Source organism: Corynebacterium hylobatis (genome assembly GCF_003955685.1).
GTDB lineage: Bacteria > Actinomycetota > Actinomycetes > Mycobacteriales > Mycobacteriaceae > Corynebacterium > Corynebacterium hylobatis.
Window position 1 is genome coordinate 1 of record NZ_RXHJ01000014.1, and the last position, 57,671, is coordinate 57,671.

The following is a 57,671-nucleotide window of genomic DNA, read 5'->3' on the forward strand; positions in this document are numbered from 1 at the left end:
AGCCCCACCTCGTGGTCAGCTACGCACTCTGAATCGTGAAGAGCCAATAAACCTCCTTTGTCTTTCGGTTCACCTGAGTTTTCCGCCCACATTCGGTACAGACATAACGAACTCCCGGAGGTGGCCCTACGTTGGGTGTGTTCCTGGTCATCTACTTCTCTCCCTTGTTAAGCATCCCTAATCTCATGCGCTGTTAAAGCAATCCGAGCCAATGGCCTCAATGATGCCATTGAGCGCACAGGGATCCTGGAGCGCCGGCGTGAAGAGATCGAGTCGGCGAAGCAGCGCAGTCTCTATAAGGAAACGCGGGAGCTAAACCTAGGGCTCACACGAGTTCACTTAAGTCATTCCCGCCAGATGAATCCCTGCCGGCTACGACCGCCAGGTGCTCCCCTTCAAAGAAGAACGCCTCGGTCGCTGCGAAGTTCGCTTTGGGTGCCCCGGCCCGCTCAAAGAGCTCGTCTCGCAGGGCGGTCGGTCCCCATCGTTTATCTGGCTCTAACCCCCAGCGCAGAGGCTCCCGGGGATGAGGATCCCACGTGAAAGCCCATCGGGCCGGGTCCCCCTCGAGCCACGCCTGCACGATAGCGACGCTGTCCTTATTCACCCTGGTCGAAGGGTCAAAGGTGATTCGGGCACCCTCCGGAATCAGGTTCTTTTCTGCAATCCTGACCACTGCGGGTGTTTGTCGTGAACGCTGCTCCTTCGCCACAGAAACCCGGGGAGATTGAGCGCGCAGCCGGATCCTCTCCATGTCCTCCACTGGGAAGATGCGGTTAAAACTGACCATCACATCAGACTCGTTATTTCCCGAAGAGAGGTCGAACAGTTCGTACTGGTGGCATTCAATCGTCACGTCCGGGGCAACCTCACTCAGCCACTGAACTGTTGTCAATACCGGTGAGGGGAAATCCGGGGCAACCAGGACGATCCTGGGCAAGGCGAAGACTAGCTCTTCTTCCCCATCGTTCTCGGCCTCGACGAAGCCCTTCAATTTCTCCTTGGCTTGGGCGTCAATCATTTTCTCCACCGGCTGGATACGCTTGTTATACCAGGCAGCGTGCACTTGGGCGAGGAGATCGAGTGTAAAGCTGGACACCAGCGCAGCGTAAGTCAACGCCTGCAGATGAACAGTCTTATCCTTGACCCGCTTGAGCTCGATAACGACCAGCTCGCCGGAGGTCGACAAACCGAGAATATCGAGGCGTTCCAACGACGCCCCCACTGCTGAGGCCCATCGGTCGAACTGGGTCGTAACGACCATCATTGCGGGATCGATAACTTCGGGATGCTCGATGATCCACTCTTCCAAGTCGGAGGCTTCTCCGAATTTTTGTTCCTCCATGCTCGTTCGCTCACATACGGCTGAAGATTTACCTTGAACTCGGAGAAGATTCGCCATGTCTCCACACTATGCTTTGGAAAAGGTTGCGTGGAGGAGCCAGGGCAGCCCTCCACGCAAATACATCTCCCAACTGGGAACCTCTTCCAGCGCTAACATCCCTTTCATGTAAATGAACTGTTTCTAGAGGAGAACAACGCTTCCTTTTTGGAGGAGCTGAGCGAAGAGCCTGCCAGCGATATAAGACCGGGCCAGTTCCTGCTGAACGACTAGGACACTCCCGGTGTTCAATCGCGTTTCACGAGACGCTGAGAAGCTACGTCGTAGGTGTAGTTGACAATGTCTCCTGTGGTGATGAGATCAATTGCTTGGTTGATGACAGGAAGCGGCACGCTGAACCACTCGGAAGGTTCGTAGGTACGGCCATCCTTGCCCACCTGGCTCACCTGGAGCCGCGCTTCGGCAAACACGCGGTGCAGGAGGTGCTCCAACGCGGAGGCTTTGAGGTTATAGGTGCGGTAGCTCGCGATGATTTCCACCGGGGCCATGAGGTAGGTAGGTGCATGTTTTGCACCGGCAATACGCTTCTCGACGGGGCCACGGGAGAATCCCACCTTGTACAGATTGGGTACGTTCGTGATCTGTGGGTCATCACTAAGGGAGCGCAGTACGTAGACATAGCCGGTTGCGGTGTCCTCGGCGAGAATAGAATCAGAAGTTGCGGGCACGATAATTCGACCGTCACTTTGTCCGTCACTCATCCTGTTTCCTAGCGACTGTCGATACATAGATGATTCAGTACCATTTTCGAAGATCACCCGCAGCCGTTCTCGAAGATTTTCGCGTGTAGTGGTTTTCTTATATTCAGGGTCACCGACTTCCGCGACAAACAACATAACGCCGTTGAGAACGAAGAACGCGCCCTCAACGATATGTTGCCTACCAGGGAAAGGCATAAGTTTCGCAGCCCCATTAGCAAGTTCCTGATGTTTAGCCTTAAACAGAGGCTCAAAGACCTCGAAATCCATGGCTTTCTTCCGCTGCGCACTATCAAACTTCTCAGTAGGACTCTTGCGGGCGGGAAGATCAGAGACATCGAGAATACCGGTCTCATCACCCAAGAGATCGAAGTCATCACCATCGAGCAAATCATCAATCGATGCCGGCGGTTCTAGCTCATCGAGGAGCCCGAACTCATCGAGGTGCTTGAGTGCTGCGATCTTCTCTTCGTTGGCGAGAATCCCGTCGAGTCTGGCTCCGAGCTTGCGTTCGGCGATTTCCCGGGTCGTTGAGCTTGGGATCCTCCCGTGCTCGCGATGAAACTCAACCACCTCGAGAAATGCTCGTTCAAGCCGGTCGCTTGAGGTAACTTTCTTCGGCTTCTCCGGAGCGTCAAGTAATCCGTCGACATCGGAGTCGAGTAGGCGCTGGAGTGCGTCCTCAACGGAGGATTCGTGTGATCCGGTGTCTACTGTCTGCTTCTCAGAATCTGTCATGACAATTCTCCTGCTTGTGCTGCCTGTTTCTTCTCGGCCAGACGTTGTTGCTTGAGGCGCTGGAGGAACACCAACACCTCGGCGTAGCGCTTCTCTGTCAGGTCCTCGGAGCGACGATCAGGCTTTCGACCATTAACTTTGAACCACTGCTGAATCTTCGGGAAGAGCGCCAGAGCCTCCTCCTCGGAAATCTCCACGCGGGTCGCGGCGATTGAGTCAGAGATAATCCGCAGTACCGATGGCGTCACCGACTTCGACATGACCTCAAATGCCCGCTGGAAAGGATTCACGGAGTCAATGAGATTGATATTGATGTCGTCGATGTTGACGAACTTCTCGGCCATCTTCACGAACCGCTTATCGCCGACTTCGCGGACCTCACCGTTCTTGATGACGGAGTCGACGATGACCTGCTGGCGCAGCTCTTCTACCTGGCCATCGTCCAAGTCGGGGTAGCGTTCGCGGATGATCTTCGGGATCAGCACTTTGTTCGTCATCTGAGGGTCCAGGTTCCCTGCGGCGGCCCGGGCAAAGGCGTCATCCTGGAGGATGTTGGCTTTTAGATCATTGAGATCGGTTTCGACGATCTGTTTTACCCGTTGGGTCGAGGGTTCTTTGAACCCGTGAATCTTGATCGTGCCAGGCTCCGGGACGTCGTCGTTGCCGCGTTTGGTCTTGAAGTTGAAGTTCTGGGCAAGCACCTGCTCCATCAGTAGCGACGCGGTGATGGCTTTGAGCATGTTGTTCACCGAGAGCTTTACCTCGCCCTGTGTGGCGTCGGGCTCGGCGATGAGGTTCGTGAACTGGGCGTGGGGTTTTCCGGGGCTGTCTCGGGTGACCCGGCCGATGATCTGGATGATCTCGGTCAGCGAGGCCCGGTATCCGACGGTCAGGGCGTGCTCGGCGAAGGGCCAGTCGAAGCCTTCCTTAGCCATGCCAAGGGCAATGATGATGTCCGCAGCATCGCGATCTTTAGATGCGACTGTCGCGAGGTAGTGGAGCGTGTCCGCCCGCTTTTTCTGGTCAGCGTCGTCGACGAGATCAGCGACACGCAGCACCTGACCATTATCTTTGCGGCGGATGCGGATGATCCCGGTATCGGGCTCAGTGTCAATAACATCACCGATAGTGTCGATGATGAACCCGACCTCTTCGATCTTGTCCTTCGTCGACTCACCCGAGTTCACGTTCGGTATGTGTAGGATCGTCTTCTTGTCCAGGTCCAGGACCTCGTCGATCGCCTCCGTATAGCGGCCCTGATAGAAGTGGTGACCAATGCCGAGCGACTTGAGATGTGCATACCCGTTGAGCTGGTCGTAGTAGTTGAACGCTACCGGCGTGAACTGCGCTTCGTCCTCAGGGGACAGCACGGGCACCGAGTCACCCCGGAAGTAGGAGCCGGTCATGGCGACGATGTGCACGTCCGAGCCCGCCATCACGTCGCGCAGCAGCGCCCCGAGACGACTGGACTCGGTGTCTGCCGAGACATGGTGGAACTCGTCGATGGCCAGCACCGTCCCGTTGAAGGCGTCGGGAGCGAGCCGCTCGAAGGCGAAGCGCAGCGTTGCGTGCGTACAAACCAGTGTCGCGTCAGGACCATTGAGAAAGTCGAGGAACTTGTCGACTTTGCCCGCCGAGGAACCTGGGGTGGTGAGGTTGTGCTCGGGTTTGATCTCCCAATCCGCGAAGAACCCGTGCGAGGTCAACTTCGTTGAGGAGAACGATGCGCCGATTGAGCGTTCCGGGACTGCGACGATGACCTTCTTCCGTCCCTGGTTATAGAGCTTGTCGAGCGCGACGAACATCAGCGCCCGGGACTTGCCCGAAGCTGGCGGGGCCTTGATAAGTAGGTGCTGAGCATCCCTCTTGGCGAAGACCCGCTGCTGCATCTCTCGCATTCCGAGCTCATCGGTATGTACTGAGGCACCCGTCTGCGCATAGGTAACATCAACAATGTTCGCGCTCTTCGTCATTTTCTACCCCTCTTTACAGGCTTTTTCGCCTCTTCTTCAGTAACCATTTTCTCGTACATGGCGAAAAGGTCCGACAGACGTTCCTCGTCCGTTTCATACTTGCGTTTCGAGTAGAGCGAATCCACCAGTAGGTCTACCTCCGCGTGCGCTGCCCGGAGGTCATTGGGCATCTTTTCGGGGTCGTAGAGCTCGGCGGGCGTTTTCTCGCAGTGGTACTCACGTACATCCAGTACCCGGAGCGCGACGACCGTCAGCTGCTCCTTCACCCTGTTCGAGAGCGGCGGGACGGGGAAGTTGTTATAGACAATCGTATTGGAATAGCGGTAGTCAGTCTTCAACTTGCCGCCGACGGATCTTAACCAAACCATATGAGATTTTGAGGTTAGTAAGGCAAACACCCACGGCTTGACATCATATGCAGCGTTTGCGGAGTTGGAGATCACAACATTCTTATCGAGATAGCCAATGGGGATGTATTCGCGACGCTCAGACGAAGTCGCGGGAACAATCACGGATTCAGTGTCCTGATGTGCCCAAAAGTAGAAGTGGTTCGGAGTTGCGGCTTTGGCGTTCGTTGATTTTTCTGTGCTCTTCTCCCGGTGAGCGCGGATTCCATCGAGCCGTCGCTTGATTGCGGGAATCTTAGAAGCTTCGCTGACGGCGTCGTCCGGGATAACCAGGCACCACCGGGTTTTACCCTTAATGAACTCGTCAGAGCCACTAAACCCTCGAAGGTAAGGACGCAGTTGTGGTGCTGTAGCGAGAAGATCATCTTTCTCTGAGTCGGTTAGGATCAAATTCCCACCGTCATTCGGCATGGATCCGAATCCGAGCTTAGGTAATTCAGATAAGGGGGCGCTACGTCGACTGATCCAGATGTCAGGACCATCAGCGAGATACGGATTAATACGCTTGGCGTCAAGTCGGATTTCATCCGTAAAGATATATTTCGGATCGGACGATATGTTGCGGATCCCAAGCACAACACAGGTGACCCCCGCAGATTTCTTGGCATGATTGGACCATTTGAACGACGTGTAAGCGAATCCGATTTCAAGGTCTTGAGCTAACACTTGCGGCCAGAGAAGCCCCACTTGCTCGCCTTGTGTGATTGAGTTCGTAGTGACGAACGAGAGTTTTGCTGCCGTATCACGAATGTAGCCAGATCCCTTGATTAGCCAAGCGGATACATAATCAAGACTCTTGTACTTCGATGTAACTGCTGCAAGATCCTGTTTTTGTTCGGCAGATTGATTACGGCTCCCCAGGTATGGAGGATTGCCAAGAACATAGATCTCATCTATACGGTTGTTTGGACATACGGAATCCCAATCAATGGTGATTGAGTTACCTGGTTGGATTCGACCGGTCTCCTTGAGCGGAATCAAAGGGATAGAGACACCGAACTTTTCCTTGAACTCGGCGTTCATTTGGTGCTTGGCAATCCACATCGACAGGATCGCTATTTCCACTGCGAAATCGTCAATCTCGATGCCGTAGAAGTTCTCGATGTTGATCTTCGACTCAGCGAAAAGGACTTGGTGTTTGGGGGTTAGTTCGGCGAGTCGTTCCAGGATTGCGTGCTCGAGGCGGCGTAGTTCTTTGTATGCGATGACGAGGAAGTTTCCTGACCCACAGGCCGGATCAAAAATCTTAATCTCACTGATCCGGTCGAGCAGGGGCTCAAGCTTCTTCACGTTGTCGAACCCGGCGTCGAATTCCTCCTTGAGTTCATCGAGAAATAACGGCTCAATTGTCTTGAGAATATTCGGCACTGACGTATAGTGCTGCCCGAGATCCGACCGCTTCCCCGGTGTGACGATCGCTTGGAACATGGACCCGAAAATGTCCGGGTTGATCTCCTGCCACATCAACGTGCCCAGCTCTATGAGCAGGTCGCGGGCGCGCTTCGTGAACTTCGGGACGACGTCCTTCTCGCGCACTGTGAACAAGCGGCCGTTCACATAGGGGAAGGCCGCGAGACGCGCGGGTTTATCCTGTGGGTCAGCGGTATCGAGAGCTGTGAACACATCGCTAAGGAAATCATCGACATCCGATCCATCAGCTTGCGTGTGTGAGCCAACGGCGTTAGTGAACTGGTTATCGGTGAAAATGCCCGTGTCTTCGGCAAAGAAGCAAAACAGCAGTCTTGTGAAGAACACATTGAGCGCCTGCCGGCCGTATGGGAGATCCAGCAAGTCAGGGTTTGTTTTGAGCAACTCGTCGAAGAGCTTGCCCATGCGCTCGGCCGCCTTGACGTCGGCGTGTGCCTCGGCGACATAATATGCCTTCTCCATCCCGGCCCAGGGCAGGAAGAAGGTGAAGTGCTTATCGATGTCCCGGATCGGGATCATCAAGTTCTCGCTCGTCTTCATGTCGACGGCGAGGAGCTCCGAGTAGTCCGTGGCGATGACGAACCGGGGGTTGTAACGCACGACGTGGGGCGAGGTCCGTAACTCCTCCACGTCGCGGAGCGGATCCCCCGTGGTCTCTCGGAAGTAAACGACGTTCTTCTGTGCGACCTCGTGATCAGGATCGGCTGCGACGTTGAGCGATCCCTTGCGGAGTCGCGTTACGTTGCCCTTCGGTTTCCCGTAAGCCAGGAGCAAGTCGAAGATAAAACCGCGATCGTAGGATTCATGCCCTCCGAGCGGTGCTACACGGTCTTCTACCGCTCGCAAATTGAGTCTAGCCACACCCAAGCTCCTTATTTATCATTAAATTTCTTTGCTCCAAGCTTATCGGAGTGCCAGCACCGCCCTCTTAACGACTGTTGGTAAAGGGTGACGGACCCCACGTGGCTGCGTTGAACAATAAAGGTCGATATAAAAGGCGAGATAATCTAAACTCCTCCAAAGTGACTGGAGACAGCCTGAAACCAGAACTTGCGCCCGAAACTCCCCCAAAGCACATTTCATGGCCCCCGGGTGCCGAAAACAGACAAAACCGGAGGTCACATACTCTTTCGAGTTTGTGACCTCCGGCTGCCGCAGTTCGAGAACTGCACGTTGTGCCCGGGGGGGGACTTGAACCCCCACGTTCTTGCGAACACTGGCACCTGAAGCCAGCGCGTCTGCCAATTCCGCCACCCGGGCGGGTGGTGCTACAGCTGTACGGCGTGTGCCGTCCTGCTGTGCGGACTTAATTAAGATAACAGGGGGTGGACGGAAAGGACAAATCCGCAGCACATCTCATATTTCCATGGCCGACAGGCGGACGGAAACACCCGTAGACAAGGTGGAAACCCCACCAAAACCGATGTTTCGGACCGCTTGGTCGGTTTTCCTGCCTACGTTTCCCACCCATCCGGACCCTATAATGGTGCACATCATGCGCGCGGGGGTGGTCCTCCGCGCCATATTGCTGGTTTGCCGTCTGTTGGAAAGGAGGCCGCGTGTCATGTCCCTCATGGCCCGTTTTGCCAGGCTCGACAGTGCTCTGCAGCGCGGTCTCGATAACGGATTCGCGCTGATCTTCGGCGGGAAGGTTGTTCCCGCCGAGATCGAGGAGTTGCTGAAACAGGAGGCGGAGGACAACCTCGTTGATGAAGACGGGGTGGTCACCGCCCCGAACATCTATCTGGTCGGTGTGTCCTCGAAGGATCTGGAGAACCTCTCGCAGGCGAACCCGGATCTGCCGCGCGCCTTCGCCGACCAGATGACCCGCTACTGCCGTAACCGCAGCTGGCACGTGACCGGCCCGGTGCTCGTCCGCATCGCGGAGGAGTCCGGTCTGCACACGGGCCAGCTGCGGGTGTCCTCCTACCGGGATGACGCACCGTCGGATGACAGCGGTTTCGATGCCATCAGTACTGACCAGCCCGCACCTCAGGAGGAGAACATGACCGAGCACGATGCCCCCACCGAAGTGACCGAGGCACCGACACAGCCGGTGGTCACCCTGCTGCTGCAGGACGGGTCAAGCCGGACCTTCCTGGTGAAGGACGGGTCCAACATCATCGGTCGTTCCAACGACGCCGATTTCCGGCTGCCCGACACGGGTGTGTCCCGGCAGCACGCGGAGATCACGTGGGACGGGCAGGACGCCGTGCTGGCGGACCTGCAGTCGACGAACGGCACCACTGTCAATGACACCCCGGTGGACAACTGGCTGCTCGCCGACGGTGATGTCATCACGATCGGCCATTCGCATATTGAGGTCCGGATCGTGGATCCGACCCGTGCATCGGCCAGGAGGTAGCAGTGGATTCGATTGTCCTGCAGATCTTCAGGATCGGCCTGCTGCTGCTCCTGTGGTTCTTCATCTTCATGGCGGTGCGCGCCATGTACCGGGACGTCAAACTCGCCGGTGGTGTGCAGACCAGCGCGCCGGCGGCTCCGCGCCGGACGGTGGTCCCGGGGCGTCGAGAAGCGGCGAAGCAGCTGGCTGTGGTGGAGGGCCCCCTGAAGGGCTCGCACATGGCCGTGGGCACACTGGAGGAGGTGGTGATGGGTCGTTCCCCCGACAGCGATTTCCAGTTGGGTGATGACTTCGCCTCGGCACGCCACGCGCGGTTGTTCCGGCGGGGTTCCGACTGGTTCGTGGAGGACCTGGATTCCCGTAACGGCACCTTCGTCAACGGCGCACGTATTGATCAGCCCGAACAGGTGGGCGTTGGCTCCGACATCAAGGTCGGCCGGACGACAGTGAGGTTGGTTCCGTGAGTCTGAGACTGAATTATGCGGCGCTCTCCGACCGCGGCCTGGTCCGCGGCAACAACGAGGACTCCGCCTATGCGGGCCCCAACATGCTGATCATCGCCGACGGCATGGGTGGCCACGCAGCCGGTGAGATCGCCAGCCAGATGATGGTCACCCATCTCGAGCGCCTCGACGCCGACCCCGACGACAACGACATGCTCGCCCTGCTGGGCAGCGTGGCCGATGACGCAAACCGGGAGATCGCCGAGGCGATCCACCAGCAGCCGGAGCACGACGGCATGGGCACCACCCTGACCGCCCTGATGTTCAACGGCCGTGGCTTCGGCCTGATCCACGTCGGTGATTCCCGCGGTTACCGGTTGCGCGACGGTGAACTCAGCCAGATCACCGTCGACGACACCTTCGTGCAGTCGCTCGTCGACGAGGGCCGCCTCGACCCGGAGGATGTGTCCTCCCACCCGCAGAAGTCCCTGATCCTCAAGGCCTACACAGGCCGGCCGGTGCAGCCGACGCTGGCGAACATCGACGCCCGCCCCGGCGACCGCATCCTGCTGTGCAGCGACGGACTCTCCGACCCGGTGACGGCCTCCACCATCGCCCAGACGCTGGTGGAGGGCACACCCACCGTCGCCGCACAACGGCTCATCGAGCTGGCGCTGCGTTCCGGCGGCCCGGACAACATCACCGTCGTCGTCGCCGACGTCGTGGAGACCGACCGGCTGGACGAGGCCGCCCTGGCCGAACTCCCCGCCACGCCAGTCACCGTGGGCGCCCTGATGGGGGAGCCGGAGGAGCAGTCCCATCCGGACACCGCCGCCGGCCGCGCGGCACTGCTGTCGCGCCAACCGAAGACCATCACCCCCGAGGGGGAAGTGAAAGCGGTGCCCTCCGGGGCACAGGAGGTGACTGCCGGCACGGCGGATGATGCCGCCCCCCGGGGCGGATTTCGTCTCCCTGCACTGATCGTCACCCTGCTGGTGCTCATCGCCCTGGTCGGCGGTGGCTGGTGGGTGTACTCTGCCGTCAACAACTCCTATTTCATCACCACGAACGAGGAGGACCGTCTGGTCATCGAGAGTGGAGTCAACTTCTCCGTCTTCGGCCGTGACCTGCACTCCCCCTACCAGGAGACCTGCCTCAACGAGGCAGGTGCACTCCGCCTGGTCGACGTGGGCAGCACCGAGACCTGCTCACCGTTCACCCTGCAGGCCCTGCCCGAATCAGCCCGCAACTCCGTCGCGGGACTGGCCACGGGCTCCTACGACGAGGTCACCCAGCAGCTGCGCCGCCTGGCTGACCAGGCCCTGCCCGTGTGCATCGACCGGGAGAACCCGCCGGAAGGCGAGGATCCTGCAACCACCGGCGGGGATCTCTCCCGCCCGGGCATCAACTGCCGGGAGGTGTCCTAGATGTCCCGCTTCCTCTCCCGCCGCACTGAGCTGAGTCTGCTCATCCTCGCGGCGATCGTCCTCACCATGATGCTGGCCGGCCTGGAGCTGAGCCAGGGCAACGTCCTGAGCACCGACATGCTGTGGCTCATCGGCGGCTTCATCGTGGTCTTCGCCGTCGCGCACATCGGGCTGCTCATCTTCGCCCCGCAGGCGGACCAGCTCATGCTGCCCATCGCCGCCCTGCTCAACGGCATCGGCCTGGTGACCATCCACCGCCTCGACCTGGCCACCGGCACCTCGATGGCCAGCCGGCAGGTGATGTGGACGCTGGTGGGCATCGTGCTGCTCATCGGCGTGCTGGTGACCATCCGGGACCACAAGGTCCTGACCAAGTACTCCTACCTCCTGGGAGTGGTGGGCCTGGTGCTGCTGGCCCTGCCCCTGGTGTGGCCGACGTCCATCAACGCCGACGCCCGCATCTGGATCTCCATCGGCCCGTTCTCCGTGCAGCCCGGTGAGTTCTCCAAGATCCTGCTGCTGCTCTTCTTCGCGCAGCTGCTGGTGACCAAGCGTGCCCTGTTCACCGTCGCCGGCTACCGCTTCCTGGGCATCGACTTCCCGCGTCTGCGGGACCTCGCGCCGATCCTGGCGGTGTGGGCCATCGCGATCCTCATCATGGCCGTCTCCAACGACTTCGGCCCGGCGCTGCTGCTGTTCACCACCGTCCTGGGCATGATGTACCTGGCCACCGGCCGGGGTTCCTGGCTTCTCATCGGCCTGGCGCTGGTCGCCGCCGGCGGCGCCGCCGTGTACCAGGTCTCGGACAAGATCCAGGAGCGCGTGACCAACTTCCTCGATCCCGTGGCCAACTACGACTCCACCGGATACCAGCTCTCCCAGGCCCTGTTCGGCATGTCCTGGGGCGGGGTCACCGGCACCGGCATCGGCCAGGGCAACCCGGAGATCGTGCCCGTCGCCCACTCCGACTTCATCCTCGCCGCCGTCGGTGAGGAGCTCGGCCTGATCGGCCTGGCCGCCGTCCTCGTTCTCTTCGCACTGCTGGTGGCCCGCGGATTCCGAGCCTCCCTGCAGGTGCGCGACTCCTACGGCAAGCTCGTCGCCGGCGGCCTGTCGCTGACCATCGCCATCCAGGTCTTCGTGGTCACCGCCGGCATCTCCGCGCTCATGCCGATGACCGGCCTGACCACCCCCTTCATGTCGGCCGGCGGTTCCTCGCTCATGGCCAACTACATCCTGTTGGGCCTGCTGTTGCGGATCTCCCATTCCGCCCGCCGCCCGGCAGAGCAGGCCCCGGGCATCGAACTGCCCTCCGGCACCGGTCTGTTCCCCTCCCAGCCTGAACCGGGAGTCACGCGATGAATCGTTCCATCCGTTTCGTCTCCATCTTCGCCCTCCTCCTCACCCTGGTCCTGCTGGTCAACCTCACCATCATCCACGCCTTCCGCGAGGAGGAGTACGCCAGCAACCCGCTCAACCAGCGTGGTTTCTACGAGCTCAAGTCCACCCCGCGCGGGCAGATCTCGGCCGGCGGCATGGTGCTGGCCTCCTCCGCCGCCGATGAGGAAGGCCTCTACCAGCGTTCCTACCCCTCCGAGAACCCTGCCGCCTTCGGCTCGGTGACCGGTTTCCTCTCCGACCGCTACGGTGCCTCCGGACTGGAGTCCTCCTACAACGGGGTGCTCAACGGCACCGACTCCTCGCTGTTCGCCTCCCGCTGGATGGACGTGCTCACCGGCCGGGACACCGCCGGCGCGAACCTGGAGCTCACCATCGACCCGCGGATGCAGGAGGTCGCCCACCAGCAGCTGACGGCCAACAACTACGAGGGTGCGGTCGTCGCCATGCGCCCCTCCAGCGGCGCGGTCCTGGCCCTGGCCTCCTCCCCCGGTTTCGACCCGAACCCGCTGGTCAACCCGTCCACCGCTGATGCCACCTGGGAGGCCCTGAACTCGGATCCCGGTAACCCCCTGATCAACCACGCCAGCCAGGAGACACTGCCGCCGGGGTCGATCTTCAAGATCATCACCACCGCCGCGGGCCTGAACAACGGCTACTCCGCCGGCTCATCGCTGACCGGCGCGCCGTCGATCACCCTGCCGGGCACGAACACGTCCCTAACCAACTACGCGGGCCAGGCCTGCGCCGGCGGCGGATCCGTCACCCTGGAGACCGCCTTCGAGCTGTCCTGCAACACCGCCTTCGTGGAGATGGCCATCGACGTCGGCACCGACGAGATGCGTTCGGCCGCCGAGGCCTTCGGCATCGGCGAGGACTACGACCTCGGCCTGCCCACCTCCCCGGGCAGCCTCGGTGACATCCCGGATGCCGCCGCCCTCGGCCAGACCTCCATCGGCCAGCGCGACGTGACCATGTCGGCGCTGCAGGCCGCGGTGATGGCCGCGACCGTCGCCAATGACGGGCGCCGGATGGAGCCCTACGTCGTTGACCGGATCACCGGCAGTGATCTGGAGGAGCTGCGCAGCTCTGAGCCGAACGAGATCACCCAGGCCATCTCCCCGGAGGTCGCCGGCCAGCTCGAGCAGCTCATGCTCGCCTCCGAGCGCAACACCTCCGGCGGGCGGGCGGGTATCGCCTCCAAGACGGGTACCGCCGAGCACGGCGCCGACGGCACCCCGCCGCACACCTGGTACGTGGCCTACCTGCCCGACCAGGATGTGGCCGTGGCCGTGGTGGTCAAGGACGGCGGCGGTTACGGCCGCGGCGCCACCGGCGGCCAGGTGGCCTCGCCGGTCGGGCGCGCTGTTCTCGACGCCGCGGGGGGTGCATGATGAGTGACACGGCAGGCCGCGAGCGGCTCCAGGAACTGGTCGGCGAGGACTATGTCCTGCAGTGGATCATCGGCCACGGCGGCATGTCCACCGTGTGGCTGGCCGATGACGTCCGCAACGACCGGGAGGTGGCGGTCAAGGTCCTGCGCCCGGAGTTCTCCGACAACCGCGAATTTCTCGACCGATTCCGCAACGAGGCGGAGACCGCCGAACTGATCGACTCCGACAACGTCGTGCGCACCTACGACTACCGCGAGGTCCCTGACCCGGCAGGCCACACCTTCTGCTTCATCGTCATGGAGTATATCCGCGGTGAATCACTGGCCGACATGCTCGCCCGCGAGGAGACCCTCGATGAGGAACTGGCCCTCGACGTCCTCGAGCAGTCCGCCCACGGACTGTCCGTCATCCACCGCATGGACCTGGTCCACCGCGACATCAAGCCCGGCAACCTCATGATCACCCAGAACGGGCAGGTCAAGATCACGGACTTCGGCATCGCCAAGGCCGCCGCCGCGGTGCCGCTCACGCGCACCGGCATGGTCGTGGGCACCGCCCAGTACGTCTCCCCGGAGCAGGCCCAGGGCCGGGAGGTCACCGCCACCAGCGACATCTACTCGCTCGGCGTCGTCGGTTACGAGATGCTCGCCGGCCGCCGCCCCTTCACCGGTGACTCCTCCGTCTCTGTGGCACTGGCCCACATCAGCCAGGCCCCGCCGGCCTTGTCCACGACCGTCAGCGCCCAGACCCGGGAGCTCATCGGTATCGCCCTGCGCAAGGACCCCGGCCAGCGCTTCGCCGACGGCAACGAGATGGCCCTGGCCGTCTCCGCAGTGCGTCTGGGCCAGCGCCCGCCGCAGCCGAAGTCCGCGGCGATGACCCGGCAGGCGCCCGAGCCCACGCCCACCGAGTCGACCCGCATGCTGGGGGCCACCGCCCACCCGACGACCCTGCGCCCCGCGACGGCAGCCCCGGGCACAGGCGCAGCCGCCGCCCCGCAGACCATCCCGCCGCACCCCGCTGTCCGTTCCACCCCGACCCGCGGGACCGGTGCCGGTGCCGGAACCGGGGGCGGGGGCGGGGGTTTCCGCACCGGGCTCGTCATCGCCCTGCTCATCGCCGCTCTGGGTGGCGGCGCGGCCTTCCTCGCCTGGCAGGCCGGCCTCTTCGGCGGGGATGAGGGGACCGACCCGGATCCGACGACCACGGCGACCACCACCCAGGAGGTCGTCACCGAGTGGGTGACCCCCACCGTGCCTGCTCCTGTCCCGCAGCCGGCGCCCCGCCCGCAGCCGACGGTCACCGAGGGGGTCCCACCCACCACAGTGGCCCCGACCCCGACCTCCTCGCCCGGACCGACCGGCACAGCGACGCCCACGCCGACCGCAACTCCGACGCCCACACCGACGGTCGCACCGACCCCGACGCCCACGCCCGCAGTTCCCACGCCGACCCAGGCACCACCCACGACAGCCGACGCATCCCCGGCCGAGGACGATGAGTCCGCAGGCAGCCCGGCGTTCCTGACCAACGGAGAAACGTAGTGACCCTGCTCAGCAACCGCTACCAGCTCGCCGAGGTCATCGGTTCCGGCGGCATGTCCGAGGTGTACGCCGCCCAGGACACCCTCATCGGCCGTGACGTGGCCGTGAAGATGCTCCGCCCCGAACTCGCCCGCGACATCAGCTTCCGGGAGCGTTTCCGCCGGGAAGCGCAGAACTCCGGTCGACTGAACCACCCGGCGATCGTCGCCGTCTACGACACGGGTGAGACGGACATGGACGGCACCGACGTGCCCTACATCGTCATGGAACGCGTCCACGGCCGCACCCTGCGCGACATCATCCGGGAGGAGGGACCCCTCGAGCCGGCCCGGGCGGCGGAGATCCTCATCCCCGTCTCCGAGGCGCTGCAGGTCAGCCACGACGCGGGCATCATCCACCGCGACGTCAAGCCCGCGAACATCATGATCACCAACACCGGTGAGGTGAAGGTGATGGACTTCGGCATCGCCCGCGCGCTCGACGACTCCACCTCCGCGATGACGCAGACCTCCGCGGTCATCGGCACCGCCCAGTACCTTTCCCCGGAGCAGGCGCGGGGCAAGGCCGCCGACGGCCGTTCCGATGTCTACGCCCTGGGCTGTGTCCTCTACGAACTGCTGACCAGCCGACCGCCCTTCGAGGGGGAGACCCCCTTCGCCGTCGCCTACCAGCATGTCCAGGAGGAGCCGGACGCCCCCTCCTCACTGATCAGCACGCCCCTCTCCCCCACCGCAGCAGTCAACGTCGACGCCGTGGTGCTCACCGCCATGGCCAAACACCCCGCCGACCGCTACCAGTCGGCCGCAGCCATGGGCGATGACCTGCGCAAACTGGCCCGCAACGCGGTCACTGACGCCGCCCGCCACCACATCACCACCGTGGAACCGGCCGAGGAATCCGAGGACACCCCCACCACCCTGACCGCCGCTGTGCCCGCACGCCGGGAGAGGGCGGCACAGAGAAGCAACCGCTGGATGGTGTGGCTCGCCGCGCTGCTCACGCTCATCGCCGTGGGTGTGGGTGGCGCGTTTGTGTGGGATATGCAGCGCAACGGCGGTGCCGGCACGTTATCGCAGACCGTCGCGGTCCCGGATGTCACCGGCCTGCCCCGCCAGGAGGCGGTCACCCGGCTCGAGGAGCTGGAACTGCGTGTCGACATCAACGAGGAACCCTCCCCCGACGTCACCCGCGGTGAGGTCATCCGCACCAACCCCACCGCCGGTTCCCAGCTGCAGAGGGGCACCACCGTCACGCTGACCGTGTCCAGCGGCCTCGAGATAACCGATGTGCCCGACCTCATCGGCTTGACCCCGCAGGAGGCCGCCGACGCCCTGACCGAGGCGGATCTCCTGCTCGAGCAGCACGTCGAGGAGGAGGTCTCCGAGACTGTCCCCACCGGGCAGATCACGGACCAGAACCCACCTGCCGGCTCACAGATCTCCAAGGGCTCGCGGGTGACCATCACCGTCTCCACCGGCCCCGCCCTCATCCGCGTACCCGCGCTGACCGGCATGCAGATCGGCCAGGCCGAGGCCACCCTCAGCAGCCTGGGACTGACCTCCCGGGTGAGCATGGTCGACTCCGCGGAACCCGAGGGCAGCGTCGTCTCCGTCAGCGACGAAGGCACCGAGGTCCCCCGCGGTACCACCATCACCCTGCAGGTCTCCGCCGGCCTGGCACTGACCATGCCCGACATCACCAGACTTGATGAGTCCAAGGCCCTGGACTACCTGCGTGAGCAGGGCTGGACCGGCCGCCTGATCACCGGGGATCCCGTGGCCACGGGCGCGCTTCTCGACACCGGCCTCATCGCCGTCTCCGAGCCCGCCGAAGGCACCCGCATCCGCAGTAACCAGGACATCACCGTCCGCTACTGGGAGTTCGATGTCGGTGTCCTCGTCCCCGGCGCATAGTCCTCAACGGACGCTGAGCTGCTGCTAACCTGAACCTGACACTCCACGGAAAGGCCGACACGATGCCCAAGGCAAAGATCACCAAGAGCCCCCTCGCCCACGCGACCTCCTCCACCAACCGCGCACCGGTGAAGATCAACACCGGCGGCACCCCGCTCTGGTACAAGGTCGTCATGTTCGGGCTGATGCTCGCGGGACTTGCGTGGCTGATCATCAACTACCTCGTCGGCCCCCAGGTGCCCTTCATGGTCGACCTCGGCGCCTGGAACTACGGCCTCGGCTTCGGCCTCTTCGTCCTCGGCCTGCTCATGACCATGGGCTGGCGTTAACGTTCCCCGGTTGTCAGGAGTACCACTCGACCACATCGGCGATGTCGGCCCGGGTCGTCCTGAATGAGTTCACCGGATGGCCCGTGTCCCTGTAGCCGAAGGCGACACCGCACACGATCTTCCGCTCCTCCCCGAGACCGAGTTCGCGGCGGATGATATCCGGGTACATCGCGATCGCTGCCTGGGGCACCGCAGCGATGCCCAGGCTCTCCGCGGACAGCAGCAGACTCGTGACATAACCGCCGCAGGAACCTCCCTCAGCCACCCTGCCGACAACCGCGGTATCCGCACCAGCGGCCTCTTCCACGCGGCGGCCGATGCCGGTGTCCACCATTCAGAGTGCAATTTGTCGAGATTCTTCCGTAGTCACCAACTTCACAGGTCTTCAGCACAGCTGAATATCCCGTGGGCACGATTGCCCTCAACCTCAATCCACCGATCGGTTTTCGGTGAGTGACTGATCTCCGCGGTGAGTAGGGGCGCGTTGATCATCCTCACCCGTCTCGCACTTCCCCGCCTTTCGTCATCTCCGGGAAGTGCTCCGTCGACGCGGAGATGTGGTCGACGAACTTCCGGATCCTGAGTGGTTCCCCGGAGGGGAGGGTGCGCCACACGACGAAGACGTCGATGGGGGACGGCCGGGGTTCCAGAGGCAGGGGGACCACCTCGGATCCGTCCACGGTGTAGTTGTGCCCGTAGGGCTGCAGCAGGATGGTGTACCCGAGGCCGCGACCCACAAGGCCGCGCGCCAGGGCCGCCTCCTTGGTGACCCATTTGATCCGGGGCCGGATATTGGCCTCCTCGAACCAGCTGAGGGTGTTCTCCCGGCTGGGGTAGAGGTCCAGCAGGATGAAATTCTCGTCCTGTAGTTCAGCGAGCGTGACGCTGCTCTGCCCCGCACGTGGATGATCTCTGGCCAGGAGGACGTAGGGGTGGCGACGTTGAATCCTACGGAAATTCACGTCGGGGGTCAGGAAACGGTTGTAGGTCAGGGCAACGTCGATCTCACCCTTGTCGAGCATCTGTCTCAGCTCGTCCTGGTTGCCGCCGGGAAGTTCGAACAAGACCTGGGGGTGGTCCCGGGAGAACTCGGCGAGGAGGATCGGCAGCAGGGTCGCCGACAGCGAGGAGTAGCTCCCCAGGCGGATCGTTCCCTGGATCTCCTGGTCGGTCTCCGCCACTGCGGAAGCGGCCGCGGCGGCCCCCTCGAGCAGTGTTGAGGCAAAGGTCTTCAGATGCTCCCCGTGGGTGGTCAGAAGAACTCCTTTGGAGCGCTTGCGTTCGAACAGGGTGACGCCGAGCCCACGCTCCAGTTCCGTGATGGCGGCCGAGACTGCGGACGGTGAGCTCAGCAGGTCGTCGGCCGCACCGGTGATACTCCCCGCACGGGACACGGCTATGAAGGCCTCCAACTGTCGAAAGGTGAACGGGATCGACATAAGTCCATTCCTCTATTTTTCCGTGGAAGTTGAACGAAATAATACGCTTGACCCAACTATATGCGACAAGTCACAATACGTTCACATCACCACACAAATCACAGAAAGGCGGGCCCATGACCACTGCCGCTCTCAACACCACCGCGATGGAGGCTCCCGTCGCTGACTGGGTCACCATCCCGGAGCTCTACCACGATCCGTACCCGATCTACCGCCGCCTGCGGGAGGAGGCGCCCGTGCACTGGGTACCTGCCATCAACCGGTACCTGGTCGTCAGCTACGACGCCTGTCACGAGATTGACCACGATACCGAGAACTTCACCGCGGATGAACAGGGTTCGCTGATGAAGCGGGCCATGGGGCACTCGATGCTCCGCAAGGACGACCCGGAGCATGCCGACGATCGCCGCGGCTACGGAAACGTGCTCAAGCCCAAAGCGATCAAGAGCATCTGGACCGGAATCTTCCAGGAGAACACCGACCACTACCTGAAGCATTACCGCTCCCTGGGGCCCGGCGCGGACCTCCACACCGAATTCGCCGCTCCCCTGGCCGCCGAGAACCTGCGTGCCATCCTCGGCTTCGAGAACATCACTCAGGAGGACCTGCAGCGGTGGAGCCAGGCGCTCATCGACGGCACCGGAAACTACGCCGATGATCCGGAGGTCTGGGCCCGCAGCGAGCGCGCCTACGACGAGGTGGACGCCGCCATCGATGAAATGCTCCCGCGCCTGAAGGCCAATCCGAACCACACGCTTCTGTCACAGGTGCTGGAATACGGCATGCCGATGACAAACGTCCGCGCCAATCTCAAGATGACCATCGGCGGTGGACTCAACGAACCGCGCGATGTCATCGGCACCCTGGCCTGGGCCCTGCTGTCCAACCCGGAGCAGGCTGAGGCGGTCCGCCGCGACAAGTCGTTGTGGCTGCCCGCCTTCGATGAGGCCGTCCGATGGGTCGCCCCCATCGGCATGTACTCCCGTCAGGTGGTCAAGGACGTCGAGTTGCAGGGGGTGCATCTGAAGGCGGGCTCTCGGCTCGGTGTCAATGTCGGTGCCGCCAACCGCGATCCCGGCCAGTTCGAGGACCCCGAGTCCTTCAACATCTTCCGGGAAAAGCTGCCCCATCTCGGGTTCGGCTCCGGCATCCATTTCTGCGCCGGTGCGTGGATAGCCAAGGCGATGGTCGCCCAGATCGCGGTGCCCCAGCTGTTCCGCGAATTTGACGGCCTGGCGCTCGACCCTGCCAATGAGGCGGTTGAAGGCGGATGGGTCTTCCGCGGGATGCTCAGCCTCCCGCTCATCTGGAATACCTAAACCCCAGACACTCCAACAGAAATGAGGAAATTCCATGTCCACCATCACCTTTAACCTCACCGACGGCACCCGCCGTGACATCGAGACCGACCCAGAAACCTCTGTGATGCGTGCGGCCCTGTCCAACGGGGTAACCGGCATTGTCGGTGAGTGCGGCGGGCAGGCGATGTGTGCCACGTGCCACGTCTACGTCCACGATGAATACGTCGACCAGCTACCGGACATGTCCGAGGATGAGGAGGAGATGCTTGAGGTCACCTCCTCGGAACGGGATGAGCGACGCAGCCGGCTGGGCTGTCAGATCACGGCCGGGGGCCCACTCGACCGTATCGAGGTCGACGTCCCCGCCACCCAGGTATAGAACGCGAGGTCTTCCATCATGTCACTGCATCACACCGTTATCATCGGTGCCGGTCAGGCGGGGATCCAGGCAGCTGATTCGCTCCGCGCCGAGGGTTACCGCGGACGGCTCACAATGCTTTCGGACGAGACCGTCCTGCCGTATCAACGCCCCCAGTTGTCCAAGGATTTCCTGGATGCCCGCGCAGCCTCAGAAATGCCGGAAGCTCTGCCGCTGCGCGCCGAGTCGTTCTTCACCGACAACCACATCGACCTGCGCCGCGGTACAGCCGCCCTATCGATCGAACCTGACCGGAGACGGATTCACCTGGCCACGGGTGGTTATCTGGATTACACCGACCTGATCATCGCAACCGGCACACGGGCGCGCCAACTGCCGGTGCCCGGCACACATCTCGCCGGCGTTCATACCCTCCGCACCATCGAGGACTCCCACGCACTGCGCGAGGACCTGATGAACGCCCGGACGATGGTCGTTGTCGGGGCCGGTTTCATCGGTCTGGAGATCGCGGCCGTGGCCCGGGGCCGGGGCATTGACGTCACGGTCCTGGCAGGAGCGGCTCCCCCGATGGCCCGCGCCGTCAGCCCCGTCATGTCCGACTGGTTCGCCGGCTGCCACCGGGACAACGGGGTCGATCTGTGTGACGCGGAGTCGGCCGTCGAATTCCAGGGCAGCGGTGGACGCGTCCGACGCGTGATCTCCGACAAGGGACGACGTTACGACGCCGATGTAGTGGTCGTGGGCATCGGTGCTGTCGCCAACGTGGAAATGCTCTCCGACACCGGCATTGACGTCCACAACGGGGTGATCGTGGACGAGTTCCTCCGCACCTCCTGCCCCGGCGTCTGGGCGCTGGGTGACTGCGCCACCCTCCCCACAGGGCCAGGTGGTGCCCGCACCCGCATCGAATCCGTGCAGAACGCCACCGACCAGGGACGTCTCCTGGCCCGGAACCTCATCGCCTCCCACAGCGGAGCACCCCTGACCGCCTACGGGGCGTTGCCGTGGTTCTGGTCCCACCAGGGGGCTTTCAAACTGCAGATCGCGGGTGTGAGTGGCCCGGATTCCACCGACAACCTGGTGTTGGGCAATCCTGCATCGGGTAAGTTTTCCGTGCTCCGTTTCACCTCCGACGGCAAGCTGGCAGCTGTCGAGTCGGTGAATTCACCGGGCGAGCACATGGCCGCCCGCAAGCTTCTCACCCAGCCCGTTCCGGTGACGGTGGCTGAGGCCTCTGTTCCTGGCTTCTGCCTCAAACAACACTCCCGCCGGGTGCTCGTCCCCGCCTAGAAATTCCGTCCCTTCTCGAAATTTCCCCCAGAGCCGTGATTAGCACGGTCCTCCACCATCGACAGCCTGCCTGTGGCGCGTGTGCTCCGAACTGCCTGAAAAGCACCGCCGTCGGCCACTTCCCCCATGCCTCCCCGAGGAGCCCGCCATGTCTGTGCTTCAACCCACCCCGACCGTTGCAGTAGCGGAAACCAGTGCGAAGCCTGTCAGTCAGCGCCGCGTCGCCTTCGCCACCATCGCCGGCACCACCGTCGAATGGTACGATTTCTTCATCTACGCCCAGGCCGCTGGCCTCGTCTTCACACACCTCATGTTCGAGCCTGCCGGCCAACAGGTCGGGCTCATCCTCTCTTTCGCTTCCGTCGGGATCAGTTTCCTTTTCCGTCCGTTGGGGGCCTTCCTCGCCGGCCACCTGGGTGACCGGGTAGGCCGCCGTGCCGTGCTCGTAGCGACTCTCATACTGATGGGCGTGGCCACGACGATGATCGGCCTGCTGCCCACCTACGCCACCATCGGGGTGGCGGCCCCTCTTCTCCTGGTGTTGCTGCGCATCCTGCAGGGCATCTCCGCTGGCGGTGAGTGGGGCGGGGCGGCCCTGATGGCCGTCGAACACGCCCCCGCCCACCGCCGCGGACTGGCGGGCACCTATCCGCAGCTGGGTGTTCCCCTCGGCATGCTCCTGGCAGCTGGTGTCTTTGCCCTGATGACAGGGGTGATCACTCCGGGTGATGCCTTCCTCGAGTGGGGGTGGCGTGTGCCCTTCCTCCTGAGCTTCGTCCTCGTGCTCATCGGCCACTTCATCCGACGTTCAGTGGATGAATCCCCCGTGTTCCAGGAAATCGCAGAACGTAAGGAGCAGACCTCGGCACCGGTGGCCAAGCTCTTCCGCTTCCATTGGCCGCTGATCATCGTGTCCGCCCTGCTCTTCGCAGGCAATAACGCCGGCGGATACATGACCACCGGTGGTTTCATCACCGCTTATTCCACCAACCCGGAGGGGCCGGTCGGTCTCGACCGGACCGAGGTTCTGCTTGCCGTCACCGCCTCCGCCGCCGTCTGGTTCGTCGCCACCCTGGCCGCCGGTTTCCTCAGCGACGCCATCGGGCGCCGCAAGACCTTCCTCATCGGTTACGCCTGGTTGTTGACCATGGCCTTCCCTCTCTTCCTCCTGGTCAATACCGGCAATATCTGGATGCTCACCTTGGGACTGAGCTTATTCGCCATCGGCCTTGGTCTGACCTACGGCCCGCAGGCCTCCTGGTACGCCGAGCTGTTCCCCGCCAATGTCCGGTTCTCGGGAGTATCCATCTCCTACGCCCTCGGCGCCATCCTCGGCGGCGCCTTCGCACCCCTGATCGCCCAGGCCCTGCTCAGCGCCACCGGAACTACCCTGGCGGTCTCCACTTACCTGTCGATCATGTTCCTCATCGGTACCGCCGCCGCCCTGGTCCTTCAGGACAAGCCCGGCCGCCCGCTCGGAATTGGCGAACAGGAGGAGCAGGAGAAGTACGCTGTTCTCCGTACCTCACCCCGCTATCAGAAGCGGGAGCAGGAGATGGTCGAGGTCTGATCTCCTCCTTGACCTCTCCGAAGGACCATGTGACCCGCCTGGCATCGTGACTCTTGGGTGGCTCCACCAGATTCAGCGTGTTGTTCAACCGGGGATTTTCCCGGCGGGTTGAATAACAGGGTTCCGGGCGGTGGCTCTCCTTGCGGGTCAGGATACGTGGGTGCCACTCATCGGATTTTTTTAACACCACTGATCTACGTAGATGACGGGGCCCTGCCCGACCAGAATGGTCGGACAGGGCCCCGTCATCATCAGAAGGGTCGAACCGGGTCAGCGGCGGAGGGTGGGGTCACCCTCGATGTCACCGTCAACGGCGCCATCGACGTCGAGCTCCTCGCGGGCGACATCCTCGCGGACGGTCTCCTTGTGCAGGCCGACCTCCTCCACCGGGACGGTCTCCTTGTTGACGTTCACGCGCTCCTCGCTGAGGGTCACGGAGGCTTCATCCTCACCGAGGTCGCCGCCACGGACGGCCCGGTCACTGTCGACCGGGGTTCGCTCGATGCGGACCTCCTCACGCTCCACCGGAACCTCGACGGTCTCCGTGTCGTGGACGACGTACTTGCGCAGTCGGACTGCGCCGGTCTGGACGCGCTCCTTGTCCACGTTGACGCGCTCCTCGGAGAGCGTCAGGGAGGAGTCGGCATCAACATCGTCGCGCCGGCCGGTGGTGACGTCGGTGCCGCCGGCGAAACCTGCGGCCTCGCGGTCCACCAGACGATCGCGGTCGTAATCGCGGAGATCAGCGTCGTAGTTCTCCGTGTTCTGGGCACCCTCCAGGCCGTAGTGACGGTAGATGAGGGACTGGTCCTCATCAGTGAGATGGGCGTCATCGTTGATGTCGGGGGCGTCCTGAATACGGTCCTTGGTAAAGCTCAGGCGCAGTTCCTCACCGGTGAGCTGGTGGCCGCGGAGAGGCACCAGGCTGGAGCTCATGCCGAAGAGACCGTGCCCCACCTCCACGAAGTCGGGCTGACCGGTGGCGTCATTGACGTACACCTGCTTGACGGAGCCCAGCTTGTCGCCGTTCTTGTCATAGGCGGTGGCGTGGGTGAGATCCTGAATATTGCGGTTGACCATTTGTTGCACTCCTTCGTTCGGTGATCCATCCGTCCGGGACTCTGCCCTTGAGCGGCTACCGGTCTCCGGCGGATGCTTCATATTCGTTCTTGGTTGTGCACGGCCCAGCCTAGGAGCGGAATCCATGCACATGCACTTATGTCGCGGCACGGGTAGGGACCTGTGACTTTTCCCACATGAAACACACAGGAACCTGAAAGCCTCACCAGGGAGAACAGGATTTTCTGTGCGGATGAGCAAGAGAAAAATCCTGCTGCCTTCAGCCGGGTGCGGTCGCCCCCACTGTCGCCTGAGCGCCTCTGGGCGCTATTCCGGAGGAGTGCTGCCATCCCCGCCACTTGGCCCCGTGGCCCGGAGAACAGACTGAATGTGGACAACCCGCGAGTTATCCCCAGGGCGGTGGATAATCTCCGGGCATTATCTCCCGCCCCCCAGGGGCGGAATTCATCCACAGATGTTATCCACACTGTGGATAGTTACATTCTTGTAATTTCCAGAATATGGCCGTTTCCCTGCTCGGAGACATGTCACTGACCTGCCATATCGGTGATTTTATCGAACATCTGCGCAGGTGGGGAAAACTCTCCACAAAGTTATCCACAAGCTGGGGACAACTTAGGACAAGGTGTGACGGTGACAATATCCACAGATTGATCCACAGCCTGTGGATAACTTTTTACCCACAATTTACACAAGCAGCACCAGCACACAGGCGAGGACAAACACACCGAGGACACCCGCCCAGCGCACCCGGGGCTGAGGTTGGACCAGGAAGAAGACCATCAGCAGGCCGAAGAACAGGCCACCGAGATGCCCCCACAGGGAGACATTCGGGGCGATGAAGGTGTAGACCACATTGACCAGGATGAGGATCATGGGGGCGCGCAGGTCCCCACCCCGGACGCGGGTGATGCCGACGAGCAGGACCATGAGGGCGAAGATCGCCCCGGAAGCCCCTGCGGTGGGGGTGGACCAGTCCAGCCACAGCACGGTCGCGGAGGCCCCGATCCCACCGGCGAGGAAGGCTGCGGCGTATAACGCGGTCCCGGCAAAGCGCTCGATCTCCCGGCCGATGAGCAGCAGCAGAAAGCCGTTGATGGCCACGTGCCCCAGGTCGATGTGAAGGAAGACCGCACCCAGGGCCCGGAGCCGGTCCAGTCCGCCTGCGGAGACCTCGGGCCCGTAGAGGAGCCAGCTGTCGCCGAGGGAGGAGCCGGAGAGGTTGTACATCAGGGAGCGGGACTGCAGGGCGGTGATCGCGTAGACCGCAACGGCCACGAGGGTGAACAGGGTGGTGGCGGGGACGTCATGCCACCACCGGCGCAGGATGGTCACGGGGAGGAACTCCTGGGGAAAGGGGAAGGCCCGCCGCCGTTGCTGGACAACGGGGGCGGGCCTTGCGGGAAGACTGGGTCAGGCGATGGTGATGGACTCGATGACGACCGGCTCAACCGGGCGGTCCATGCGGTCGGTGCCGGTGGTGGCGATCGCGTCGACGACCTTCTGGGACTCCGCGTCGGTGACCTCACCGAAGATGGTGTGATGGTTGTTCAGGTGCGGGGTCGGGCCGACGGTGATGAAGAACTGGGAGCCGTTGGTGCCCGGGCCGGCGTTGGCCATGGCCAGCAGGTAGGGGCGGTCGAAGCCCAGCTCCGGGTGGAACTCGTCGGCGAAGTTGTAGCCCGGGCCACCACGGCCGGTGCCGGTCGGGTCGCCGCCCTGGATCATGAAGCCGTTGATGACGCGGTGGAAGACGGCTCCGTCGTAGAACGGGCCGGTCTTCTCGCCCTTGGCGTTCTCGGTGGAGTAGTCCTTCGTGCCCTGGGCCAGGCCGACGAAGTTGTCGACGGTCACCGGTGCGTGGTTGCCGAAGAGCTCGATGACGATGTCGCCGCGGTTGGTGTGCAGCGTCGCGGTAGCGGTCTTGTTGGTCATGTGGGACATCGTAGCGAAACCTACGCGCCCGTGCGGGGCCGGCAGGCTACTTACCGGCCACCGTGGGCATGTCCTCAGGCAGATCGCGCAGTTCCAGCCCGGCCACCGCCCGCCAGATGATGTGGTGCAGACACCCGGGGTCGATCTCCAGACGACTGGCTGTCTGCCGGAGTAGATTGTGTGCCGCGGGCAGGGAGATGCCGGTGTCCTGACCCAGCAGTTCCGCCAGAAAACGCAGCACCATCCAGTCGGGGGTGGATGCAGGCAGCCCGGCGAGCATCAGCAGATAGTCGTAGGTGATCCCGGCGCTCTGGCTCTCCAACTCCAGCCAACCGGTGCGTACCGGATTGTCCCGGGGATTGTCTGCCACCACTCGATGCAGGTCATCCACGGTGCCGAGGCCCAGATCGATCATCAACCGTGCCCCCTGCTGGATAATCCTGCTCTTCAGCTCCACGCCCGAACTGGTCTCGGCGGGATCGACGTTGCGCGTCACGGCCTCCGCCCACAGCCGCGGCCCATTGGCCTCGGTGATCGACTGGAGCAGGTTCTCCGCCCCGTGCTCGCCCCCGTAGGGGTGGCGGACCCGGTAGCGCAGCATCACACCGACCACCGACTTGTAACTGGAGCCGGGCGAATAAAGCGCATCAATGAGGCACATCGCCAGGCTGTCGGGGTAACCCGCCGGGGTCCGCCACAGGATGGGGTCCCCCAACTGCTTCTCGCAGTAGTCGATCAGGGTCTGGGTCTCAGGGATGGTGGTATTCACGCTGATTCTCGATTCGGCGGCCAGGGTGTGATGTAGGCCATAAGCATACTCTTATGGATCGCCGGAATCAGGTGGGACGGGGAAATGGAAAAGCAGCGCGCTCAGCCGACCGGCTGAGCGCGCTGCCCTCGGAGCGGGAGAGCGGTTTAGAGGGTCTCGACCACGAGGTCGCGGGCAAGGACCATGTTGCGCAGGGACTGCTCGGTCTCGGCGTAACCGCGGGTCTTCAGGCCGCAGTCCGGGTTGACCCAGAGGCGCTCGGTGGGCACGTTGACCAGGGCGGCCTTGATCAGCTCGGTGAGCTCACCGACAGAGGGCACGCGCGGGGAGTGGATGTCCCAGATGCCGGGGCCGATCTCGGAGTGGAAGGAGTCCTCGAGGTCCTCGAGCAGCTCCATGCGGGAGCGGGCGGCCTCGATGGAGGTGACGTCGGCGTCGAGGGCGGCGACGGCGTCGATGATCTGGCCGAACTCCGAGTAGCACAGGTGGGTGTGGATCTGGGTGGTCGGTGCCGCATCCAGGGAAACCAGGCGGAAGGAGCGCACGGCCCAGTCGAGGTACTCGGGGCGGGCATCGGCACGCAGGGGCAGCAGCTCGCGCAGGGCGGGCTCGTCGATCTGGATGATCTGGATGCCTGCCTCCTCGAGATCGGAGACCTCGTCTGCCAGCGCCACACCGATCTGATCGGCGGAGACGGACAGCGGGACGTCATCACGCACGAACGACCAGGCCAGGATGGTCACCGGTCCGGTGAGCATGCCCTTGACGTGCTTCCCGGACAGGGACTGGGCGTACTTCGCCCACGCGACGGTCATGGCCTCCGGGCGGGAGACGTCGCCGATGACGATCGGCGGACGGGTGCAGCGGGAGCCGTAGGACTGGACCCAGCCGTTCTCGGTGACCACGAAGCCGTCGAGAAGCTCGGCGAAGTACTGGACCATGTCGTTGCGCTCAGGCTCGCCGTGGACGAGGACGTCGATACCCAGGCGTTCCTGCAGCTCGATGACGGACTTCACCTCGTTCTTCAGTGCCTCGGTGTACTGCTCGTCGTTGAGGGCGCCGGTGCGGTGGTCGGCGCGTGCCTTGCGGATCTCGGCGGTCTGCGGGAAGGAGCCGATGGTGGTGGTCGGCAGCTTCGGCAGGTTGAGGGCCTTCTGGGCCTCGATGCGGGCGGCGAACTCCGGCTGGCGGGCGACCTGGCCCTCCGGGAGTGCCGCGACGCGGGCCTGGACGGCCTCGTTGTGGGTGCGTGCGGACTCACGGCGGGTGCGCACCGCGCGGTCGGAGCGGGCGAAGTCCTCGGCGGCGGCGACGGTGCCGCCGGCCAGTGCCGCAGCCAGGGCCCCGGCCTCACCGATCTTCTCGTCGGCGAAGGAGAGCCAGCCGGCGACGTCGACGGGCAGGGAGGTTTCGGCGGCGACGGTGTGCGGCACGTGCAGCAGGGAGACGGAGGAGGAGACGGTGAGCTTCTCGACGCCCGCATCCTTCAGCTCCTCCAGCACCGCGAGGCGCTCACGAAGGTCAGCTGCCCAGACGTTGCGGCCGTCGATGACACCGGCAACCAGGGTGGTGCCCTTGTCCGCGGCCTTCACGGCCTCGGCGACACGGGTGGCGTAACCCGCATCGGCGGCGAGGGTGGCCGGGGCCAGGTCGACCTGCAGGGCCTCCGGACCGGCCTGGGCCAGTGCCTGCAGGCCGGCACGCAGGGAGCCGTAGGGGGTGGAGAGGAAGACCTGCGGTCGGTTGGTCTCACCCAGGATCTCGGCGTAGGTGGTGGCGGCGTGCTGCGCCAGCTCCTCGTCGGTGGCGATGGTCAGGTCAGAGACCAGGGCCGGCTCGGTCAGCTGGACCCACTCGACACCGGCCTCCTTCAGGGCGGCGAGGACGGTCTTGTAGGCCTCGGTGAGTTCAGCCAGGCGCTCAAGCGGGTTGCCCGCGCCCTCGACCGGCTTGGACTTGGCCAGCAGGGTGACCGGGCCGACGAGGAAGGGACGGACGAGGTGACCGGCGGCCTTCGCCTCGGCGACGATGTCGAGGATGCGCTGCGGGCGCGGGGTGAAGGTGCCGGCGTCGGCAACCTCGGGGACCAGGTAGTGGTAGTTGGTGTCGAACCACTTGGTCATCTCGAGGGGGGAACGCTCGGCGTTGCCGCGGGCCAGGGCGAAGTACTCGGTGAGGTCGATCTCCTCGGCCGCGCCGCCGATGAGGCCGACGGTCAGTGCGGTCTCCAGCACGTGATCGTAGAGGGCGACGTCGGCCGGGATGGCGTAGTCGGCGTCGAGGCCCAGGTCACGCAGACGGGCGTAGTTCTCCAGGCGGATGGAGTGCGCGGAGGAGGTGAAGGTCTCCTCGTCGATGCGGCCGGCCCAGAAGGACTCGAGGGCCTTCTTCAGCTCACGGTTGGCGCCGACACGGGGGTAACCCTCGATAGTGAAGGTGGGGAAAGAAGACATGGAAAGGAGGCCTTTCGAGAAATTTCGCAGGTAATGAGGAGAAGCTGAACCGCGCTAGGCGATGGTCCGGGGTGAGATGCCGATGCGGTCCAGCAGTTCTGTGGTGGTGTCTGGCCGGTTGAACGTGTACACGTGCATCCCACCGGCACCGGCGGCCAGGATGGTCTGCGCGAGCTCGGCTGTGAGGTCGAGGCCCGTCTGGTACTCGCCCTCCGGTCCCGCGGTCTCCAGCCGGCGGATCAGCCGGTCGGGGACGTTGAGTCCGGAGAGCTGGCCCATTCGGCGCAGTCTCGCGACGCTCGTCATGGGCATGATTCCCGGTATGAGCGGGATACGTACCCCCGCCAGGCGGGCTCTCTCCGCGAAGCGGAGATAGTCCTCCGCGTCGAAGAAGAGCTGCGTGATGGCGAAGTCCGCGCCCAGGCGCTGCTTGGCCAGGAGGACGTCGATGTCCTCGTCCCGGCTGGCGGATTCCTCATGGCCGCTCGGGTAGGCGGCCACGCCGATGGCGAGCCGGCCGGCGCCGAAGCGGGCGCGCTGCTCGTTCTCCATCGAGCGGATGAGGCTGATCAGGTCGGTGGCGTGCGGGAGGTGGCCCTCCAGCATGGCGGTCTGGCCCTCGGCGTAGTCGCCGCGCAGGGCCAGCAGGCCGCGCACGCCGGAGTCCATGAGCCGGTTGATCCAGCCGATGAGCTCATCGCGGTTCCCGGCGGTGCACGCCAGGTGGGCGAGGGTGGGGATCCGGGTGCGGGCGGAGATCTTCGCGATGAACTCCGCGGTACCCTCCAGCCAGCCGGAGTTCCGTGAGCTGGTGACGGAGATGTAGTCCGGGTTATAGGACTCGAGGGTGGCCAGGAGCTCCTCGATCTTCGCCTCGTCCGCGTCGTGGCGCGGGGGCATCACCTCGAAAGAGAGGGAGGTGCGGGCGGGCACATGCGGCTGGTGTGCCTCGGCGGGATCAAAGGTGTCCAGGGGTGCGGAGGCGGAGAAGCGGCGCTTCGTGCTGTCGTGTGCTGCAGTTGTGTTCATGTCCGATCCTCCTTGCTGGTGTGGGGCCTGTCCCCGGTGGGGCGAATGGCTGTGAATGTAGCAACGGAACGGAAGACGCGGGGTAGTTTTTTCAAAAATATCACGTAGTACCAATGCTGTGACCTGCACGTATGTGCCAATGATGGTATGAATATAAATCGCCTCAAAAGCCGTTTTTTCGGCCCAAAATGAACCAAGCGGTCCAGTTTGTTTTCGTACCGGATTCACAGCCCCGGACCGAGGGCGGGCGCGGACCAATCTGGCTACGCTTGAGGGAGAAGAATCCGAACTGAAGGAGCGTGGCCGTGAACACCGCAACACTGAAGATGGCGCTCAGCGCCGCGAGCGCGATCAGCGCACGCGTCAAGGAGTACAACGAGAAGAAGACCCGGGAGGCCTACGAGCTGCTTTCCGACGCCGCCTCGCGCGTCGACCTCGATGACCTCCGCTCGCGCGGCGAGGCGCTCATCGACGAGGGGCGTCGTGAAGCGGGCCAGGTTACGCAGGCCGCCCACGCCCGCCTCGACTCCGCGAAGAAGCGCCTGGAGAAGGCCGCCGACAACCGTCCCTCGAAGCAGCGCGCCCGCGCCGCGAAGCGCCGCCGTACCTTCACCCTCGTGGGGCTCAGCGCCCTCACTCTCTCCGCCGTCGCCGGCGCGGTCTACTGGTACCTGCGCCAGCAGCCGGAGCCGGGCGATACCCCGCCGCGCGTCGAGGACTTCTCCGGCGCCGGCACGGCCGACGAGAAGGCGGCGGAGGCCGAGGCAACCCTGGTCTACTCCACCACCACCGGTGACCCGGAGGAGGGCGTGCCGGCGGAGGTCGATGAGGAGCTCATGCAGTCCCTCGACGAGCAGCTGGAGAAGCACCGATCCGCAGCCATGGACGAGGCCGGTGAGGACGCCGAGGAAATCGACGACACCGAGGAAGAGCACGCCTCAGACGCCCCGGTTGCCGGCACCGAGGAGTTCGCCCCGAACCCGGACGAGGACGGTTCGAAGAAATAGGGCTGCATGTGACGGTGGGCACAGGTAAAATCATCGCCATGACGACCAACGTGCTCACCGTCACCACCATCAACGACCAGACCTACCGCTTCCGGGCCCAGTCCGAGGAGAAGGATGAGAACGGCCTGCCGGAGGTCAACAACTTCGAGCGCCTCCGCGCCGTCGTCGAATCGGAGAACCCCGACGCCGTCTTCGAGTGCGATGACCTGGAGGGCCATCCCCGGGCGGTGCGGGCCGCGGAGGTCGCCAAGTTCAGCGTGGGGCTGGGGACCTAAGGCCCGCAGACCTCCTCGCTGTCAACGTGGCCCGGATGCTCCAGCTGGATCGTGGAATGCTCGATGCCGAAACCGCGCAGCACCTCCTGCGCATCGCCGAGCACACCGCAGCCGGCGGCCGGCACGCACGATTCGTCGACCACCAGGTGGCAGGTGGCCAGCGGTGTCACCCCGTCGGTGGACCACAGGTGCATGTCATGCACCGCCAACACTCCCCTGACCCCCCGGAGCGCTTCCACCACCTCGCGGGTGTCCATACCCCGGGGCACGCGTTCCAGCAGGACCTCCACCGTCTGCCACAGCAGCGTCAGCGAGCGCGGCAGCACGAAGGCCACGATCGCCAGTGAGGCGATGGTGTCGGCCATGGTCCAGCCGGTGAAGCGGATGACCAGGGCGGCGATGATGACCGCCACCGAGCCGAGCATGTCCGCCAGCACGTGCAGGAACGCCCCGCGGATGTTGAGGTTGTCCGAGGCGTGCCGGGAGAGCACCCAGGCCGACAGCGCGTTGGCCACCAGGCCGATCACCGCGACGCCCAGCATCAGCGTGGTGTCGATCTCATGGTCATGGCCGAAGCGCCCCACTGCGCGGATGAGAATCCACACCACCACCCCCGTGACCGCCAGGGCGTTGACCATCGCCGCGAGCACCTCGACGCGGCGGTAGCCGAAGGTCGCGCTTCTCGACGTCGCCTTCTTCCCCACCATCGCCGCCAGCAGCGCGATGATCAGCCCCGCGGCATCGGAGAGCATGTGCATGGCGTCGGAGAGCAGCGCCAGCGAACCCGAGACGAGGCCACCCACCAGTTCCGCGAGGAACACCGTCGCGGTGATGCCGAAGGCCACCGCGAGCGCGCGCAGCGGGGCGGACGTGGCGTGCGTGCCGCCGAGGCCATGTTCGTGCGCATCACGGGGGTGGGCGTGGGTGCTCATGACCCCAGCCTAATCCCGCTCCCCCACTATTGAAACCTTAATGAAAATGGGGGCGGGCAGCGCCTACCAGGACAGCTGCATGGTGCTGTAGGCCTTGCCCGCGGTGTCAAAGGCAACGCCCACTCCGACCTTGGTGACACCCGCCTCAAGCATGTTGCGGTTGTGGCCCGGGGAGTTCTTCCACTGATTGAAGAAGGTGGCCGGACCTGCCTGGCTGTTCATGGCCACATTCTCGAACACGTTGTGATTGCTGTGGCGGGTAGCCGCCCCATCCGCCAGTCGCTGCGACCAATCGCGTGCCTGGGCGGTCAGACCGGGATCCACGGCGAGGCGGTTGAGGCCGTGCGAGACACGGTAGTCGTTGAGGAGACGGATAGTCTCGTTCTCGATATGTGCGGCATTCTGGGCGACCGGACCACTCGGCATGACATGCAGACCCAGGGCCGTGGCAAGTGACGGCAAGGAGGACTGCGCATTGGCTGGGGAGATGATCCCGCCGGAGATAGCTACGGCAGATGCCATGACAATTGCAGCCCGCTTCAGATTCTTCATGTTTTCCACCTTCGGTATGATGAGAGATTGTAACGAAATGATATCGTAACCGATCCGTTATATAAACGCGGTTCAATACCCTTTCATGTCGTTGACTCACAGAGCATTCTTAGCTGGGCGACCTCAAGCGCAGGGATCCCTGAACCTTCCCTGCACCCCTACATGCGAGACTACCCCCGACGGCAGGTGTCCGGGCAGGGTTCGCGCCCGTTTTGAAGCGCCGCCCCGAAAGTCCGACCGGGAAGGGGAATGTCGTGGGATAGGCCCCACCCGGTGGCTCCCCTCAGTCAGATCCCGACAGGGATCTCCCGAGGGACGCCGGAGAGAACCTGTCCCACCAGACCTACTTCCACGCCCGGAGCGGGGAGGAGGAAAAGGAACAAGGGCCGCTCACCTGCACAGTGTTTGTGCTGGTCAGCGGCCCTTTATTGTGTGGAGCATAGGAGAATCGAACTCCTGACCTCCTGCTTGCAAAGCAGGTGCTCTACCAATTGAGCTAATGCCCCATGTTCCTGGTGGGCCTAGCAAGAATCGAACTTGCGACCTCATCGTTATCAGCGATGCGCTCTAACCGACTGAGCTATAGGCCCTGGGAACGAAAAGTAACATTACCCAGTAGTTCCCCAATAAGACAAATCGCCTGCTCAGAAGGGATGATTCCCTCCGGGCAGGCGATGCCGGACCAGACCTTCAGGCGGCCTCCTCCTGGTGGGTGACCTGGAAACCACCGAAGAGGTCGACGATCGCGTTGTAGACCACCGCCCCCAGCGGAGCGAGGACGGTGGTGAGGATGGCACTGATGGCTCCCAGCAGCGCCGCAACCGACATGACGAGGCCGAAGGTCACGGCCTGGTCGCCGCCGATATCACCGAGCAGGGAGTTGAGCTGGTCCCAGATGCCGGCCGCGCTCATCCCGATGTAGAGAATGGCGACAGCGATCAGCCAGGCGGCGAGCCCGACCAGTGACATTGCCAGCCCGACCCGGAAGGCGGACAGCGGTGACACCCGGGTCACGGAGACGACACGTGTTGCCATGGCTTATTCCTGCCCCTTCTGCTGCGCGCGCTCGGTCGGACCGGCGACGTCGCCCTTGGCGACTGCCTCGGCCTCCTCTTCACCCTCTTCCTCGACATTCTTGTCGATGGCCAGCAGCTCCACGTCGTCCTGGAGGTTAACCAGGCGCACGCCCATGGTCGCTCGGGAGGAGGGGCGGATCTGGTTGACCTCGGTGCGGATGACGCCGCCGGCGGAGGTGATGGCGAAGATCTCGTCATCCTCCTCCACTGCGACGGCACCGATGAGGTGACCGCGCTTCGGGGTGTACTTGAAGGTGACCACGCCGAGGCCGCCGCGGCCCTGGGTGGCGTACTCGTTGATCGCGGTGCGCTTGCCGTAGCCCCCGGAGGTGGCCACAAGGAGGTACTCACCGTCACGGACCACGGTCATGGCCAGCAGCTGGTCATCACCCCGGAAGCGCATGCCCTTCACGCCGGCGGTCGCGCGGCCCATGGGGCGCAGCTGCTCGTCATCGGCGGTGAAACGGATGGACTGGCCGAGCTGGGAGACCAGCAGGATGTCGTCGCCTTCGTCGACGAGCGCGGCGCCGATGAGGCGGTCGCCCTCGTTGAGGTTGATGGCGATGAGACCGGCGGAGCGGGCGGACTCATAGTCGGTGAGTCGGGACTTCTTCACCCGCCCCTGGGCGGTGGCCAGGACCAGATAGGGGGCATCCTCGTAGGTCTGGATCTGGATGACCTGGGCGATGCGCTCCTCCGGCTGGAACTCCAGCAGGTTGGCCACGTGCTGGCCGCGGGCGGTACGGGAGGCCTCCGGCAGCTCGTAGGCCTTGAGGCGGTAGACCCGACCGAAGTTGGTGAAGAAGAGGATCCAGTCGTGGGTGGAGGAGACGAAGAAGTGGCGGACGATGTCGTCCTGCTTCAGCTCCGCACCGCGCACGCCCTTTCCGCCGCGCTTCTGCGATTTGTAGGCGTCGACCTTGGTGCGCTTGGCGTAACCGGTGGAGGTGATGGTGACCACCACGTTCTCCCGGGCGATGAGGTCCTCCTCAGAGACGTCACCGGTGGCGGCGACGATCTTGGTGAGACGCTCATCGCCGTAGCGCTCGACGATCTCAGCGAGCTCGTCGCGGACGATGGCGCGCTGGCGCTCCGGCTTGGCCAGGATGTCCTTGAGGTCCTCGATGATGAGCTCGACCTCGGCCAGCTCGTCGATGATCTTCTGCCGCTCCAGGGCCGCGAGTCGGCGCAGCTGCATGGCGAGGACGTGATCGGCCTGGAGCTCATCGACGTCGAGAAGCGTCATGAGACCGGTGCGGGCCTCGTCGACGGTGGGCGAGCGGCGGATCAGGGCGATGACCTCGTCGAGCATGTCGAGGGCCTTGACCAGTCCGCGGAGGATATGGGCGCGTTCCTCCTTCTCGTCGAGACGGAACTGGGTGCGCCGGATGATGACCTGGATCTGGTGGGCCACGTAGTAACGCAGCATCTGGTCCAGACGCAGGGTGCGCGGCACGCCGTCGACGATGGAGAGCATGTTCACGCCGAAGTTCGACTGCAGCTGGGAGTGCTTGTACAGGTTGTTGAGCACCACGCGCGGCACGGCGTCCCGCTTCAGGGTGATCACGATGCGCAGACCCACGCGGTCGGAGGACTCGTCCTCGATCTTGGAGATACCGGCCAGCTTGCCGTTGGAGACCTGATCGGCGATGTTGGCGATGAGGTTGTCCGGGTTGACCTGGTAGGGCAGCTCGGTGATGACGATGGTCTGACGGTTGCCCACCTCCTCGATCTCCGTGACACCGCGCATACGGACCGAACCACGGCCGGTGGTGTAGGCGTCCTTGATGCCCTGGTCACCGACAATGAGGCCGGCGGTCGGGAAATCCGGCCCCTTGACGAAGCCCATGCACGCCTCGAGGGCCTCCTTCTCCTCCGCGTCGGGGTTCTCCAGCAGCCAGTAGATGGCGTCGGCCAGCTCATTGAGGTTGTGTGAGGGGATGTTGGTGGCCATGCCGACAGCGATGCCACCGGAGCCGTTCATCAACAGGTTGGGCACGCGGGAGGGCAGGACATCCGGCTCCCGGGTCTTGCCGTCATAGTTCGGGGAGAAGTCGACGGTGTTCTCCCGGATGTCACGGACCATCTCCATGGCCAGCGGGCTCATCCTGCACTCCGTGTAACGCATGGCGGCTGGGCCGTCATTGCCGCGTGAGCCGAAGTTGCCCTGGCCGTCAATGAGGGGATAACGCATGTTCCACGGCTGGGCCAGCCGCACGAGGGTGTCATAGATGGCCGAGTCACCGTGCGGGTGGTAGTTACCCATGGTTTCCGCAACGGGGCGTGCCGACTTCACGAAACCGCGCTCCGGGCGGTAGCCGTTGTCGAACATCGCATACAGGATGCGCCGGTGGACGGGCTTCATGCCGTCGCGGACCTCCGGCAGCGCACGACCCACGATGACGGACATCGCGTAGTCGATGTAGCTGGTCTGCATCTCCTCATTGATATCAATGGGCAGGATGCGGTCGAAGAGGTCTCCTCCACCGCTGGTGGTGTCGTCGCTCATGATCACCTTCTTGTAGGGGGTTTAGATTCCTCCACCTTAACCCGTGAGAGCCTGAAGACCGTTTTGAGCGCTTCTCAACGTTCAACCCATCCCTGCTGATATCAAAGTAGTAGCAATCAGCATTTCCGCCGAGCAGGAATTAAGCCTGGATTCACCGATGTGCCCTCAGTAAGCGCTTGATATCGGTCTCGGGCACCGTCAGGGAGTCGACACCGGCGGCCATCCCGGTGATCAGGGTGGTGATCTTCGCCCCGGCATGGACACCCTTGTCGCCTGCGACGGTCATCCGGTGCTGGGCCAGGGCAGTCAGCCCGGCTTCGTCGGCCAGGCGCATGGCCGGGACCAGTCGGGGGGGTTGACACGAGGGTGGGGTCATCGAAGGACATGGATGGTGCTGTGTGAGTGTGGGATACGTGTACCTGTGAGATGCCCTCCTGGATGGGTGATACAGACCTTCGGCAAGTCGTGTCATCCCAGTTCGGAAGGGTATTTCTCTTTTTCCCGCGCCGCTAAACCCGAATCACATCGGCAAATCCAGGCTAAGCAGCAAACTTGACTTTAGGCCACTGCAACACCCTCAAAATCGTCCCGCGCTTTCACATGAGGCGGTTTTTGATTCCCAGCTGCTCTTCCCTTTCAGGAGAAATCGCAGTCGGGCATCCGACCCGCTGGTGAGCAGGAAATGTCCCCCATCCACCCCATGCCGTCACCGGTAGTCGATGAAATTTTTCGCTGCTCAGAGACGATTGATTCCACGCGAAACTACCTTCACTCTCATCGTCGGAGGCATCCGGACCGAAGTCCAGTACCGCCCCGCCCCGCTGTCAGATCCGCCGAACGGGATTCCCCACCAGAGCCAGTGAGATACTCGATCAGAACACCCCGAAACTGCTCCGCAATCATTCGACGGACAGTTTCCGGCAGTTGTGCTCTGGTACCAATGAATCATGGCCATGACCCTTCGACTCACCCCGGATCAGGATCGCGCCCTCATCCTCCTCGCCGAGGCACAGGGTTCCAGCAAACATGAGGCCGCGGTCCGCGCCATCATGGCGGCGGCGAACCGACTACTCAACGACGCTGCCGTGGCTGAGCTTGCCCGGGATATCATACCCGGCCAAGCCGCCCTAGAAGCCCGGATCCGGCAGGCTCGCCCGTGACCCCGCCGCTCGCCGCGGAACAACTGCTGCTGATTGCCGACCAATTCTGCAGAACCCACCAGGTACAGATCCGCGATTTCAGTGGTCTCGTCGCAGCAGCGGCCGTGCCGGGAGCCCGGATCGACGGCGTCCCCGTCCATGGGGATCCTTATGCCGCGGGTGAAGCCCTGGCAGTTGCAGTGACGCGTCTGGAGCCTCTCAGCAAGCTCAACAAGGAATTCGGTGCCGCCTGCCGGGACATATACCACCGTCTCGCCAGCTGAATCATCCCCTGCGCCCCGCTCCTCAACCATATACAGGGGTTTTCTTCCAGCTGATGGCAGAAGATCGGCGAGTTGAAGACGGCCGTCCGGATCCTGGACACCCCCGATAGGGGTCATGCACTGGCCTTTATGAGCCACTTCTTAAAGAATGCCTGCCATTCCTATGGCAGGTTCTTGTGATGTTGCATAACGTGATGCAAGCGGAAGGGTATCGGTTGTATTACAGCTCGCTTCCGCCGTCACAACGTGTCCCACGTGTCGACGCGAAACTGCAGACCGACCACCTCCTACTTTGAAGGATTTTACATGACCACGAAGCGTATTTCCGCTCTCGTCGCCGGCGCAGCACTCGCCGCTTCCGTCGCAATTGCACCGCAGGCCATCGCCGGCGAGACCCACAAAGAAATCACCGGCGTCTCCTCCCACGATGACAGGGAAGACGACGCCTGCGAAAAGGACTCCTCGGGCAAGGTTGATGAGGATAAGTCCTGCGGGGGCGGCGTGGTCCCGGTCGGCGGCGGTTCCGGTCTCGGCCTGTCCGCTCTCGCGGGTTCCGCTCTCCTGAGCTCCGCCCCCCTCCTCAGTGCGGCTGCCTCGGCCGACCAGGTCGATCAGGACCCGGCTCCAGCCCAGTCGGCCACTCCCGAGCAGCCTGCCCAGGAGGCTGCACCAGTCGACGATCCGAAGGCCGTCGCACAGGCCCAGGCTGAGCACGTGGAGGACCCGAAGGCTGTCGCACAGGCCCAGGCTGAGCACGCTGCCCCGGCACCGGTCGCCGAGAAGGGCGCTCCGGTCCACGCCGCTCCGGCACCGGTCCAGCACGCTGCCCCGGCACCGGTCGCTCAGCCGCAGCAGCTGGCCAACACCGGCGTTGAGAGCACACTGGTTGCCCTGGCCACCGGCCTGCTGGCCGCCGCTGCCGGTGCCGCGCTGCTGGTCCTGCGCCGCCGCGCTGCCTAAGTCAGTAACACATCCGGGCCCCATCCGGACCGAACCGCTCTGCACCTCCCGGTGCGGGGCGGTTTTTTCGTGTGTGCTCCGTTGGCGGGAGACTTTGACCATGTGTAGAGTCGATAACGTTGTGGCTACAGTAAATCAAAGTTACTTATGTGACTGTGGTGGCTGTGGCGGAAGAGCCATAACACCGGAGCGATCACAGTCGTTGTCCCCACCCGGAAGAAAACCGGATGAGTTCAACCATGGTGATCGCTCTGCTTTTCCGCAGTAGGCTGGCAGACATGACTGATCTTTCCTCGCTTCTGACCGACAACAAACGCGACGCTGTCGTGGCTGACCTCGCTGCGCTGGCGGATGCGGCCGTCGGTAGGCAGTCGGGCATCTCCGGAACCGCCATCAAGGCTGCCGTGGCGGCCGCCAAGAAGATCGACGCGGACATCGTCGCCAAGGGGGTCAACCGGATGCTCCCCGACGTCCTGGGTGACCTCCAGCCGCACTGGCAGACCTTCCAGGAGGATGCGGAGCAGGACTTCGGTACCTTCCTCGCTGGTCGGAATGACGCGGTCGTCGATTCGCTCATGGCCGTCGCGGACCGCAACGCCGAATCCATCACCGTGGCACCTCTGGCCAAGGCCTACAACTCCCTGCGCGGCAAGGGGGCGAAGGTCATCGGACCGGAGATCCCCGAATTCGGCCGTATCCTGCAGAAACACATGTCCTAGGATTCCATGTCCACGGTCCGGCTCGCGGTCTTCGCTGACCTCCACCTGGGCAGGCCCTCCGCCCCCGGTATGCGGTGGGCCTGTGAGTCGCTGGCCGGGGCCGTGGAAAACCAGCCGGACGTCGTCGTATTCACCGGGGACCTGGTGGACAAGAAGAAGGCCACGCGTACCGATCTGGACGACGGCGCAGACCTGTTCCGCCACATCACGCAGGAGCTGAAGCTCCCCCTGGTCCATGTGTGGGGAAACCACGACGTCGGCTCGGGACTACTTCCCCACTTCCCCGAAATGCCCGGCGTCCACCGCCCCCGGGGTGCGGGAATCGAGGAGATCCGGGTGCCCGGCGTGCCGCTGGTCTTCCACGCGGTCAATGTCGTGCAGGACCCGGATCCCCGCGACCTGCTCAAGGACCTGCCACAGGTACAGGAGGCGGGGCATATCGGTGTCCTGCACACGGAGGTCGAGGGGCAGTACACCAACAATCCGTGCCTGCCCACCACCCTGGAGCATCTGCTCTCCCGGGGCTACGGGGCATGCCTGCTGGGGCATGTGCACGCCCCCGTCGTGCTCAACGCCTCCCCCTTCATCGGATGGCCGGGCATGGGCCGGATGCTCGAAATCGAGGTCCCGGCCCTGCCCTGAACCTGCCTAGACGTCGAGGAAACGGACGTCCTTCGCCTTACGGGTGATGAAGGAGCGGCGGGCCGCGACATCATCACCCATGAGGATGGAGAAGAGCTCGTCGGCACGCTGGGCGTCCTCGATGTCCACCCGGCGCAGGATGCGCATCGTCGGGTCGAGGGTGGTCTCCCACAGCTCGTTCGGGTTCATCTCACCGAGACCCTTGTAGCGCTGGATGCCGTCATCCTTGTTGATCTTGCGGCCGGCGGCCAGGCCCTCCTCGAGGACCCGGTCCCGCTCCTCATCGGAGTAGGCGAAGCCCGGCTCACCCTTGGACCACTTGAGCTTGTACAGCGGCGGGTTGGCCAGGTAGACATGACCTTCGGCGATGAGATCCGGCATGAAACGGAACAGCAGCGTCAGCAGCAACGTTGCGATGTGCTGGCCGTCGACGTCGGCGTCGGCCATGAGCACGATCTTGTGATAGCGCAGCTTCGAGATGTCGAATTCCTCGTTGATGCCCGTACCCAGCGCGGTGATGATGGCCTGGACCTCGGCGTTCTTCAGCACACGGTCGAGACGTGCCTTCTCCACGTTGAGGATCTTGCCGCGCAGCGGCAGGATCGCCTGGTACATGGAGTCACGGCCGGCCTTGGCGGAGCCGCCGGCCGAGTCACCCTCCACGATGTAGAGCTCGGACAGGGCCGGGTCCTTGGAACGGCAGTCAGCCAGCTTGCCCGGCAGGCCGCCGAGATCCGTGGCGGACTTCCGGCGCACCAGCTCACGCGCCTTACGGGCCGCGATGCGCGCCTGGGATGAGGCGACGGCCTTGTTCACGATGGTCTTGGCCTCCGCCGGGTTGGCGTCGAACCAGAAGGCCACGTGCTCGTTGACCATGCGCTGCACGAAGGAACGGATCTCCGTGTTGCCCAGCTTGGTCTTCGTCTGCCCCTCGAACTGCGGGTCCGCCACGCGGACGGACACGACCGCGGCGAGGCCCTCACGGCAGTCCTCACCGGTGAGCTTGGGATCCTTCTCCTTGATGAGCTTGTGCGCCAGAGCGTACTTGTTCATCAGGGAGGTCAGCGCCGAACGGAAACCCTCCTCGTGGGTGCCACCCTCATGCGTGTTGATGGTGTTGGCGAAGGTGTGCACCGACTCCTTGTAGCCGGAGTTCCACTGCATGGCGATCTCGACCTCGTGCTCGGTGGCCTTCGCCTCGAAGCCGACGATCGAGGGGTGCATCGGCGTGCGGGTCTTGTTCAGGTGGTTGACATAGTCAACCAGTCCGTCCGGGTAGTGGTAGACGACCTTCTTCTCACGCTTCTTCGCCGGCTTGGGTGCTTCCCCCGCCGGGGCCTCCTCCACCTCAGTGTCGGCGTCGTCGAAGGAGGAACCGTCGATGGACTCGGCGGTGTCCCCGGCCTCGGCGAGCGCCTCCAGCTCGAGTTCCTCGTCGGTGACCCGCTCATCCTTGAGGGTGATGGTCAGACCCTTGTTGAGAAAGGCCATCTCCTGCAGACGACGCGAGATCGTGTCGTAGTCGAAGTGGGTCGTCTCGAAGATCCCAGCGTCCGGCCAGAACCGGATCGTCGTGCCCGCACCGCGGGCATTGCCACCCTGGATCAGGTCATCAGGGACCGAGTTGTTGAAATACTGGTGCCAGTGCTTCCCGTCGCGCTTGATGTCGGCCTCGACACGGGTCGACAGCGCGTTGACCACGGAGATACCCACGCCATGCAGACCACCGGAGACCGCGTAGGAATCCGAATCGAATTTGCCGCCGGCGTGCAGCTGTGTCATGACCACCTGGACTGTCGGCGCACCGGAGGGGTGCATCTCGACGGGGATACCGCGGCCGTCGTCGACGACCTGGACGCCACCGTCTGCCAGCAGCGTCACCTCCACCTTGGTGGCGTGACCGGCCATCGCCTCATCGACGGAGTTGTCGACGACCTCCCACACCAGGTGGTGCAGGCCGCGGGGGCCGGTGGATCCGATGTACATACCGGGCCGCTTGCGCACGGCCTCGAGGCCCTCGAGGATCGTGATCGATGACGCGCCGTAATTGTTTTCAGCGTTTGCCACGTGAAACGAGCTCTCCTCGCTAGAAGATAATTTAGACCTCTTTAGTCTACACCTAATGGGGAGACACCAGGGAAGGGGTCACTCGCGGCGGAGGGGCGTTCTCGTGCGTTTTCGGACGGTTGCTGTATCAGGAAAACTCTGCCCGCCCATTTTTGAGCCCTATCCGTAGGTGTCCCGCGGGCCGCGGCCCTTCACGTGCAGCGGCCCTTTGCGCCAGCTCGGCGCCCGCGGCCCGAAGATCTTCAGTTCCACGATGATGTTCGGCCCTACTTTTTCGGCGATGACCTGCAGAATCTGTCTCTGCATCATCCGCAGGTTCGTGGCCCAGGCCGTGGAGTCGCAGATGATGAACAACTTCTTGTCCTTGATCATCTCCACGCGCGTGTGCTGCGCGATCTTCTCCCCCACCAGCTCATCCCAGTGGCCGAATACCCAGCCGCCGGCGATGTCCTTCTCCCAGCCGCGTTTCGAGAACTCATCACCGAGTACCGCACCGATCGAATCGACGTCGAGGGGGCGGCGCCGGCGTCGTCCGTCGCGCCCCGTGGGTCGGCCGATCCGGGGCGGCAGCCCCCTGCTTCTCGACGCCGCCTTCCGGGGCGGGAGCGGCGTGCTGCCACGCTTCTTCGCCGCCTCCTGCATGGCCTCGAAGGCGGCCTTCACCGGGTCCGGCTGCTCACTCATCGGCCTGCTCCAGGACGCTGATGCGTCCCTCCCCGGCATCCTGTACGGCGACGGTGTAGCGGGTGACTGGCGCGTCGATAAGCTCCGTGAGATTCCCCGGCAGATCCCCGTCCACCGCGGCGGTGATGAGCACCTGCTCCGCATCCGCGGCCAACTCCACGAGTTTCTCCCGGCGGCGGGCATCCAGCTCGGCGAACACGTCATCGAGGATGAGCACCGGGTCCGATCCGTCCCGGCGCAGCAGTGTGAACTCCGCCAGTCGCAGGGAGATGGCGTACGACCAGGTCTCGCCGTGGGAGGCGAAACCTTTGGCGGGTTGCTCCCCCAGGTCCAGCAGCAGGTCATCGCGGTGTGGGCCCACCAGCGACATGCCGCGGTCGACCTCCCGCTGGCGGGTACGCCCCAATTCAGCGAGCATCTCCGCCTCGAGGACATCCACATCCCGGCTCTCGGCCGTCACCGTCGAGCGGTAGCCCACCCGGGCTGGACGGGACTCCGGGGCGATGCCGGTATAGGCCCCGGCGATCAGTTCCCCCAGTTCATCGACCAGGTTCAGGCGCGCCGCCAGCACCTGGGCACCGAGGGCGGCGAGCTGGCCGTCCCACACGTCGAGGGTGGCCAGCGCGCTCGCCCCGTCGCTGTCGCGATAGCCGCGGCGCAACGAACCACCGGCAGTCTTCAACAGGGCGTTGCGCTGGCGCAGCACCTTGTCGTAGTCGGCCTTGACGCCGGCCAGCCGGGTGCTGCGGGTGGCGATGATGTCATCCAGGTAGCGGCGGCGCTCCGCCGGCTCCCCCTTGATCAGCGCGAGGTCCTCGGGGGCGAATAACACGGAACGGACCACACCCAGCAGCTCACGGGGAGAATTCAGCCGGGTCCGGTTGATCTGCGCCTGGTTTGCGGCGTGCGGTTTGATCAGCAGGTGGGCGGTCAGCTCCCGCCCCTGATTCACGGCCGTCACGGAGATCCGGGCGTTCTGAGCCCCGGCACGCACCAGCGGCGCATCGTGTGAGACACGGTGGGAGGCGAGGTGTGCTGTGTAGCCCACGGCCTCGACGATGTTGGTCTTGCCGAAGCCGTTGCGTCCCACGAACAGCGTGATCCCCGGCCCGAGGCTGAGGTTCAGCTGCGACCAGCTGCGGAAATCCCGCAGGTCAAGCGTCCTGATGTAGATGTGCCCTCACCTCCCGGACGAGCCCGGCTATCCCGGCAGACGAACAGGCATGAGCAGGTAGGTGAAGTCCGTCTCGGGCGTCGGGAAGATGCCGTCAGTATCCGCCTCGGGCAGCTCCGACGGCTCCGGAATGAGGATCGCCGGACGGGAGGGCTCGGTGAAACCGAAGACCACCCGGTCAGTGCTGATCACGGACAGCCCGTCACGCAGGTAGGTCGGGTTGAAGGCGATGACCAGCTCATCGCGGCCCGTGAACCCACAGGGCAGACGCTCCTCGGCGTGGCCGGACTCCATGCCACCTGCAGTGAGGATGAGCTCCCCCTCGTTGAACTGCATGCGGATCTGCGCGTTGCGTTCGGTGACCAGACTGACGCGGCGGATGGCCTCCTGCAGCGGGGCGATCTCCACGGTGGCCATCGACGTGTGCGTCTTCGGCAGCAGCGGCTGGATGTTCGGGAAATCAGCGTCGAGCATGCGGGCGGTGGTCTCCCGGCTCTCGGTGTGGATGCCGAACAGGCCGGCAGCAGCAAGCTGCTCACCGGTGCCCACCGCGATCTCCACCGGATCGGAGACGTGGGTGTCCAGGGTCCGGGCGTTATCGAGCAGTGTCTTGGCCGGGATGAGCAGCTTGGTCTCCACGTCCGGAGCCACCGGGTTCCACTCGAAGGTGCGCAGCGCCAGACGGAAACGATCCGTGGCCGCGAGCTTGACCTGCGCACCGGAGATCTCCATGTGTACGCCGGTGAGCATGGGCAGGGTGTCGTCCTTGCCTGCGGCGGTGGCCACCTGGGTGACTGCCTCGGAGAACAACGCCGGGTCGATGGTGCCGGTGACCTCGGGGAGGTTCGGGATCTGCGGGTAGTCGTCCAGCGGGATCAGCGGCAGCTCGAAACGCGAGGAACCACAGGAAAGCAGCGCCTTGCTGCCGTCGACGCGCAGCTCGACGGGCTTGTTGGGCAGAGTGTTCACGATCTCCGCGATGAGTTTGCCGGCCACCGCGATGCGTCCGGGCTCCCCGATCTCTGCGGCGATGCGCACCCGGGTGGAGACCTCGTAGTCGAAGCCGGCGAACTCCAGGCCGCTGTCATCTGCGGTGATGAGCATGGCGCGCAGCACCGGTTGGGTCACCTTGGTTGGCAGGCTCCTGGCCACCCACGCGACGGCGTGGGCCAGGTCATCCCTGGCCACCCGGAACGACACTGCTTGTGACTCCATGCTTTCGGGCTCCTCGAAATACTTGTGGTCCCCCGACACGGAAGGAACGGGCGGACCGGAAACAACAGACTCCAACGTACCCCACGGTCCGGAGAGTCGAAATCCTGTAATTCCAGGAATTCCCTCCGCACCGCGCTCGCCGAGCGCAGATCCGGACCATTCTCCCCACCTCCCCTTTCTTCTCTAGTAATTACAAGTTTTAAAGAGAGTAAGAACAATAGGTCCTGTGCAACCTGTGGATGGCACCGTGAATCCCAAGGTAGCCGCTTGGATCGAGCCTGTGATTCAGGGTGTGGATAACCTGTGGACAACTCCGGGCGATTGTGGATAAGTTATCCACAGGCAGACTTGTCCACAATTGCTCCACATGCGATCCACCGCTTCTCAACAGCGGAAACGTAGTTATCCACAGGTCCGGCAGTAAGGGTGTCCCCAGTCACACTATGACGAATATCTCTGAAGTACAAACATGTAATTACACAGCTGTGGAGAGGGTTGTGGATTGCCGGAACTGCCTTGGGTGAATGCCAGAAACCCCTGGTGGCGCCGGTGTTCTGCACCAACGTCACCAGGGGTGGGCGTCGAGAAGTGGCGTACCGTCAGCCGCGGCCGCGGTTCTTGATCAACTGCGTCAACTGCTGGATCTCGTCGTAGACGTCACGCTTCTCCGTCATCTCCTTACGGATCTTGCGGTCCGCGTACATCACCGTCGTGTGGTCCTTGCCACCGAACTCGTTGCCGATCTTCGGCAGGGAGAGATCCGTCAGTTCACGGCACAGGTACATCGCCAGCTGGCGGGCGTGTGCAACCGCACGCGTCTTGCCGGCACCGGTGAGGGTCTCCATCGTGATCCCGAAATAATCGGAGGTGACTTCCATGATCGTGGAGGCCGTGATCTCCACATCCGCGGCATCAGGGAGGATGTCGCGCAGGGCGATCTCCGCCATCTCCTGGTTGATCGGCTCATTGATCAGCGAGGAGTAGGCGGAGACACGGATGAGCGCGCCCTCGAGCTCACGGATCGAGGACTCGAAACGTGAGGCGATCAGCTCAAGCACACTGCGGTCGACATGCGTGCCGTCCGCCTGGGCCTTTTTCTCCAGGATGGCGATGCGGGTCTCCAGATCCGGCGGCTGGACATCGGTGATCAACCCGCCCTCGAAACGCGTGCGCAGCCGGTCCTCGAGCGTTGTCAGCTGCTTCGGCGGCCGGTCCGAGGACAGGATGATCTGCTTGTCCGCCTGGTGCAGGGCGTTGAAGGTGTGGAAGAACTCCTCCTGGGTGCCCTCCTTGCCCTCCAGGAACTGGATGTCATCCACCATGAGGATGTCCAGATTCCGGTAGCGACGCTTGAAGGATTCCTGCCTGTCATCACGCACGGAGTTGATGTAGTCGTTTGTGAATTCCTCACTGGAGACGTACTTCACACGCAACCCCGGCTGCAGCACCTGAGCGTAGTTCCCGGCAGCGTGCAGCAGGTGGGTCTTGCCCAGTCCGGAACCACCCCAGATGAACAGCGGGTTGTAGGCGCGGGCGGGATTCTCCGCCACCGCAACTGCCGCACCGTTGGCGAAACGATTCGAGGAACCGATGACGAAATTCTCGAAGGTGTACTTCGGGTTCAGCGAACGCTCGCGGTTGGGGTCATGCGCCGGCGTCTCACGCGGCAGACGCTGCCCCTGCTGATAGACGGGACCGGAGGGATCCCGGTGCTGCGGCACAGCCGGCGCATTCGTCGGGTACTGCGCGTAGGAGTGCGGAACCGGGTCCTGGACCTGCTGCTGCATGGGGTACATCGGCGGGGCCGGCGGGTTGGTGTGGGTGGCCTCCCAACCGAGCTGGTGGTCCGCGATCCGCTGCTGGATTCCCCTGGCAGGAGGCTGGATCGGCGGTGGCGGTGGCGGAGGCGGGGTCGGCTGGGCGGCTTCCGGCTGGATGGATACAGCCAGGCTGCAGGGGCGGCCGGTGCGCTCGGAGAGCACCTTGACGATGTGCGGACCGAGGTCGTCCTCGATGACCTGCTTGGCCATGGCATGCGGGGTGGCCAGGACCGCGTAGCCGTCGACAAGCACAATCGGTTTCACCAGACCGAGGAAGGCACGTTGCTGGTGGGTGAAGGCGGGGATGTCGGAGTCGGGACGCTCCGACTGATCGAGTAATTCTGCCTTGATCGCCTGCCAGGTCTGGGCGAGTGACTGTTGCTCATCGGTCACCTGGTGTTGCTCCTTACATGGTTCGTCCGGTTCGCTCAGGCGCGGCCGGACTCCCCGGGGAAGGAGTCGGTGCTCTGCCAGTCGCTCACAGGATGACGCGGTATCGGTGGGGTCGGGCCGGGTATGGAGGTTGCGCACCGCATCTTTTCACAGACCTTGTCCCCAGGGGATTAGGGCCGTAACCTCGCTATCCACAGAGTTATCCACAGGTGTGGACAACTTCGGCCGACGAATCTCTCCACAGCTTACTTCATTGCCTGTGGATAGTTCGATTCGCCGGAAAAAGTTCTCCCACCTGCGAGGATGGGGCCCCTCCGGAAAACTCTCAACTTTAAACCGACCGTTATCCACAGGGGTGTTGATGGAGCTATGTGATTCTGTGTGAGTCCTTCCATTGTTACCCAACGCCGCTGCTGCATGTCCATCTCCGGAGATTGCAGTTCGGTGTCTCTGTGGACCGGCCAGGCCCACCCCCGTCGGGTGTATCCGGGTGGTCCTGCAGCACCACCCGGCAAATGCCCCGGTGGCTGCGGCAAAAATCCCACTGTTGTTATTTCAGGTGCCCCCGCGGGACTACCTGAGACGCACCGGCGGGTCAATTTGTTCGACCACGCCGGAATCGCGTAGTCTGTGATGGTCTGTCACACCGCCGGATGCACCCTTATTCCAGGGACGCGCCGACGGATGTGCGTGAGAGCAGCGTCAGCACCGAATCTTCGGGCCGCGGCACACCAGTCGCGCGTCTGTGCCGGCCTGCGCGCCACCTAGGGCAGGACATGATCCATTCCGGTTCCGTCCACAGAGGCACTCACACCGTCAAAACATAATTCAGCGGCTGACCGGTCCCGTCCGGCCCGCCGCCTCACACAGAGGAGAACACCGTGGCAAAGGGCAAGCGGACGTTCCAGCCGAACAACCGTCGTCGCGCACGCGTGCACGGCTTCCGTATCCGTATGCGCACCCGTGCAGGTCGCGCCATCGTCTCGGCACGTCGTCGCCGGGGCCGCGCCAAGCTGACCGCTTAAAGCAGCTGCAGCGGTGCTACCGAAGCGGCACAAGTTCACGTCGCCCGCCGATTTCGGCCGGACGATCAAACGTGGACGCCGCGCAGGTACCCGCACCGTCGTGGTCCACATGCTGGACCGCAACGCCGGGCCCGACGCCGGTATCGCCCAGCAGGGCGGTCCCCGCGTCGGGCTCATCGTCTCCAAGTCCGTCGGGAACGCCGTGATCCGTCACCGCACCTCCCGACGGCTTCGGCATGTCTGCGCCGGGCTGTTCGAACTGGTGCCGGCCTCCACCGATCTGGTCGTCCGGGCGCTACCCCCGTCGGGTGCGGCATCGTCGGCCGATCTGGAGCGTGACATCCGGAAGGCGTTGAGGAGACTGGGGCTCGCGGATGCGTGAGCCCTCCCCCGCCGCCCGCGGTCTCGAGGCCGCGATTTCGTTCTACCAAAAGTACCTGTCGCCCCTTAAGATGGGGTCGACCTGCCGTTTCGAACCAACGTGCAGTGCCTATGCTCTCGACGCCGTACGCGGTCACGGGGCTCTGAAAGGTGCTGTCATGGCGCTGGCGCGGCTGAGCAAGTGCGGCCCCTGGCATCCGGGCGGGTACGACCCCGTGCCGGGTGCGGACCTGACACCAACTGACACCAAGGAGTCCTGACACACAGTGCTCAACTTCATCTACTGGCCGATCTCGGCCGTCCTGTGGTTCTGGCACAAGGTCTTCAGCTTTGTGCTCGATCCTGGCCTCGGCATCACCTGGGTGCTGTCGATCATCTTCCTGACCTTCACGGTCAAGGCCATCATGTTCAAGCCGACCATGAACCAGCTGCGCTCGGGCAGGAAGATGCAGGAAATGCAGCCGAAGATGGCTGAGATCCGCAGCAAGTACAAGAACGACCAGACCAAAATGATGGAGGAGACGCGCAAGCTCCAGAAGGAGATGGGCGTCAACCCGGTCCTCGGCTGCCTGCCGATGCTCGTCCAGATCCCCGTCTTCATCGGCCTGTTCCACGTCCTGCGCTCCTTCAACCGCACCGGTGAGGGCGTGGGCCAGCTGGGTCTGTCGATCGAGGAGAACTACAACACCCCGAACTACATCTTCGGTGTCGAGGACGTGCAGTCCTTCATGGACGCCACGTTCTTCGGTGTCCCGCTCTCCGCCTACATCTCCATGCCCGCCGACATGTACTCGGCGTTCCCCAACGTCGACTTCACCCGCATGGACACCATCCTGGTGGCTGTCCCGCTGGTGCTCATCATCGCCGTGGCGACCCACTTCAACGCCCGCATGTCCATCGACCGCCAGAAGCAGCGCATCGCCTCCGGCAGGCAGGCGGCCCCGACCGGCGACAACGCCGAGATGATGGCCATGCAGATGGGCATGATGAACAAGATGATGCTGTGGATCATGCCCGCCACCATCCTGTTCACCGGCTTCCTGTGGCACATCGGTCTGCTGTTCTACATGGTTTCCAACAACATCTGGACCTTCTTCCAGCAGCGCTACCTCTTCCAGAAGATGGACCAAGAAGAGGAGGCCGAGGAGGAGGCACGCAAGGCACTCAAGCGCACCACCGCTCCCGCACCCGGCGCCCGTGCCGGCTCAAAGAAGAAGCGCAAGAAGGACTGAGCCCCTGCTCCACCGCAGCACCACCTGTACAGCCACCGCGTTCCCGCCCCGGGAACCCGGTGGCTGTATCGTTATGAATCATGAGCGAGACCCCTGAGCTGGCACCCGCACCCGCCGCCGCAGCCGAAGTCTTCGGTGAGCGTCTGCCCCTGGCCGAGGCCTACCACCGGTCCCTTGCCACCGACGGTTCCACCCGTGGCTTCATCGGCCCCCGGGAGGTTCCCCGTCTGTGGGACCGGCACATCCTCAACTGCGCCGTCATCGGCGAGGTCATGGAGGCCGGTGCCAGTATCGCGGACGTCGGCTCCGGGGCGGGCCTGCCGGGCATCCCCCTGGCCATCGCCCGCCCCGACCTGCGTATCACGCTCATCGAGCCGCTGCTCAAGCGTTCCGTCTACCTCGCCGAGGTCGTCGAGCTGCTCGGCCTGGACAACGTCACCGTCATCCGGGGCCGGGCCGAAGAGAAGTCCGTGCGCCAGGCCCTGGGCACAGGTGTGGACCTCGTCACCTCCCGGGCGGTGGCCCCGCTGGGTAAACTCGCCGGCTGGTCCCTGCCGTTGGTGAGAGTGGGCGGGGCCATGGTGGCGATGAAGGGTTCCTCCGTCACGGAGGAACTCGAACGCGATGCCGCCCTCATCCGCCGGACCGGCGGTGGCAGGGCGGAGATCCTCACCGTCGGCGCGCAGCACCTCGCCGAGCCTACGACGGTTATTCGTATCCCGCGGGTGCACTAACATGGGGGAAACCAGCAATTGAAGAATGTGATTCAGGAAGAGGTCAGGTCGCAAGCAATGGTTGACCAACTGCCGAAGCCGGAAGCGCCGCGTCTGATCACCGTCGCCAACCAGAAGGGTGGCGTCGGCAAGACCACGAGCTCCGTCAACCTGGCGTCGGGTCTGGCGATGCTGGGCTCGAAGGTTCTCGTCATCGACCTGGACCCGCAGGGCAACGCCTCCACCGCCCTGGGTGTCGAGCACCGCGCCGGCACCACCTCCAGCTATGAGCTGCTCATCGGTGAGGCCTCCGCGGAGGAGGCCATCCAGCAGTCCACGGCCCACGAGAACCTGTTCTGCATCCCGGCGACCATCGACCTGGCGGGTGCGGAAATCGAGCTGGTCAGTCTCGTCCGCCGCGAGTACCGCCTCCACGACGCCCTCCGGAACTCCAGTTTCCTCGAGAAGAACGACTTCGACTACGTCCTCATCGACTGCCCGCCGTCACTGGGTCTGCTGACCATCAACGCGATGACCGCCGTGGACGAGGTCCTCATCCCCATCCAGTGCGAGTATTACGCCCTGGAGGGTGTGGGCCAGCTGCTCAACAACATCTCCATGATCAGGCAGCACCTGAACCCCAACCTGCACATTTCGGCGATCCTGCTGACTATGTACGATGCACGCACTAAGCTCTCGGAGCAGGTGGCCACCGAGGTCCGTGAGCACTTCGGGGATGTCGTTCTGGGTAACATCATCCCCCGGTCGATCAAGGTCTCCGAGGCCCCCGGTTTCGGCCAGTCCGTCCTGAACTACGACCCCACCTCCCGGGGTGCCGCCGCCTATTTTGATGCGGTCATCGAGTTCGCCACCCGTGGTGACTACCAGCCTGTCGAGGCCACCGGTCCCATCGGCGTCAGTCCGGAGACGGCCAAGCGGCTTGCCGCAGAAGCAGAAAGGTAAGTGCCATCAACCAGGAAATTCGGAAGGGCGGCCTCGGTCGCGGTCTCGCCGCCCTGATTCCCTCCGGCCCCGCCCCCAGCACCCTGAAGTTCGGTGAAGGTCCGAAGCTCGGAGCCGTCCCCAAGCCCGGGGACAGCCCGAAGCCTGCGGATGACACGAAGGCGGAGGAGACCCCGAAGCGCCCGGACCGCGAGGACCATGAGGAGCGTGCCGAGGGCGCGAAGCGCAGTCACAGCGCGAAGATGCGGGACGACGGCCCCCGTCTCGGCGACAGCGCCGCGGATGTGATCCTCGGTGGCACCAGGGGTGCGCGCGGCCAGGAGAAGCTGCGGTCGGTACCGGGCGCCCCCGCCCCGGAGGCCGTCCGTGGCACGGTGCGCGAGCCGGGCCAGAAGGCTGCTGAGAAGCCCCCCGTGGACGTCGGCGCCACCTACCGGGAGATCCCCATCGCGGAGATCGTCCCCAATCCGCAGCAGCCGCGCCACACCTTCGACGAGGAGGCGCTGGCCGAACTCGTCCACTCCATCCGCGAGTTCGGCCTCATGCAGCCGATCGTGGTCCGTCAGGCGGAGACGGGTTATGAGCTCATCATGGGTGAGCGTCGCTGGCGGGCCGCCGGACGCGCGGGGTTGAAGACCATACCGGCCATCGTCCGCGACACCGACGACGGCGCCATGCTGCGCGACGCTCTGCTGGAGAACATCCACCGGGTGCAGCTCAACCCGCTGGAAGAGGCCGCCGCCTACCAGCAGCTGCTTGAGGAGTTCGACGTCACCCAGGCCGAACTCGCCGGACGCCTCGGCCGTTCCCGTCCGGTGATCACCAACACCATCCGCCTGCTGGCCCTGCCTGTGCCGGTTCAGCGCCGGGTGGCCGCCGGGGTGCTCTCCGCCGGCCATGCGCGCGCACTGCTGGGACTCAAGCTCGGTGAGAACACCGCAGAGGCGCAGGAGGAGCTGGCCGGACGCATCATCGCCGAGGGCCTGTCCGTGCGCGCCACGGAGGAAGCCGTCACCCTGCTCAACCGCGGGGAGGGTGCCCCGGAGCGTAAACCGGTGGAACCGGCCCCGCAGCCGGAGCTGCTCACCCGCGCGGCCGACCGTCTCGGTGACGTGTGGGACACGAAGGTGACCGTCACCATGGGCAAGCGGAAGGGCCGCATGGTGGTGGAGTTCGGCGATCCGGAGGATTTCGAACGTATCCTCTCCCTGATCGAAGGACGCGACGACTAGGAGGCGCCGGCCGTGTTCGCCAGAGTGAACCCCCTCAGCCCGGATGCGCTCAGCAGTATCCATCCGCAGGCCGGGCGCAGCATATTCTGGGAACTGGACCCCGATGCCGCGGCGGTCGTGCAGGCCTCCGGGGATCCCGGCTTCGAGAAGGAGGCGTGGCTGACCACCACGCTCCTGGAGTACGGCCCCTGCGGCTTCTCCCTCGAGCGCAGCAGCCGCGAACGCGCCGTCGCCACGGTCCTGTTCTGCTCACGGGAGAACGCCCCCGGTGCCGGACAGCTGCCCACCGCGCCCGTCTCCGAGGATGCGGAGGTGCTCACCTCCCTGTTCATCGATCCGGGATTCGCGGGCATCGGGCTGGAGTCGGTGCTTCTCGACGCCGCCATCATGTCGCTCGTCGAACGCGAGGCGCAGGCCGTCGAGGCCTTCGGTTGGCACACCGACTTCTTCGCCCGCGCAGACGTCGATGAACTCCTGGAGGGTCCCGTGGGCGGTATTCTGCGCTCGGCCTCCGAGATCGGCCTGATGTCCGTGTCGATCCTCGAGTCCGCCGGCTTCAGGATTATCGCGGACCACCCGGTGCTCCCCCGCCTGCGTCTTGATCTACCACCCCAGCAGTCACTGCTCAGTGCCGCCGGCCTGGAACTGCTCTACGGGAACATGGCGGTTACCTGACAAGGGCGGAAGATACGGAGGCGTCGTCATATGTCACATCAACAAATTATTTCGCCCCTGACGAACTGGGGCTATACGGAAAAATATGCTTGTTGATGTGACATATGACGACGCCACGGAACACTCAGCCCAGCTCGGCCTGCAGCAGCTCCGAGAACTTGTAGGTGCCGGTCGGCTGGTCATCCCGGTCGAGGAGGTAGAGACGCTTCACAGCCACCACGACAGATTCGGCGATGTCGTCCCGCACGGCCGGGTCAGTCAGGCGGGCGACATCCTCCGGGTTGGAGAGATAACCGGCGATCAGCTCCACCGTAGGGGCCTGTGTCAGGCGCAGCAGATCCCAGGTGCGGGCGTGGGTGCCGCAGTTCTGGAAGTCGGTGCGGGCGACGATCTCGCGTTGGATGTAGCCGGAGAGTGATTCCCCGGTCAGGGAGCTGTTGCCGGTATCCGAACCGAAGTAGAAGGTGGCCACGCCGTGGGCCTTCTCGTTCGGGTACTTGTCCGCCTGGACGGAGATGACCAGGTCGGCACCGAAGGCGTTGGCGATCTCGGCACGTGCTGTGGCGGAGGGGTCGTCCATGCGGGGACGGGACTTTATCGTCTCCATGCCGGCGGCGATCATGCGCCCCTCGATGCGGGAGGCGAGATCCCAGATGATCTCTTCCTCGGTGATCTCCCCGTGCAGACCACGCACTATCCGGCCCTTGTTCACGCCACCCAGGGCGGGGTCGATCACCACCCGTTTGCCGGCGAGCTTGGGGCCGGCGTTGCGGACCTGCTCGCGTTCCCGGATGGCCAGGGGGCTACCGCCGGTGATACGCCTGCCCAGCAGCTTCAGGGCACGGATCGTGTCGGGGCCGCAGACCCCGTCGTCCTGGAGTCCGGAGTTCAGCTGGAAGGCCGCCAGTGCCTCGTGGGTGCAGCGGCCGAAGTGGCCGTCGATGCGGTGGGAATAGAAGCCCAGCTCCTGGAGCTGATCCTGGAGCTGGGAGACATCGTCGCCGACGAGTTCGTTGTTCGGCTGGTAGGACAGTACGCGGGCACCGAGCTGGTAGGAGGCGTGGCGCAGTTCCCGCAGGGTCATCTCGTCGATGTGGCCCGAGGGGACGATGCCGCGGGACTGCTGGAAGGCCTTGAGAACCTCGGCGAGTGCGGCGTCGAAAAGCTTGTCCTCCTCCGCGTACTTGTCGGAGAGGTCGGCCTCGTAGCCGGGCAGCAGGCCCAGCCGCGCCAGGGTGGAGCGTGCCTCCGCCACCCTCGGGCTGCGGTCACCGACACGAAAAGTCATGGTCACGACGCTCCTTCCAGGGTCAGATAAACCAGATCTTATCCGAACCGTCGAGAGTCGGTCGGTACTGTTTTATCGATCCCAACGGTACCAGCTACATCAGTGGTTCCAGCTTCGCCATGATGTGGGAACGCGGGCGAACCCCCACGAACTCGTCGATCTTCTCGCCATCCTTGAAGAACAGCACGGCAGGGATGGACATGATCTGGAACATGGCACCCAGGGTGCGCTGCTCGTCCACGTTGACCTTGGCGACAGTGACCTGCTCGCCCAATTCCTCCGCTACCTCCTCAATGATGGGGCCGAGCTTCTTGCACGGGCCACACCACTCGGCCCAGAAATCGACGATGACGGGCTTGTCGGACTCGACGACGATCTCCCGGAAATTCTCCTGGGTGACCTCAATGACCTTGCTCATGTGATTCTCCTTACTGGTCGGTGTTGATCGGTTAGAGAGCGGCGAGATAGTGCTCGGCGTCGGTGGCGGCGCGGCAGCCGGAACCAGCGGCGGTGATGGCCTGCTGGTAGTGGTCGTCGACCAGGTCACCGCAGGCGAAGACACCCGGGACCGAGGTGGCGGTGGAGGGCTCGTCGACCTTGACGTAACCGCCCTCCTTCAGCTCGATCTGGCCACCCAGGAACCCGGAGCGCGGGTCATGGCCGATGGCCACGAACATGGCGGCGACCGGCAGTTCGCTCAGCTCACCGGTGACGGTGTCGCGCAACATGACGCCCGCGACCTTGTTCTGGTTGTCCCCGGTGCCCTCGATGACGTGGTCGACGACCTTGTTCAGGGCGAAGTCGATCTTCTCGTTGGCGCGGGCACGCTCGAGCATGATGGCGGAGGCGCTGAAACCCTCCCGGCGGTGGATGAGAGTGACCTTGTCGGCGAATTTGGTCAGGAACGTGGCCTCCTCCATGGCGGAGTCACCGCCGCCGACGACGGCGATCTCGGCGCCCTTGAAGAAGAAGCCGTCACAGGTCGCACAGGTGGACACGCCACGGCCCATGAGCTTGTCCTCACCCGGCACGCCCAGCAGACGGGCGGCCGCGCCGGTGGCCAGGATGATGGTCCGGGCCAGGTGGACCTCATCGCCCACGTGGACCTTCTTCACGTCGCCCTCGAGTTCGACGGAGTCGACCAGTTCCATGCGCATGTCCGAACCGAAGCGCTCGGCCTGGGCACGCATCTCCATCATGAGGTCAGGACCCATGATGCCGTCCTTGAAACCCGGGAAGTTCTCCACGTCGGTCGTGTTCATCAGCGCTCCGCCGTACTCGTAGCCCTCGAAGACGAGTGGCTTGAGCTCCGCGCGGGCGGCGTAGACGGCGGCGGTGTAGGCGGCCGGGCCGGAACCGATGATGATCACGTCGTGGATGGTGTCCTGGGCGGTCATGAATTCTCCTGCGGTATTCGGGTGATGTCACCCCGAGTCTAGTTTCCCGGCTCAGCGGGCTCACTCCATGGTCAACGTCCGCCCCGCGAGGAACATTCCGCCAGCAGTTCCGAACGCAGCATCTCACGTGCCCGGGAACGCCGCGACTTGATGGTCCCCGGCTGCACACCCTCCCGCTCGGCGACGTGGCTGACGCTGTAACCCTCGACGTCGATGAGCCACAGTGCGGTGCGCTGGTCGGGGCGCAGGCGGGCCAGCGACTCCTCCAGCTGCAGCAGCTTGTCCCGCTCCCCGATCGGGTCGATCGCCAGGTGCGGATTGATGTCGTGGGGCAGGGCGTCGTCGTCGAGTGTGGTGACCTCGATCTGCCGGCGGTGGTTCCGGAAGTCCCAGCCGGAGTTCATGACCAGGCGGTGCAGCCAGGTGCTCAGCGAGGACTCGTGGCGCCAGGTGTGCAGGTTGCAGCTGGCCTTGAACAACGCCTCCTGCAGGATGTCCTGCGCATCGTCCTCGTTATGGCCGTATTTCCGCGCGACCCACAGCAGCCGCGCCCGGTGGCGCTCCACGATCTCGGTGAAGGCGCGCAGGTCGCCGCCGATGAAATTCTCGACGA

Annotated in this window: 52 protein-coding genes, 3 tRNA genes and 1 pseudogene (1 of these 56 running past the window's edge); 27 read left to right on the forward strand and 29 right to left on the reverse strand. The window is 63.9% G+C overall.

The annotated features are described in order from the left end of the window. Positions 1-325: 325 nt before the first annotated feature. The 5 genes from EAH68_RS10425 to EAH68_RS10445 form a co-directional block, all read right to left on the reverse strand. Positions 326-1,402, reverse strand: coding sequence for a PDDEXK family nuclease (locus tag EAH68_RS10425; protein WP_126121281.1), 1,077 nt, complete (start codon positions 1,400-1,402; stop codon positions 326-328). A gap of 227 nt (positions 1,403-1,629) precedes the next feature. Continuing rightward, positions 1,630-2,838 carry a GIY-YIG nuclease family protein gene (locus EAH68_RS10430; protein ID WP_126121282.1) on the reverse strand — a complete coding sequence of 403 codons (1,209 nt, stop codon included), beginning with the start codon at positions 2,836-2,838 and terminating at the stop codon, positions 1,630-1,632. Further along, on the reverse strand, positions 2,835-4,811 hold the full coding sequence (locus EAH68_RS10435) for a DEAD/DEAH box helicase (RefSeq protein ID WP_126121283.1): 1,977 nt from the start codon (positions 4,809-4,811) through the stop codon (positions 2,835-2,837). The genes EAH68_RS10430 and EAH68_RS10435 overlap by 4 nt, the downstream gene beginning before the upstream one ends. Continuing rightward, positions 4,808-7,507 carry a class I SAM-dependent DNA methyltransferase gene (locus EAH68_RS10440; protein ID WP_126121284.1) on the reverse strand — a complete coding sequence of 900 codons (2,700 nt, stop codon included), beginning with the start codon at positions 7,505-7,507 and terminating at the stop codon, positions 4,808-4,810. The genes EAH68_RS10435 and EAH68_RS10440 overlap by 4 nt, the downstream gene beginning before the upstream one ends. Positions 7,508-7,822: 315 nt before the next feature. Next, a tRNA-Leu gene (locus EAH68_RS10445) sits at positions 7,823-7,906 on the reverse strand. A gap of 304 nt (positions 7,907-8,210) precedes the next feature. On the opposite strand from EAH68_RS10445, the gene EAH68_RS10450 reads away from it, so the two are divergent. The 8 genes from EAH68_RS10450 to crgA all read left to right on the forward strand — a co-directional run bounded on the left by EAH68_RS10450 (position 8,211) and on the right by crgA (position 17,459). Then, positions 8,211-9,011: an FHA domain-containing protein gene (locus EAH68_RS10450; RefSeq protein WP_126121285.1), complete on the forward strand. Its 801-nt coding sequence runs from the start codon at positions 8,211-8,213 to the stop codon at positions 9,009-9,011. A gap of 2 nt (positions 9,012-9,013) precedes the next feature. Further along, the gene (locus EAH68_RS10455) at positions 9,014-9,475 is read left to right on the forward strand and encodes an FHA domain-containing protein FhaB/FipA (protein WP_126121286.1); all 462 of its coding nucleotides are present in this window, start codon (positions 9,014-9,016) and stop codon (positions 9,473-9,475) included. Further along, positions 9,472-10,881: a PP2C family protein-serine/threonine phosphatase gene (locus EAH68_RS10460; RefSeq protein WP_126121287.1), complete on the forward strand. Its 1,410-nt coding sequence runs from the start codon at positions 9,472-9,474 to the stop codon at positions 10,879-10,881. Before EAH68_RS10455 ends, EAH68_RS10460 begins: the two co-directional genes overlap by 4 nt. Then, on the forward strand, positions 10,882-12,243 hold the full coding sequence (locus tag EAH68_RS10465) for an FtsW/RodA/SpoVE family cell cycle protein (protein ID WP_126121288.1): 1,362 nt from the start codon (positions 10,882-10,884) through the stop codon (positions 12,241-12,243). Beyond that, the gene (locus tag EAH68_RS10470) at positions 12,240-13,673 is read left to right on the forward strand and encodes a penicillin-binding transpeptidase domain-containing protein (RefSeq protein WP_126121289.1); all 1,434 of its coding nucleotides are present in this window, start codon (positions 12,240-12,242) and stop codon (positions 13,671-13,673) included. Before EAH68_RS10465 ends, EAH68_RS10470 begins: the two co-directional genes overlap by 4 nt. Then, complete coding sequence (locus tag EAH68_RS10475) at positions 13,673-15,217, forward strand: serine/threonine-protein kinase (RefSeq protein WP_126121290.1); 1,545 nt, start codon at positions 13,673-13,675, stop codon at positions 15,215-15,217. The genes EAH68_RS10470 and EAH68_RS10475 overlap by 1 nt, the downstream gene beginning before the upstream one ends. Beyond that, a complete protein-coding gene (pknB, locus tag EAH68_RS10480) occupies positions 15,217-17,130 on the forward strand; it encodes a Stk1 family PASTA domain-containing Ser/Thr kinase (RefSeq protein ID WP_126121291.1) in 1,914 nt (637 codons plus the stop codon). The genes EAH68_RS10475 and pknB overlap by 1 nt, the downstream gene beginning before the upstream one ends. Before the next feature lie 62 nt (positions 17,131-17,192). Beyond that, on the forward strand, positions 17,193-17,459 hold the full coding sequence (gene crgA, locus EAH68_RS10485) for a cell division protein CrgA (protein ID WP_126121292.1): 267 nt from the start codon (positions 17,193-17,195) through the stop codon (positions 17,457-17,459). Positions 17,460-17,472: 13 nt separating this feature from the next. Here the strand turns inward: crgA and EAH68_RS10490 are convergent, their stop codons facing one another. Further along, entirely contained in the window at positions 17,473-17,793 is a 321-nt protein-coding gene (locus EAH68_RS10490; RefSeq protein ID WP_126121293.1) for a nitroreductase family protein, read from the reverse strand. A 160-nt stretch (positions 17,794-17,953) separates the two neighbouring features. Beyond that, the gene (locus tag EAH68_RS10495; RefSeq protein ID WP_126121294.1) at positions 17,954-18,898 is read right to left on the reverse strand and encodes a LysR family transcriptional regulator; all 945 of its coding nucleotides are present in this window, start codon (positions 18,896-18,898) and stop codon (positions 17,954-17,956) included. Between the two features lie 116 nt (positions 18,899-19,014). On the opposite strand from EAH68_RS10495, the gene EAH68_RS10500 reads away from it, so the two are divergent. From EAH68_RS10500 to EAH68_RS10515, 4 genes are all read left to right on the forward strand, one after another. Then, positions 19,015-20,217: a cytochrome P450 gene (locus tag EAH68_RS10500; RefSeq protein ID WP_126121295.1), complete on the forward strand. Its 1,203-nt coding sequence runs from the start codon at positions 19,015-19,017 to the stop codon at positions 20,215-20,217. A 34-nt stretch (positions 20,218-20,251) separates the two neighbouring features. Beyond that, positions 20,252-20,578 carry a 2Fe-2S iron-sulfur cluster-binding protein gene (locus EAH68_RS10505; RefSeq protein ID WP_126121296.1) on the forward strand — a complete coding sequence of 109 codons (327 nt, stop codon included), beginning with the start codon at positions 20,252-20,254 and terminating at the stop codon, positions 20,576-20,578. A gap of 18 nt (positions 20,579-20,596) precedes the next feature. Next, positions 20,597-21,868 (forward strand): NAD(P)/FAD-dependent oxidoreductase, encoded by a 1,272-nt coding sequence (locus tag EAH68_RS10510; protein WP_126121297.1) that lies wholly within the window; start codon positions 20,597-20,599, stop codon positions 21,866-21,868. 148 nt (positions 21,869-22,016) lie between these two features. Beyond that, positions 22,017-23,438 carry an MFS transporter gene (locus EAH68_RS10515; RefSeq protein ID WP_126121298.1) on the forward strand — a complete coding sequence of 474 codons (1,422 nt, stop codon included), beginning with the start codon at positions 22,017-22,019 and terminating at the stop codon, positions 23,436-23,438. 270 nt (positions 23,439-23,708) lie between these two features. Here the strand turns inward: EAH68_RS10515 and EAH68_RS10520 are convergent, their stop codons facing one another. The 6 genes from EAH68_RS10520 to EAH68_RS10545 form a co-directional block, all read right to left on the reverse strand. After that, positions 23,709-24,518, reverse strand: coding sequence for a DUF2382 domain-containing protein (locus EAH68_RS10520; RefSeq protein WP_126121299.1), 810 nt, complete (start codon positions 24,516-24,518; stop codon positions 23,709-23,711). 687 nt (positions 24,519-25,205) lie between these two features. Continuing rightward, the gene (locus tag EAH68_RS10525) at positions 25,206-25,853 is read right to left on the reverse strand and encodes a rhomboid family intramembrane serine protease (RefSeq protein WP_241228414.1); all 648 of its coding nucleotides are present in this window, start codon (positions 25,851-25,853) and stop codon (positions 25,206-25,208) included. Positions 25,854-25,931: 78 nt separating this feature from the next. After that, entirely contained in the window at positions 25,932-26,453 is a 522-nt protein-coding gene (locus EAH68_RS10530; RefSeq protein ID WP_126121300.1) for a peptidylprolyl isomerase, read from the reverse strand. Positions 26,454-26,499: 46 nt separating this feature from the next. Further along, on the reverse strand, positions 26,500-27,222 hold the full coding sequence (locus EAH68_RS10535) for a DUF8548 family protein (protein WP_126121301.1): 723 nt from the start codon (positions 27,220-27,222) through the stop codon (positions 26,500-26,502). Positions 27,223-27,368: 146 nt separating this feature from the next. Then, positions 27,369-29,675, reverse strand: a complete 2,307-nt coding sequence (gene metE / locus EAH68_RS10540; protein WP_126121302.1) for a 5-methyltetrahydropteroyltriglutamate--homocysteine S-methyltransferase — start codon at positions 29,673-29,675, stop codon at positions 27,369-27,371. A gap of 54 nt (positions 29,676-29,729) precedes the next feature. After that, positions 29,730-30,704, reverse strand: a complete 975-nt coding sequence (locus EAH68_RS10545; protein WP_126121303.1) for a methylenetetrahydrofolate reductase — start codon at positions 30,702-30,704, stop codon at positions 29,730-29,732. Positions 30,705-31,009: 305 nt separating this feature from the next. Between EAH68_RS10545 and EAH68_RS10550 the strand changes: the two genes are divergently transcribed. Then, positions 31,010-31,711, forward strand: a complete 702-nt coding sequence (locus tag EAH68_RS10550) for a hypothetical protein (protein ID WP_206436396.1) — start codon at positions 31,010-31,012, stop codon at positions 31,709-31,711. A gap of 38 nt (positions 31,712-31,749) precedes the next feature. Then, positions 31,750-31,986, forward strand: a complete 237-nt coding sequence (locus tag EAH68_RS10555; RefSeq protein ID WP_126121304.1) for a hypothetical protein — start codon at positions 31,750-31,752, stop codon at positions 31,984-31,986. Here the strand turns inward: EAH68_RS10555 and EAH68_RS10560 are convergent. The 7 genes and pseudogenes from EAH68_RS10560 to EAH68_RS10590 form a co-directional block, all read right to left on the reverse strand. Continuing rightward, complete coding sequence (locus EAH68_RS10560; protein WP_126121305.1) at positions 31,983-32,918, reverse strand: cation diffusion facilitator family transporter; 936 nt, start codon at positions 32,916-32,918, stop codon at positions 31,983-31,985. The two genes, EAH68_RS10555 and EAH68_RS10560, sit on opposite strands and share 4 nt — an antisense overlap. Before the next feature lie 63 nt (positions 32,919-32,981). Then, entirely contained in the window at positions 32,982-33,470 is a 489-nt protein-coding gene (locus EAH68_RS10565) for a CAP domain-containing protein (protein ID WP_126121306.1), read from the reverse strand. Positions 33,471-33,903: 433 nt separating this feature from the next. Then, positions 33,904-33,976 (reverse strand) — tRNA-Ala (locus EAH68_RS10570). A gap of 7 nt (positions 33,977-33,983) precedes the next feature. Then, a tRNA-Ile gene (locus EAH68_RS10575) sits at positions 33,984-34,060 on the reverse strand. Positions 34,061-34,160: 100 nt separating this feature from the next. Next, positions 34,161-34,505: a DUF3566 domain-containing protein gene (locus tag EAH68_RS10580; protein WP_126121307.1), complete on the reverse strand. Its 345-nt coding sequence runs from the start codon at positions 34,503-34,505 to the stop codon at positions 34,161-34,163. Between the two features lie 3 nt (positions 34,506-34,508). Beyond that, positions 34,509-37,055, reverse strand: a complete 2,547-nt coding sequence (gyrA, locus tag EAH68_RS10585; RefSeq protein WP_126121308.1) for a DNA gyrase subunit A — start codon at positions 37,053-37,055, stop codon at positions 34,509-34,511. 199 nt (positions 37,056-37,254) lie between these two features. Beyond that, a pseudogene (locus EAH68_RS10590) lies at positions 37,255-37,441 on the reverse strand (IS1380 family transposase); the annotation flags it as partial. Positions 37,442-38,002: 561 nt separating this feature from the next. Between EAH68_RS10590 and EAH68_RS10595 the strand changes: the two are divergent. The 5 genes from EAH68_RS10595 (at position 38,003) to EAH68_RS10615 (ending at position 40,799) form a co-directional block, all read left to right on the forward strand. Next, a complete protein-coding gene (locus tag EAH68_RS10595) occupies positions 38,003-38,215 on the forward strand; it encodes a CopG family transcriptional regulator (RefSeq protein ID WP_126121309.1) in 213 nt (70 codons plus the stop codon). Further along, on the forward strand, positions 38,212-38,478 hold the full coding sequence (locus EAH68_RS10600; RefSeq protein ID WP_126121310.1) for a TetR family transcriptional regulator: 267 nt from the start codon (positions 38,212-38,214) through the stop codon (positions 38,476-38,478). Before EAH68_RS10595 ends, EAH68_RS10600 begins: the two co-directional genes overlap by 4 nt. A 306-nt stretch (positions 38,479-38,784) precedes the next feature. Next, on the forward strand, positions 38,785-39,438 hold the full coding sequence (locus tag EAH68_RS10605) for an LPXTG cell wall anchor domain-containing protein (RefSeq protein WP_126121311.1): 654 nt from the start codon (positions 38,785-38,787) through the stop codon (positions 39,436-39,438). A 278-nt stretch (positions 39,439-39,716) separates the two neighbouring features. Further along, positions 39,717-40,157 carry a DUF6918 family protein gene (locus tag EAH68_RS10610; protein WP_126121312.1) on the forward strand — a complete coding sequence of 147 codons (441 nt, stop codon included), beginning with the start codon at positions 39,717-39,719 and terminating at the stop codon, positions 40,155-40,157. A gap of 6 nt (positions 40,158-40,163) precedes the next feature. After that, complete coding sequence (locus EAH68_RS10615; protein WP_126121313.1) at positions 40,164-40,799, forward strand: metallophosphoesterase family protein; 636 nt, start codon at positions 40,164-40,166, stop codon at positions 40,797-40,799. A 6-nt stretch (positions 40,800-40,805) separates the two neighbouring features. On the opposite strand, the gene gyrB is transcribed toward EAH68_RS10615, so the two are convergent. From gyrB to dnaA, 5 genes are all read right to left on the reverse strand, one after another. Further along, positions 40,806-42,866, reverse strand: a complete 2,061-nt coding sequence (gene gyrB, locus EAH68_RS10620; RefSeq protein WP_126121314.1) for a DNA topoisomerase (ATP-hydrolyzing) subunit B — start codon at positions 42,864-42,866, stop codon at positions 40,806-40,808. 159 nt (positions 42,867-43,025) lie between these two features. After that, on the reverse strand, positions 43,026-43,550 hold the full coding sequence (locus EAH68_RS10625; protein WP_126121315.1) for a DciA family protein: 525 nt from the start codon (positions 43,548-43,550) through the stop codon (positions 43,026-43,028). After that, positions 43,543-44,724, reverse strand: a complete 1,182-nt coding sequence (gene recF / locus EAH68_RS10630) for a DNA replication/repair protein RecF (RefSeq protein ID WP_126121316.1) — start codon at positions 44,722-44,724, stop codon at positions 43,543-43,545. The genes EAH68_RS10625 and recF overlap by 8 nt, the downstream gene beginning before the upstream one ends. 27 nt (positions 44,725-44,751) lie before the next feature. Then, complete coding sequence (gene dnaN, locus EAH68_RS10635; protein ID WP_126121317.1) at positions 44,752-45,939, reverse strand: DNA polymerase III subunit beta; 1,188 nt, start codon at positions 45,937-45,939, stop codon at positions 44,752-44,754. 599 nt (positions 45,940-46,538) lie between these two features. After that, positions 46,539-48,152, reverse strand: coding sequence for a chromosomal replication initiator protein DnaA (gene dnaA / locus EAH68_RS10640; RefSeq protein ID WP_126121318.1), 1,614 nt, complete (start codon positions 48,150-48,152; stop codon positions 46,539-46,541). 881 nt (positions 48,153-49,033) lie between these two features. On the opposite strand from dnaA, the gene rpmH reads away from it, so the two are divergent. The 8 genes from rpmH to EAH68_RS10680 all read left to right on the forward strand — a co-directional run bounded on the left by rpmH (position 49,034) and on the right by EAH68_RS10680 (position 54,373). Continuing rightward, positions 49,034-49,177 carry a 50S ribosomal protein L34 gene (rpmH, locus tag EAH68_RS10645; RefSeq protein WP_126121319.1) on the forward strand — a complete coding sequence of 48 codons (144 nt, stop codon included), beginning with the start codon at positions 49,034-49,036 and terminating at the stop codon, positions 49,175-49,177. 13 nt (positions 49,178-49,190) lie between these two features. Next, positions 49,191-49,559 (forward strand): ribonuclease P protein component, encoded by a 369-nt coding sequence (rnpA, locus tag EAH68_RS10650; RefSeq protein WP_126121320.1) that lies wholly within the window; start codon positions 49,191-49,193, stop codon positions 49,557-49,559. Continuing rightward, positions 49,552-49,818 carry a membrane protein insertion efficiency factor YidD gene (gene yidD / locus EAH68_RS10655; protein WP_126121321.1) on the forward strand — a complete coding sequence of 89 codons (267 nt, stop codon included), beginning with the start codon at positions 49,552-49,554 and terminating at the stop codon, positions 49,816-49,818. Before rnpA ends, yidD begins: the two co-directional genes overlap by 8 nt. A gap of 6 nt (positions 49,819-49,824) precedes the next feature. Beyond that, positions 49,825-50,790, forward strand: a complete 966-nt coding sequence (gene yidC / locus EAH68_RS10660) for a membrane protein insertase YidC (protein WP_126121322.1) — start codon at positions 49,825-49,827, stop codon at positions 50,788-50,790. Between the two features lie 80 nt (positions 50,791-50,870). Beyond that, positions 50,871-51,524, forward strand: coding sequence for a 16S rRNA (guanine(527)-N(7))-methyltransferase RsmG (gene rsmG / locus EAH68_RS10665; protein WP_126121323.1), 654 nt, complete (start codon positions 50,871-50,873; stop codon positions 51,522-51,524). Positions 51,525-51,581: 57 nt separating this feature from the next. Beyond that, positions 51,582-52,466, forward strand: a complete 885-nt coding sequence (locus EAH68_RS10670; protein ID WP_126121324.1) for a ParA family protein — start codon at positions 51,582-51,584, stop codon at positions 52,464-52,466. Positions 52,467-52,471: 5 nt separating this feature from the next. Continuing rightward, positions 52,472-53,698 carry a ParB/RepB/Spo0J family partition protein gene (locus tag EAH68_RS10675; RefSeq protein WP_439647629.1) on the forward strand — a complete coding sequence of 409 codons (1,227 nt, stop codon included), beginning with the start codon at positions 52,472-52,474 and terminating at the stop codon, positions 53,696-53,698. A gap of 12 nt (positions 53,699-53,710) precedes the next feature. After that, the gene (locus EAH68_RS10680) at positions 53,711-54,373 is read left to right on the forward strand and encodes a hypothetical protein (protein WP_126121326.1); all 663 of its coding nucleotides are present in this window, start codon (positions 53,711-53,713) and stop codon (positions 54,371-54,373) included. A 124-nt stretch (positions 54,374-54,497) separates the two neighbouring features. On the opposite strand, the gene EAH68_RS10685 is transcribed toward EAH68_RS10680, so the two are convergent. From EAH68_RS10685 to EAH68_RS10700, 4 genes are all read right to left on the reverse strand, one after another. After that, positions 54,498-55,661 carry an N-acetylmuramoyl-L-alanine amidase gene (locus EAH68_RS10685; protein WP_126121327.1) on the reverse strand — a complete coding sequence of 388 codons (1,164 nt, stop codon included), beginning with the start codon at positions 55,659-55,661 and terminating at the stop codon, positions 54,498-54,500. Between the two features lie 94 nt (positions 55,662-55,755). Next, the gene (trxA, locus tag EAH68_RS10690; RefSeq protein WP_126121328.1) at positions 55,756-56,079 is read right to left on the reverse strand and encodes a thioredoxin; all 324 of its coding nucleotides are present in this window, start codon (positions 56,077-56,079) and stop codon (positions 55,756-55,758) included. A gap of 31 nt (positions 56,080-56,110) precedes the next feature. After that, positions 56,111-57,058, reverse strand: a complete 948-nt coding sequence (gene trxB, locus EAH68_RS10695) for a thioredoxin-disulfide reductase (RefSeq protein WP_126121329.1) — start codon at positions 57,056-57,058, stop codon at positions 56,111-56,113. A gap of 71 nt (positions 57,059-57,129) precedes the next feature. Beyond that, on the reverse strand, positions 57,130-57,671 hold the 3' portion of the coding sequence (locus EAH68_RS10700; protein ID WP_126121330.1) for an RNA polymerase sigma factor. It continues 22 nt past the right edge of the window; the window shows 542 of its 564 coding nt (coding positions 23-564); its start codon lies off the right edge, out of view; it ends in the stop codon at positions 57,130-57,132.

Bases quoted from the DNA above. Each gene is read 5' to 3' on its own strand.
- EAH68_RS10490 (WP_126121293.1), bottom strand. From the start codon at position 17,793: ATGGTGGACACCGGCATCGGCCGCCGCGTGGAAGAGGCCGCTGGTGCG.
- EAH68_RS10435 (WP_126121283.1), bottom strand. From the start codon at position 4,811: ATGACGAAGAGCGCGAACATTGTTGATGTTACCTATGCGCAGACGGGT.
- EAH68_RS10565 (WP_126121306.1), bottom strand. From the start codon at position 33,470: ATGAAGAATCTGAAGCGGGCTGCAATTGTCATGGCATCTGCCGTAGCT.
- EAH68_RS10425 (WP_126121281.1), bottom strand. From the start codon at position 1,402: ATGGCGAATCTTCTCCGAGTTCAAGGTAAATCTTCAGCCGTATGTGAG.
- gyrA (WP_126121308.1), bottom strand. From the start codon at position 37,055: ATGAGCGACGACACCACCAGCGGTGGAGGAGACCTCTTCGACCGCATC.
- EAH68_RS10530 (WP_126121300.1), bottom strand. From the start codon at position 26,453: ATGACCAACAAGACCGCTACCGCGACGCTGCACACCAACCGCGGCGAC.
- EAH68_RS10520 (WP_126121299.1), bottom strand. From the start codon at position 24,518: ATGGTCAACCGCAATATTCAGGATCTCACCCACGCCACCGCCTATGAC.
- EAH68_RS10625 (WP_126121315.1), bottom strand. From the start codon at position 43,550: ATGAGTGAGCAGCCGGACCCGGTGAAGGCCGCCTTCGAGGCCATGCAG.
- EAH68_RS10515 (WP_126121298.1), top strand. From the start codon at position 22,017: ATGTCTGTGCTTCAACCCACCCCGACCGTTGCAGTAGCGGAAACCAGT.
- crgA (WP_126121292.1), top strand. From the start codon at position 17,193: ATGCCCAAGGCAAAGATCACCAAGAGCCCCCTCGCCCACGCGACCTCC.
- EAH68_RS10615 (WP_126121313.1), top strand. From the start codon at position 40,164: ATGTCCACGGTCCGGCTCGCGGTCTTCGCTGACCTCCACCTGGGCAGG.
- dnaN (WP_126121317.1), bottom strand. From the start codon at position 45,939: ATGGAGTCACAAGCAGTGTCGTTCCGGGTGGCCAGGGATGACCTGGCC.
- EAH68_RS10670 (WP_126121324.1), top strand. From the start codon at position 51,582: ATGGTTGACCAACTGCCGAAGCCGGAAGCGCCGCGTCTGATCACCGTC.
- metE (WP_126121302.1), bottom strand. From the start codon at position 29,675: ATGTCTTCTTTCCCCACCTTCACTATCGAGGGTTACCCCCGTGTCGGC.
- trxA (WP_126121328.1), bottom strand. From the start codon at position 56,079: ATGAGCAAGGTCATTGAGGTCACCCAGGAGAATTTCCGGGAGATCGTC.
- EAH68_RS10500 (WP_126121295.1), top strand. From the start codon at position 19,015: ATGACCACTGCCGCTCTCAACACCACCGCGATGGAGGCTCCCGTCGCT.
- EAH68_RS10475 (WP_126121290.1), top strand. From the start codon at position 13,673: ATGAGTGACACGGCAGGCCGCGAGCGGCTCCAGGAACTGGTCGGCGAG.
- rsmG (WP_126121323.1), top strand. From the start codon at position 50,871: ATGAGCGAGACCCCTGAGCTGGCACCCGCACCCGCCGCCGCAGCCGAA.
- EAH68_RS10510 (WP_126121297.1), top strand. From the start codon at position 20,597: ATGTCACTGCATCACACCGTTATCATCGGTGCCGGTCAGGCGGGGATC.
- EAH68_RS10470 (WP_126121289.1), top strand. From the start codon at position 12,240: ATGAATCGTTCCATCCGTTTCGTCTCCATCTTCGCCCTCCTCCTCACC.
- EAH68_RS10545 (WP_126121303.1), bottom strand. From the start codon at position 30,704: ATGAACACAACTGCAGCACACGACAGCACGAAGCGCCGCTTCTCCGCC.
- EAH68_RS10465 (WP_126121288.1), top strand. From the start codon at position 10,882: ATGTCCCGCTTCCTCTCCCGCCGCACTGAGCTGAGTCTGCTCATCCTC.
- trxB (WP_126121329.1), bottom strand. From the start codon at position 57,058: ATGACCGCCCAGGACACCATCCACGACGTGATCATCATCGGTTCCGGC.
- EAH68_RS10450 (WP_126121285.1), top strand. From the start codon at position 8,211: ATGTCCCTCATGGCCCGTTTTGCCAGGCTCGACAGTGCTCTGCAGCGC.
- EAH68_RS10610 (WP_126121312.1), top strand. From the start codon at position 39,717: ATGACTGATCTTTCCTCGCTTCTGACCGACAACAAACGCGACGCTGTC.
- EAH68_RS10505 (WP_126121296.1), top strand. From the start codon at position 20,252: ATGTCCACCATCACCTTTAACCTCACCGACGGCACCCGCCGTGACATC.
- EAH68_RS10580 (WP_126121307.1), bottom strand. From the start codon at position 34,505: ATGGCAACACGTGTCGTCTCCGTGACCCGGGTGTCACCGCTGTCCGCC.
- EAH68_RS10560 (WP_126121305.1), bottom strand. From the start codon at position 32,918: ATGAGCACCCACGCCCACCCCCGTGATGCGCACGAACATGGCCTCGGC.
- EAH68_RS10595 (WP_126121309.1), top strand. From the start codon at position 38,003: ATGGCCATGACCCTTCGACTCACCCCGGATCAGGATCGCGCCCTCATC.
- EAH68_RS10495 (WP_126121294.1), bottom strand. From the start codon at position 18,898: ATGTCGATCCCGTTCACCTTTCGACAGTTGGAGGCCTTCATAGCCGTG.
- EAH68_RS10605 (WP_126121311.1), top strand. From the start codon at position 38,785: ATGACCACGAAGCGTATTTCCGCTCTCGTCGCCGGCGCAGCACTCGCC.
- EAH68_RS10555 (WP_126121304.1), top strand. From the start codon at position 31,750: ATGACGACCAACGTGCTCACCGTCACCACCATCAACGACCAGACCTAC.
- EAH68_RS10430 (WP_126121282.1), bottom strand. From the start codon at position 2,838: ATGACAGATTCTGAGAAGCAGACAGTAGACACCGGATCACACGAATCC.
- EAH68_RS10685 (WP_126121327.1), bottom strand. From the start codon at position 55,661: ATGACTTTTCGTGTCGGTGACCGCAGCCCGAGGGTGGCGGAGGCACGC.
- yidD (WP_126121321.1), top strand. From the start codon at position 49,552: ATGCGTGAGCCCTCCCCCGCCGCCCGCGGTCTCGAGGCCGCGATTTCG.